54 protein-coding genes and 1 CRISPR repeat array (1 of these 55 running past the window's edge) are annotated in these 57,671 nt (G+C 52.3%); of the genes, 52 read left to right on the plus strand and 2 right to left on the minus strand.

Features of this window, described 5'->3' with window-relative positions; genetic code table 11:
* The 35 genes from BM181_RS00835 to BM181_RS15690 form a co-directional block, all read left to right on the plus strand.
* Positions 1 to 2,033 (plus strand): hypothetical protein (locus BM181_RS00835; RefSeq protein ID WP_218150070.1); only part of this gene is annotated, 2,033 nt, incomplete at its 5' end.
* Between the two features lie 92 nt (positions 2,034 to 2,125).
* Positions 2,126 to 2,458 carry an EscU/YscU/HrcU family type III secretion system export apparatus switch protein gene (locus BM181_RS00840; RefSeq protein ID WP_075441519.1) on the plus strand — a complete coding sequence of 111 codons (333 nt, stop codon included), beginning with the start codon at positions 2,126 to 2,128 and terminating at the stop codon, positions 2,456 to 2,458.
* Positions 2,459 to 2,484: 26 nt separating this feature from the next.
* Positions 2,485 to 2,847 (plus strand): YraN family protein, encoded by a 363-nt coding sequence (locus BM181_RS00845; protein WP_075441521.1) that lies wholly within the window; start codon positions 2,485 to 2,487, stop codon positions 2,845 to 2,847.
* 18 nt (positions 2,848 to 2,865) lie between these two features.
* Positions 2,866 to 4,398 (plus strand): YifB family Mg chelatase-like AAA ATPase, encoded by a 1,533-nt coding sequence (locus tag BM181_RS00850; RefSeq protein WP_075441523.1) that lies wholly within the window; start codon positions 2,866 to 2,868, stop codon positions 4,396 to 4,398.
* Between the two features lie 93 nt (positions 4,399 to 4,491).
* Positions 4,492 to 6,027, plus strand: coding sequence for an ATP-binding response regulator (locus BM181_RS00855; RefSeq protein WP_075441525.1), 1,536 nt, complete (start codon positions 4,492 to 4,494; stop codon positions 6,025 to 6,027).
* A gap of 31 nt (positions 6,028 to 6,058) precedes the next feature.
* Positions 6,059 to 8,500 (plus strand): replication restart helicase PriA, encoded by a 2,442-nt coding sequence (priA, locus tag BM181_RS00860; RefSeq protein WP_075441527.1) that lies wholly within the window; start codon positions 6,059 to 6,061, stop codon positions 8,498 to 8,500.
* A gap of 19 nt (positions 8,501 to 8,519) precedes the next feature.
* Entirely contained in the window at positions 8,520 to 9,212 is a 693-nt protein-coding gene (locus BM181_RS00865) for a DNA alkylation repair protein (protein WP_075441529.1), read from the plus strand.
* Between the two features lie 73 nt (positions 9,213 to 9,285).
* Positions 9,286 to 9,576, plus strand: a complete 291-nt coding sequence (gene gatC, locus BM181_RS00870; protein ID WP_033169589.1) for an Asp-tRNA(Asn)/Glu-tRNA(Gln) amidotransferase subunit GatC — start codon at positions 9,286 to 9,288, stop codon at positions 9,574 to 9,576.
* 17 nt (positions 9,577 to 9,593) lie between these two features.
* Positions 9,594 to 11,063, plus strand: coding sequence for an Asp-tRNA(Asn)/Glu-tRNA(Gln) amidotransferase subunit GatA (gene gatA, locus BM181_RS00875; protein WP_075441531.1), 1,470 nt, complete (start codon positions 9,594 to 9,596; stop codon positions 11,061 to 11,063).
* Positions 11,063 to 12,502, plus strand: a complete 1,440-nt coding sequence (gatB, locus tag BM181_RS00880) for an Asp-tRNA(Asn)/Glu-tRNA(Gln) amidotransferase subunit GatB (protein WP_075441533.1) — start codon at positions 11,063 to 11,065, stop codon at positions 12,500 to 12,502. Before gatA ends, gatB begins: the two co-directional genes overlap by 1 nt.
* 65 nt (positions 12,503 to 12,567) lie before the next feature.
* Complete coding sequence (locus BM181_RS00885) at positions 12,568 to 12,975, plus strand: PaaI family thioesterase (RefSeq protein WP_075441535.1); 408 nt, start codon at positions 12,568 to 12,570, stop codon at positions 12,973 to 12,975.
* Positions 12,976 to 12,992: 17 nt separating this feature from the next.
* Positions 12,993 to 13,652 carry an HAD family hydrolase gene (locus BM181_RS00890; RefSeq protein ID WP_075441537.1) on the plus strand — a complete coding sequence of 220 codons (660 nt, stop codon included), beginning with the start codon at positions 12,993 to 12,995 and terminating at the stop codon, positions 13,650 to 13,652.
* Between the two features lie 31 nt (positions 13,653 to 13,683).
* The gene (gene rlmD, locus BM181_RS00895; RefSeq protein ID WP_075441539.1) at positions 13,684 to 15,066 is read left to right on the plus strand and encodes a 23S rRNA (uracil(1939)-C(5))-methyltransferase RlmD; all 1,383 of its coding nucleotides are present in this window, start codon (positions 13,684 to 13,686) and stop codon (positions 15,064 to 15,066) included.
* 324 nt (positions 15,067 to 15,390) lie between these two features.
* Positions 15,391 to 15,750 carry a hypothetical protein gene (locus BM181_RS00900; protein ID WP_075441541.1) on the plus strand — a complete coding sequence of 120 codons (360 nt, stop codon included), beginning with the start codon at positions 15,391 to 15,393 and terminating at the stop codon, positions 15,748 to 15,750.
* Positions 15,751 to 15,962: 212 nt separating this feature from the next.
* Positions 15,963 to 19,538, plus strand: coding sequence for an autotransporter outer membrane beta-barrel domain-containing protein (locus BM181_RS00910; protein ID WP_177207136.1), 3,576 nt, complete (start codon positions 15,963 to 15,965; stop codon positions 19,536 to 19,538).
* 236 nt (positions 19,539 to 19,774) lie between these two features.
* A complete protein-coding gene (locus BM181_RS00915) occupies positions 19,775 to 20,152 on the plus strand; it encodes a helix-turn-helix transcriptional regulator (protein ID WP_075441547.1) in 378 nt (125 codons plus the stop codon).
* On the plus strand, positions 20,152 to 20,973 hold the full coding sequence (locus BM181_RS00920) for an ImmA/IrrE family metallo-endopeptidase (protein ID WP_075441549.1): 822 nt from the start codon (positions 20,152 to 20,154) through the stop codon (positions 20,971 to 20,973). Before BM181_RS00915 ends, BM181_RS00920 begins: the two co-directional genes overlap by 1 nt.
* A gap of 9 nt (positions 20,974 to 20,982) precedes the next feature.
* The gene (locus tag BM181_RS00925; RefSeq protein ID WP_075441551.1) at positions 20,983 to 21,792 is read left to right on the plus strand and encodes a hypothetical protein; all 810 of its coding nucleotides are present in this window, start codon (positions 20,983 to 20,985) and stop codon (positions 21,790 to 21,792) included.
* Positions 21,793 to 22,202: 410 nt separating this feature from the next.
* Positions 22,203 to 23,195, plus strand: a complete 993-nt coding sequence (cas1f, locus tag BM181_RS00930) for a type I-F CRISPR-associated endonuclease Cas1f (protein WP_256211227.1) — start codon at positions 22,203 to 22,205, stop codon at positions 23,193 to 23,195.
* On the plus strand, positions 23,167 to 26,427 hold the full coding sequence (gene cas3f / locus BM181_RS00935) for a type I-F CRISPR-associated helicase Cas3f (RefSeq protein ID WP_075441555.1): 3,261 nt from the start codon (positions 23,167 to 23,169) through the stop codon (positions 26,425 to 26,427). The genes cas1f and cas3f overlap by 29 nt, the downstream gene beginning before the upstream one ends.
* A 187-nt stretch (positions 26,428 to 26,614) precedes the next feature.
* Positions 26,615 to 27,772, plus strand: coding sequence for a type I-F CRISPR-associated protein Csy1 (locus BM181_RS00940; RefSeq protein ID WP_177207137.1), 1,158 nt, complete (start codon positions 26,615 to 26,617; stop codon positions 27,770 to 27,772).
* Positions 27,773 to 27,800: 28 nt separating this feature from the next.
* On the plus strand, positions 27,801 to 28,718 hold the full coding sequence (gene csy2, locus BM181_RS00945) for a type I-F CRISPR-associated protein Csy2 (RefSeq protein WP_075441559.1): 918 nt from the start codon (positions 27,801 to 27,803) through the stop codon (positions 28,716 to 28,718).
* A gap of 2 nt (positions 28,719 to 28,720) precedes the next feature.
* Positions 28,721 to 29,728: a type I-F CRISPR-associated protein Csy3 gene (gene csy3, locus BM181_RS00950; protein ID WP_075441561.1), complete on the plus strand. Its 1,008-nt coding sequence runs from the start codon at positions 28,721 to 28,723 to the stop codon at positions 29,726 to 29,728.
* Positions 29,729 to 29,733: 5 nt separating this feature from the next.
* On the plus strand, positions 29,734 to 30,312 hold the full coding sequence (cas6f, locus tag BM181_RS00955; RefSeq protein ID WP_075441563.1) for a type I-F CRISPR-associated endoribonuclease Cas6/Csy4: 579 nt from the start codon (positions 29,734 to 29,736) through the stop codon (positions 30,310 to 30,312).
* Positions 30,313 to 30,444: 132 nt separating this feature from the next.
* A CRISPR array of direct repeats spans positions 30,445 to 31,555; the repeat unit is 28 nt; unit sequence GTGTTCCGCCGTATAGGCGGCTTAGAAA.
* A 144-nt stretch (positions 31,556 to 31,699) separates the two neighbouring features.
* On the plus strand, positions 31,700 to 32,167 hold the full coding sequence (locus tag BM181_RS00960; protein WP_075441565.1) for a hypothetical protein: 468 nt from the start codon (positions 31,700 to 31,702) through the stop codon (positions 32,165 to 32,167).
* Entirely contained in the window at positions 32,160 to 32,372 is a 213-nt protein-coding gene (locus BM181_RS00965) for a DUF2905 domain-containing protein (RefSeq protein WP_075441567.1), read from the plus strand. The genes BM181_RS00960 and BM181_RS00965 overlap by 8 nt, the downstream gene beginning before the upstream one ends.
* Before the next feature lie 463 nt (positions 32,373 to 32,835).
* Complete coding sequence (locus BM181_RS00975; RefSeq protein ID WP_075441571.1) at positions 32,836 to 33,627, plus strand: electron transfer flavoprotein subunit beta/FixA family protein; 792 nt, start codon at positions 32,836 to 32,838, stop codon at positions 33,625 to 33,627.
* Between the two features lie 10 nt (positions 33,628 to 33,637).
* Positions 33,638 to 34,831 carry an electron transfer flavoprotein subunit alpha/FixB family protein gene (locus BM181_RS00980; protein WP_075441573.1) on the plus strand — a complete coding sequence of 398 codons (1,194 nt, stop codon included), beginning with the start codon at positions 33,638 to 33,640 and terminating at the stop codon, positions 34,829 to 34,831.
* Positions 34,828 to 36,231 (plus strand): FAD-binding oxidoreductase, encoded by a 1,404-nt coding sequence (locus tag BM181_RS00985; protein WP_074513446.1) that lies wholly within the window; start codon positions 34,828 to 34,830, stop codon positions 36,229 to 36,231. Before BM181_RS00980 ends, BM181_RS00985 begins: the two co-directional genes overlap by 4 nt.
* 90 nt (positions 36,232 to 36,321) lie before the next feature.
* Positions 36,322 to 36,714 (plus strand): tRNA (N6-threonylcarbamoyladenosine(37)-N6)-methyltransferase TrmO, encoded by a 393-nt coding sequence (gene tsaA / locus BM181_RS00990; RefSeq protein ID WP_075441575.1) that lies wholly within the window; start codon positions 36,322 to 36,324, stop codon positions 36,712 to 36,714.
* 128 nt (positions 36,715 to 36,842) lie between these two features.
* Positions 36,843 to 37,049, plus strand: coding sequence for a hypothetical protein (locus tag BM181_RS00995; protein ID WP_075441577.1), 207 nt, complete (start codon positions 36,843 to 36,845; stop codon positions 37,047 to 37,049).
* An 82-nt stretch (positions 37,050 to 37,131) separates the two neighbouring features.
* On the plus strand, positions 37,132 to 37,497 hold the full coding sequence (locus BM181_RS01000; RefSeq protein ID WP_075441647.1) for an arsenate reductase family protein: 366 nt from the start codon (positions 37,132 to 37,134) through the stop codon (positions 37,495 to 37,497).
* Between the two features lie 59 nt (positions 37,498 to 37,556).
* Complete coding sequence (locus tag BM181_RS01005; protein ID WP_075441649.1) at positions 37,557 to 37,958, plus strand: nucleoside 2-deoxyribosyltransferase; 402 nt, start codon at positions 37,557 to 37,559, stop codon at positions 37,956 to 37,958.
* Between the two features lie 35 nt (positions 37,959 to 37,993).
* Positions 37,994 to 38,476 (plus strand): macro domain-containing protein, encoded by a 483-nt coding sequence (locus BM181_RS01010; RefSeq protein ID WP_256211229.1) that lies wholly within the window; start codon positions 37,994 to 37,996, stop codon positions 38,474 to 38,476.
* Between the two features lie 59 nt (positions 38,477 to 38,535).
* Positions 38,536 to 38,610 (plus strand): DUF1848 family protein, encoded by a 75-nt coding sequence (locus BM181_RS15690; RefSeq protein WP_075441651.1) that lies wholly within the window; start codon positions 38,536 to 38,538, stop codon positions 38,608 to 38,610.
* Between the two features lie 157 nt (positions 38,611 to 38,767).
* On the opposite strand, the gene BM181_RS01020 is transcribed toward BM181_RS15690, so the two are convergent.
* Positions 38,768 to 39,010 (minus strand): hypothetical protein, encoded by a 243-nt coding sequence (locus tag BM181_RS01020; protein ID WP_033169553.1) that lies wholly within the window; start codon positions 39,008 to 39,010, stop codon positions 38,768 to 38,770.
* Positions 39,011 to 39,264: 254 nt separating this feature from the next.
* Between BM181_RS01020 and pdxS the strand changes: the two genes are divergently transcribed.
* The 7 genes from pdxS (at position 39,265) to amrA (ending at position 45,256) form a co-directional block, all read left to right on the plus strand.
* A complete protein-coding gene (pdxS, locus tag BM181_RS01025; RefSeq protein ID WP_075441579.1) occupies positions 39,265 to 40,158 on the plus strand; it encodes a pyridoxal 5'-phosphate synthase lyase subunit PdxS in 894 nt (297 codons plus the stop codon).
* 24 nt (positions 40,159 to 40,182) lie between these two features.
* On the plus strand, positions 40,183 to 40,773 hold the full coding sequence (pdxT, locus tag BM181_RS01030) for a pyridoxal 5'-phosphate synthase glutaminase subunit PdxT (protein ID WP_075441581.1): 591 nt from the start codon (positions 40,183 to 40,185) through the stop codon (positions 40,771 to 40,773).
* A 109-nt stretch (positions 40,774 to 40,882) separates the two neighbouring features.
* Complete coding sequence (gene crcB / locus BM181_RS01035) at positions 40,883 to 41,272, plus strand: fluoride efflux transporter CrcB (RefSeq protein ID WP_075441583.1); 390 nt, start codon at positions 40,883 to 40,885, stop codon at positions 41,270 to 41,272.
* Between the two features lie 139 nt (positions 41,273 to 41,411).
* Positions 41,412 to 41,768, plus strand: coding sequence for a hypothetical protein (locus BM181_RS01040; RefSeq protein ID WP_075441585.1), 357 nt, complete (start codon positions 41,412 to 41,414; stop codon positions 41,766 to 41,768).
* Between the two features lie 23 nt (positions 41,769 to 41,791).
* The gene (locus BM181_RS01045) at positions 41,792 to 42,985 is read left to right on the plus strand and encodes a DUF3322 and DUF2220 domain-containing protein (RefSeq protein ID WP_075441587.1); all 1,194 of its coding nucleotides are present in this window, start codon (positions 41,792 to 41,794) and stop codon (positions 42,983 to 42,985) included.
* A 30-nt stretch (positions 42,986 to 43,015) separates the two neighbouring features.
* Complete coding sequence (amrS, locus tag BM181_RS01050) at positions 43,016 to 43,852, plus strand: AmmeMemoRadiSam system radical SAM enzyme (protein WP_075441589.1); 837 nt, start codon at positions 43,016 to 43,018, stop codon at positions 43,850 to 43,852.
* Between the two features lie 18 nt (positions 43,853 to 43,870).
* The gene (gene amrA / locus BM181_RS01055; RefSeq protein WP_075441591.1) at positions 43,871 to 45,256 is read left to right on the plus strand and encodes an AmmeMemoRadiSam system protein A; all 1,386 of its coding nucleotides are present in this window, start codon (positions 43,871 to 43,873) and stop codon (positions 45,254 to 45,256) included.
* 84 nt (positions 45,257 to 45,340) lie between these two features.
* On the opposite strand, the gene BM181_RS01060 is transcribed toward amrA, so the two are convergent.
* Entirely contained in the window at positions 45,341 to 45,769 is a 429-nt protein-coding gene (locus BM181_RS01060; RefSeq protein WP_369407307.1) for an Hsp20/alpha crystallin family protein, read from the minus strand.
* A 229-nt stretch (positions 45,770 to 45,998) separates the two neighbouring features.
* Between BM181_RS01060 and BM181_RS01065 the strand changes: the two genes are divergently transcribed.
* The 10 genes from BM181_RS01065 to BM181_RS01110 form a co-directional block, all read left to right on the plus strand.
* Positions 45,999 to 46,379 carry a methylglyoxal synthase gene (locus tag BM181_RS01065; protein ID WP_075441595.1) on the plus strand — a complete coding sequence of 127 codons (381 nt, stop codon included), beginning with the start codon at positions 45,999 to 46,001 and terminating at the stop codon, positions 46,377 to 46,379.
* Positions 46,380 to 46,479: 100 nt separating this feature from the next.
* The gene (locus tag BM181_RS01070) at positions 46,480 to 47,211 is read left to right on the plus strand and encodes a DUF134 domain-containing protein (RefSeq protein ID WP_075441597.1); all 732 of its coding nucleotides are present in this window, start codon (positions 46,480 to 46,482) and stop codon (positions 47,209 to 47,211) included.
* A 49-nt stretch (positions 47,212 to 47,260) separates the two neighbouring features.
* On the plus strand, positions 47,261 to 48,097 hold the full coding sequence (locus tag BM181_RS01075; RefSeq protein WP_075441599.1) for an Mrp/NBP35 family ATP-binding protein: 837 nt from the start codon (positions 47,261 to 47,263) through the stop codon (positions 48,095 to 48,097).
* A 121-nt stretch (positions 48,098 to 48,218) separates the two neighbouring features.
* A complete protein-coding gene (locus BM181_RS01080) occupies positions 48,219 to 49,370 on the plus strand; it encodes an exonuclease SbcCD subunit D (protein WP_075441601.1) in 1,152 nt (383 codons plus the stop codon).
* Complete coding sequence (locus tag BM181_RS01085; RefSeq protein WP_075441603.1) at positions 49,367 to 52,555, plus strand: AAA family ATPase; 3,189 nt, start codon at positions 49,367 to 49,369, stop codon at positions 52,553 to 52,555. The genes BM181_RS01080 and BM181_RS01085 overlap by 4 nt, the downstream gene beginning before the upstream one ends.
* A gap of 81 nt (positions 52,556 to 52,636) precedes the next feature.
* Entirely contained in the window at positions 52,637 to 53,689 is a 1,053-nt protein-coding gene (locus tag BM181_RS01090; RefSeq protein ID WP_075441605.1) for an AbrB family transcriptional regulator, read from the plus strand.
* Positions 53,690 to 53,709: 20 nt separating this feature from the next.
* The gene (locus tag BM181_RS01095) at positions 53,710 to 55,749 is read left to right on the plus strand and encodes a BRCT domain-containing protein (protein ID WP_075441607.1); all 2,040 of its coding nucleotides are present in this window, start codon (positions 53,710 to 53,712) and stop codon (positions 55,747 to 55,749) included.
* Between the two features lie 80 nt (positions 55,750 to 55,829).
* Positions 55,830 to 56,060, plus strand: a complete 231-nt coding sequence (locus BM181_RS01100) for a hypothetical protein (protein ID WP_143092066.1) — start codon at positions 55,830 to 55,832, stop codon at positions 56,058 to 56,060.
* 150 nt (positions 56,061 to 56,210) lie between these two features.
* Positions 56,211 to 56,489 carry a hypothetical protein gene (locus tag BM181_RS01105; RefSeq protein ID WP_075441611.1) on the plus strand — a complete coding sequence of 93 codons (279 nt, stop codon included), beginning with the start codon at positions 56,211 to 56,213 and terminating at the stop codon, positions 56,487 to 56,489.
* Between the two features lie 285 nt (positions 56,490 to 56,774).
* A protein-coding gene (locus tag BM181_RS01110; RefSeq protein ID WP_075441613.1) for an autotransporter outer membrane beta-barrel domain-containing protein crosses the window boundary here: on the plus strand, positions 56,775 to 57,671 show its 5' end (the start). The gene runs 2,751 nt beyond the window's last position; the window shows 897 of its 3,648 coding nt (coding positions 1-897); the start codon lies at positions 56,775 to 56,777; its stop codon lies beyond the right edge, outside the window.

Consider the following 57,671-nt stretch of genomic DNA (forward strand, 5'->3'; position numbering starts at 1 on the left):
CCAATCAGCCGCAGGCGCAGAATGCACCGCAGGGAAGCGGGAATGCGGCCAGTGGCCAGCCAGCTGGTACAGCCGCACAGCAGGCAGGGCAGAACGGTCAGGCCCAGGCGGGGCAACCGCAAGTGCAAGGGAAGGCACAGCCAGGCCAGCCGTCGCAGGCAGGCTCGCAGGCAGCTAATCAGTCCAATCAGCCGCAGGCGCAGAATGCACCGCAGGGAAGCGGGAATGCGGCCAGTGGCCAGCCAGCTGGTACAGCCGCACAGCAGGCAGGGCAGAACGGTCAGGCCCAGGCGGGGCAACCGCAAGTGCAAGGGAAGGCACAGCCAGGCCAGCCGTCGCAGGCAGGCTCGCAGGCAGCTAATCAGTCCAATCAGCCGCAGGCGCAGAATGCACCGCAGGGAAGTGGGAATGCGGTCAGTGGCCAGCAGGCAGGCACAGCAGAACAGCAGGCAGGACAGAATGGCCAGGCTCAGGCGGGCCAGCCGCAAATGCAAGGGCAGTCGCAGACACAAGCAGGCCGGCAGTCGCAGGCAGCTAATCAGTCCAATCAGCCGCAGGCGCAGAATGCACCGCAGGGAAGCGGGAATGCGGTCAGTGGCCAGCAGGCAGGCACAGCAGAACAGCAGGCAGGACAGAATGGCCAGGCCCAGGCGGGCCAGCCGCAGATGCAAGGGCAGGCGCAGACACAAGCAGGCCAGCAATCGCAGGCAGCCAATCAGCCGCAGGCGCAGAATGCAGCACAGGAAAGCGGGAATGCGGCCAGTGGCCAGCCAGCCGGTACGGCAGCACAGCAGGCAGGACAGAATGGCCAGGCTCAGGCGGGCCAGCCGCAAATGCAAGGGCAGGCGCAGACACAAGCAGGCCGGCAGTCGCAGGCAGCCAATCAGCCGCAGGCGCAGAATGCACCGCAGGGAGGCGGGAGTGCGGCCAGTGGCCAGCCAGCCGGTACGGCAGCACAGCAGGCAGGGCAGAACGGCCAGGCCCAAGCGGGCCAGCCGCAGATGCAAGGGCAGGCGCAGACACAAGCAGGCCAGCAATCACAGGCAGCCAATCAGCCGCAGGCGCAGAATGCACCGCAGGGAAGCGGAAATGCGGCCAGTGGCCAGCAGGCAGGACAGAATGGCCAGGCTCAGGCGGGCCAGCCGCAAATGCAAGGCCAGCCGCAAATGCAAGGGCAGGCGCAGACACAAGCAGGTCAGCAATCGCAGGCAGCCAATCAGCCGCAGGGACAGCAGCCGGCAAGCCAGCCGCAGAGCCAGCAGGCGGCGATGCAGCTGGCAAAAGCACAGCTGATGAGCCAGACCATGGAAAACACGCAGCAGGCGATGAACACGATGAAAAGCCTGGCGCAGCTCTTGCTGAAGAATGCGGAGATGAGCCAGAAGGATCTGACTTTGCTGCAGAATTTTGTCAATGGACAAAGCAGTACCTTGAGCGATAAGGATGCCAAGCAGCTGCAGCAGCTGATCCGTCTCTGCCAGCAGAATGTGCCGGCAACGGTGCAGCAGGCGGCCGTGCAGCAGAACCTTCCGGATCTGCCGCGTCTGTGGGCCTTCATGCAGCTTTGTGATATGACCTTTGCCAAGCGCATGACCGCCCGCCAGCTCAAGCGGGCTGGCAAGGACGTGGCGCTCTTGGTGCTTTCCATGCGCAATGCGATGGGCGGCGATAATTCCTCGGTGCAGGGACAGCGGTCGCTGAACTTCATGCTGCCGATGTATATGGGCGAGGAGAGCACGTATCCTTCCTATATCCATGTCTACGATGAGAAGCAGCCGGACCCGGAGACTGGGGAGATGAAGAAGGAGACATGGCTGCGGCTTTGCGTGCTGACCGATAACATCGGGGCGGTAGAACTTACCTGCCGTGTCTTCAATGAGACGGAGCTTGATCTGCGCGTGTTCTTCTCGAATCCGGAGTCAGCGGCTGAGTTCCGTGAGCAGGCGAAGGCTTTGCGTGAGTCGCTCAAAGACTCGGCGCTCAAGCTCAATGATCTGAAAATCGGCGCCGCTGGTGAGCGACGCTTTATGTGAGTCCACATCGATAATAAATAATGTCCTTGACGAGTAAACAATAACAACTTATAATGTGACCGTAAAGAGGCATTCAGGCAGGTGATAGGGATATGAAACCAAGGCAGCAGTTACAGGAAGAGCCGGAGACCAACCCGGATGTGCCCCAGCAGGCGGTAGCGCTCAAATACGATATGGAAAGGGACAAGGCCCCGAAGGTTGTGGCGAAGGGCCGCGGCCATGTTGCCGAGAATATCCTTGCGGCGGCGCAGCAGAACAGCGTTCCTGTCTATCAGAACAAGACGCTGGTCAGCATGCTGATGGCGCTTGATATCGATCGGGAAATACCGCCGGAGCTATACCGGACGATTGCGGAGGTCATGGCCTATGTCTATCGCATCGACAAGAAGGCCAAGAAGGAGAAAGTGCCTGAAGTCCGTCTCTGATCGTGGAAGAGAAGAGGGTACGGCAGATGAACAACAAGGTTTTGGGCAGTCAAGGCGAGCAAGCAGCGGCCGATTATCTGACGCGGCAAGGCTACAGGATTTGTGCGCGCAATTTCCGTGTGCCTGCAGGCGAGATCGATATCGTGGCGGCGAAACAGGAGCTGGTGGTCTTCGTGGAAGTGAAGACGCGCCGGGGGCTGGGCTGTGGTACGCCGGCACAGGCGGTGACGTATCACAAACAACAGAAGATCATCCAGACGGCGCGCTGGTTTTTACGGCAGAGACACCTAGAGGACAGGTGTCTCTGCCGTTTTGATGTTGTGGAGGTATATGCCCGTCCGGTGGGCGGTTGGGAGATACGCCATATACCTGGGGCATTTGAGACTTGAGAGCGGGGAGGCTTTGATATGTTTGCACGGACGTATGGGGCGACGACCATGGGGGTGGACGGGCTCATCATCGATGTCGAGGTGGATTCGGCTGCGGGGCTGCCAGGCTTTGAGATCGTGGGCTTGCCCGATGCCGCAGTGAAGGAAGCGAAGGAGCGTGTGCGGACAGCCATCCGCAATTGCGGCATCCAGCTGCGGCAGGAAAAGGTGACAATCAATCTGGCACCTGCCGACATTCGCAAGGACAGTTCCGGCCTTGACCTGCCGATAGCGATGGGGCTGCTGGCCGCTTACGGCGTGATACCGGCTGACAGCCTGGCAAAGGCGCTGCTGGCCGCAGAATTATCCCTGGAGGGCGAGTGCCGCGGTGTCCGTGGGATCCTGCCCATGGCGATAACGGCACGGGACAAGGGGCTGACGGAATTGTTTGTGGCCCGGGAAAATGCCAATGAGGCGTTGCTGGTCGACGGCATCAAGGTCTATGCGCTCGACAATCTCTTGCAGCTGGTGCAGTTCCTGAATGGCGAGGAGCGTCTCGAGGCGGCGAAGCCGGATGCGGCAGCTGCGGCTCCGCCGGCCGAGGAGATGCTGGATGATTTTGCGGATGTGCAGGGGCAGTATCAGGCGAAGCGCGCCCTGGAGATTGCCGCGGCTGGCGGCCATAACGTTTTGATGGTTGGTGTGCCAGGCTCGGGCAAGACAATGCTGGCCCGGCGGGTCAGCACGATCCTGCCGCGCCTGTCGCGCGAGGAGGCACTGGAAGTCACGAAGATATACAGCATTGCCGGCCTGCTGCCGCACAACGGGGGCCTTATCACGAAGCGCCCGTACCGCAGCCCGCATCATACGACCTCGATGACGGCCATGATCGGTGGCGGCAGCATCCCGCGCCCTGGCGAGGTCACGCTGGCGCATCATGGTGTCCTGTTCCTCGATGAGCTGCCGGAGTTCAGCAAGAAAACTCTCGAAGTGCTGCGCGAGCCCGTAGAAGACAGACGGATCACCGTGTCACGCATACATGCGACGCTCACGTATCCCTCGAGCATCATGCTGGTGACAGCTATGAATCCATGCCCCTGCGGGTATCAAGGGGATAAGGACCACGACTGTACGTGCACGCCGGGCGAGATCAAGCGCTATACGCGGCGCATATCAGGGCCGCTGCTTGACCGCATCGATATCCATATCCGCGTGCCACGCGTGGAATACCGGGAGCTTTCGTCCAGCCATAAGGCGGAGCCGTCGGCGGTCATCCGGGCACGGGTAGAGGACGCAAGGGCTCGGCAGCATCGCCGGCTGCGCCGCTACGGCCTGTTCTGCAATGCCCAGATGACCCATGCCATCATCTGCAGGGAATGCCAGCTGACGGCAGAGGCGCAGCAGCTGCTGGAGCAGGCATTCCAGCAGTTGTTGCTGTCGGCGCGCTCCTATGACCGCATCATCAAGGTGGCGCGGACTATCGCGGATCTGGCAGGGGAAGAGACCATCGCGGCAGCGCAGATTGCGGAGGCCATCCAGCTGCGCAACGATATGGGCTTGAATCAGGAATGAGCGGCAGCACGGCGGATAAAATCTTTTATTTTTGCGGCCTATCGTGTATAATTTTTATAACAGAACATGAAGACACGAGGGGCGGTGATCGGCATGGAGATGAAAAAAAACGAAGCGCAGGATCTTATGGCAGACCTGCTCGAGAATATGGATACCATTGTCTATGTCTGCGATGTCGAGACGCAGGAGCTCTTGTATGCGAACAAGGCAGCGCGGGTGCATAGCAAACGCCATGGCGATTACGCTGGCCATACCTGTTATGATTACATGTTTGGGCACAGCGGTCTCTGCGCGGACTGCCAGCTGCGCAAGATGAAGCTGGGAACGCGGCAGGAGCTGATCCGTCATGACATGCGCGACGATACGTATCTGAACATCGAGAAGAAGGGCGTCGATTGGCACGGGCGCCTGGCCTGTGCCCATTTCCTAAGCGATGTCACCGATCGCAAGCGCAATGAGAAGATCCTGGCTGCTGAGCATGAGATGGCTGCCAAGGCGGCATTCATCTCGAATGTCAGCCATGAGATGCGGACGCCGCTCAATGGCATCCTGGGCTTCACCGAGCTGGCCATGCGCACCAACGGGCAGAAGCGCGAGGAGTATCTGGAGAAGATCCGCACGACGGGCAGATTCATGCTGTCGCTTATCAATGAGACGCTGGACCTTAGCAAGATCGCCAGCGGCAAGCTGGAGATGGAGCCGGAGAACATCAACATCGACAGCCTGCTCGACACGGTGGTCGTGGCCGCCCATGCCAATGCCGAGATCAAGCAGGTCAATTTCCGCATCAAGCTCGAGAATATGCGGTTCCAGGATGTCTATATCGATCAGCTCAAGCTGCAGAAAGTGCTGATGAATCTATTGTCCAATGCCATCAAGTACACGCCGGCAGGCGGTACGGTGACGCTCTCGATGGAGGGACCGCTCGATTTCGGCGATGGCTATAATTGTCATATCATCGTAGCTGATAACGGCATTGGTATGGATGCGAACTTCCTGCCGAAGCTTTTCCAGCCGTTTGCGCAGGAGCGCACCAAGCTGACCCGCACGCTGGAGGGGACGGGGCTGGGCATGGCCATCGTCAAGCAGCTCGTGGAGGTGCTCGGTGGCCGCATCGATGTGGAGAGTGAAAAGAGCAAAGGGACGCGGTTTGATTTGTGGCTCACGTTGCCACCGGGGCAGAAGCAGCTGCCGGTTTACGAAGAGCATACACAGAGTTATCCGCAGCTTGCAGGCAAGACGATCCTGCTCTGTGAGGATAATGAGATCAATCGGGAGCTCATGGAAAATCTCCTGCTGATGCAGAAGGCAAAGGTCATTGCAGTGGCCGATGGCCAGCAGGGCATCGAGGCCTTCGCCCAGTCGGCACTGGGCAGCATTGCTGCGGTGCTCATGGATATGCGCATGCCCATCATGGACGGCATCAAGGCGACGCGGGCCATCCGGGCGATGTCGCGCGCTGATGCCCAGCAGGTGCCAATCCTCGGGCTGTCAGGGGACGGCGAGATGGACGACCGGCAGCGGGCCAGGACAGCGGGCATGACGGACTATCTGCTCAAGCCTGTGGCTGTGCACGAGCTGTTTGGCCGCCTAAGTGAACTCATACAGGCAAGAGTGACGGGAAAATGAGAAAAGCAATAATAGTTGGATGGTGCAGTAGATGCTGACGGCAAGCGTATTTGTCAATATACCGGTAAAGAGCATAGCAAAAGCTTATACTTACAGCGTGCCAGCCGAGCTCTCCTTTCTGGAAGCCGGCTGGCGTGTTTTTGTGCCCTTTGGCGGGCGCAAGGTCGAGGGCTTTATCCTGGCGGTGGCGGATAAGGCAGAAGCTGAGCTGGAGGGACTGAAACTGAAGTCCATCGAGGCGGCCATCGATGAGGAGTGCTGGTTCACGCCGGCGATGATCAAGGCGGCCAAGTGGCTGGCGGATTTTTATCTCTGCTCGCTGGCGGAGATGATGCGGCTGTTCATGCCGGGCAAGAGCGGGCTAAAGATATCGGTACAGTATGAGGCGGTGGAAGAGGAAGGCGGCCATATCCTGCTGCAGATGCCGATGTACCGTGTGGTCTATCAGTATCTGGCAGACCAGGGGCCCCAGGGGAGGAATGCGATTGCCAGAGCCCTGCCGGAGGTCAAGGAGGAATTGCCGTCCATCCTGGAAAAGCTCGTACAGTATAAGGTTCTGCGCAAGGAGTATGCGGCCCAGAAGCGCGATAATGCCCGCTATGAGAAGCTCGTGGTGTTGACTTGTCAATTGACCGGTCAGATCCGGGAAGGATACAAGCGGAAAAAAGCCCAGCTCCATCTGCTGGAACTCTTGGCGGCCGCCCCTGAGCAGACGTTGGCGATGGCCGACCTCAAGGCGGCGAAGGTTTCTTCCGCGACAGTCAGGAATCTGGCAGAGGCTGGCCTTGCAGAGATCCGCCAGCGGCGCGTGCTGCGGGATAGCTATGGCGATGTGCAGGCCGACAGGCAGAGGGTCGAATTGACAGAGGAGCAGGCAGCAGCGGTGCGGGCTATGGAACCGGCGCTTTCTGCCCATGCGTATCAAGGCTTTCTGCTCAAGGGGGTCACGGGCAGCGGCAAGACACAGGTCTATATCGAGATGGCTGAGCGAGCGCGCAGGCTCGGACGGCAGGTCATCGTGCTGGTGCCAGAGATCGCTTTGACCGGTCAGGTCGTCACGGCGTTCAAGGCGTACTTCCCCGATGATATCGTCGTCATGCACAGCCGCCTGTCGCTGGCTGAGCGCAACGATGCCATCCTGCGCGTGCGCCGCGGCGGTGCGGGCATCATCATCGGTGCGCGTTCGGCGCTGTTCACGCCGGCGGAGGATGTCGGCCTTATCATCATGGATGAGGAGCAGGACATGTCCTACAAGCAGGACGAGTCGCCGCGCTATCATGCGCGCGTCGTGGCGGAAGAGCTCGCACATATCCATGGGGGCCTCCTGCTGCTCGGCAGTGCGACGCCGTCGCTGGAGTCGTATCACCGCGCAAGGCAGGGCGAGCTTACCTTGCTGACGCTGACCAAGCGCATCGGCAACCTGCCTTTGCCGCTGGTCAAATGCGTGGACATGCGGCAGGAGCTGCGGCTGGGCAACCGCCATATCATGTCGCGCCCCTTGCAGCAGCTCATTGAGCAGACCATAGCGAAAAGGCAGCAGCTCATCATCATGCTCAATCGCCGCGGCTTTTCGACCTTTGTCATGTGCCGCTCTTGCGGCGAGGTCATCAAATGCAAGCTTTGCGGCCTGCCACTCGTCTATCATCAGGGCGTGGGAGGCAGGCCGGGGCGGCTCGCCTGCCATCACTGTGATGTGACGGAGCCCATCCCCGATACCTGCCCCAAATGCGGCAGCCGTTATATCAAATACTTCGGCTCAGGGACGGAAAAGCTCGAGCAGGAGCTCCATCAGGTCGTGCCGTCGGCACGGGTCATCCGCATGGACCGCGATACGACCAATACGAAGTTTGCCCATCAGGAAATCCTGGCGAGATTCCGGCGGCAGGAGTACGACATCCTGCTCGGCACGCAGATGGTCGCCAAGGGGCACGATATCCCCAATGTCACGGCAGTCGGCATCATCAGCGCGGATTCGAGCCTCAATCTGCCGGACTTCCGGGCGGCCGAGCGTTGTTTCATGCTCATCACGCAGACCGCAGGCCGGGCCGGACGCCATACGGAACAGGGGCGCGTCATCATCCAGACGTACAATCCCGAGCACTATGCCGTGACCTGCGGCATAGTGCAGGATTACGAAGGCTTTTATGCGCAGGAGCTGAAGCTGCGGCAGCAGCTTTTCTATCCGCCGTACAGCCGGCTTGTCAAGCTCTTATACCAGAATGAGGATGAGCAGGCTGCCCGCAGCGGGGCAGCACAGCTGATCGCCGCTTTCCAGCAACAGTTCCGCGGCGACAAGCGCCAGCAGGCCATCGGCCCATCGCCTGCGGTGATTGCGCGGCTGCGCGGCATTTATCGCTTTGTGGTGCTCATAAAGACGGCTGACCTTCCGGCGGTGCAGGCCTTCCTGCGTGCGCAGGGCCTTCACCTGCGCACCGATGTCGCCATCGACATCGACCCGATAACTATGCTATGAGATAGCGGGGGATGATAAAGTGACAAGGACGAAGATACAGGAAAAACTCTTTGCGCTGCAGGATGAAGGGTATCAGGCCTTCAGTGCCAAGCTGATCCCAACGGTAGCGCCGGCAAAGATCATCGGTGTGCGGACTCCGGCGCTGCGCCAGCTGGCCAAGGAGATCATGGCGGCAGGGGAGGCCGCGGGGTTCCTGGAGGCTCTGCCCCATCTGTACCATGAGGAAAACCAACTGCATGCGTTCATCCTGTCAGCGGAAAAGGATTTTGACCGATGCCTGGCTTATGTGGATGCGTTCTTTCCCTATGTGGATAACTGGGCTACCTGCGACCAGATGTCGCCGAAAGTGTTTTCCAAGCACCGGCCTGAACTGCTGCTGCAGATAAAGCGGTGGCTGGCTGCGGAGGATACCTATGCGGTGCGCTTTGCCATCGGCATGCTGATGGCTCATTTCCTCGACGAGGATTTTGACCGGTCATATTTGGCGATGACGGCACAGATCCGCTCCGAGGAGTATTATGTCAACATGATGATTGCCTGGTACTTTGCCACAGCTCTGGCCAAGCAGTATGAGGAAGCACTGCCCGTCATCGAAAACAAGCAGCTCGCGCCCTGGACGCATAACAAGGCCATCCAAAAGGCCTGCGAAAGCCGACGGGTAAGTGCCGCACATAAAGAACATCTGCGGACGCTGAAAATCAAAACCTTTTAGCCGGTCTGTATTTGTGATATACTAGTAGGGTATTTTTTTATGCAAACAATTAACATCTATGGATGGTGAGAAAATGAAAGTTACTAAAGAAGACTTGCAGAACGTGGCCGTTCTTTCCCGCCTCGCGATTGCCGAGGAGCAGGAGGAGAAATATCTGGGCCAGCTCGATAAGATCCTGACGTATATGGATAATCTGTCGGCGCTTGACACGAAAGACGTCAAGCCGACTACTTATGCCCTGCCGATGCAGAACGTGTTCCGTGAGGACGTGGTAAAAGAGTCCCTTGACCGTGAGGCTGCTCTTGCCAACGCACCGCTCAAGGAAGACGGCTATTTCAAGGTACCGAAGGTACTCGAGGACTAAGCAGGGGAGGAACGAACGTGAGATTATATGAGAAACCGGCGCATGTCCTCCATGACATGCTCGTGAATAAAGAGATTACGGCAGTAGCGCTGACCGAAGATGTCCTGGCACGCATCGATGAAGTCGAGGGCGATGTCAAGGCATACCTCACCATCACGCGCGATGAGGCACTGGCACAGGCGAAGGCTGTCGACGAAAAGATTGCCAGCGGTGAGGAGATTTCCTTCCTCGAAGGTATTCCGGGCGCAATCAAGGACAACATCTGCACCAAGGGAATCAAGACGACGTGCGCATCGAAAATCCTGGAGAACTTCGTGCCGCCTTATGATGCTACGGCTATGACGAAAATCAAGGCGCAGAATCCGGTCATCCTCGGCAAACTCAACATGGATGAGTTCGCCATGGGCGGTTCGACGGAGAACTCCGCCTATCATCCGACCTGCAATCCGTGGAATACGGACTGCGTGCCGGGTGGTTCCTCGGGCGGCAGTGCGGCTTCGGTTGCCGCTGGTACGTCCATCTGGGCGCTGGGCTCCGATACGGGTGGGTCGATTCGCCAGCCGGCATCCTTCTGCGGTGTCGTCGGCATGAAACCGACCTATGGCCGCGTTTCCCGCTATGGCTTGGTGGCCTATGCTTCGTCGCTGGACCAGATTGGCCCGCTGACGCGCGATGTTACGGACTGCGCCAATATCCTCAACATCATCTGCGGTCATGACGAGATGGACTCCACGTCGAGTGAGGCAGAGGTTCCCGATTTTACCAAGGCCCTCGTGGAGGACGTCAAAGGCCTGAAAATCGGTCTGCCGAAAGAGTATTTTGTCGATGGCATGGATCCGGAAGTCGAAAAGACCGTCCGGGCCGCTATCGAGAAATACAAAGAGCTTGGCGCAGAAATCGTCGAGATTTCCCTGCCGCATACGAAATATGCCATTTCGGCCTACTATCTGATTGCACCGGCTGAGGCGGCTACGAATCTGCAGCGCTACGATGGTGTAAGCTATGGTGAGCGCGTCGAGAGCGATGATCTGGTCGGCATGATGACGAAGACCCGTACGGAAAAATTCGGCGAAGAAGTCAAGCGCCGTATCGTCATCGGCAACTACGCGCTGTCAGCTGGTTATTACGATGCCTACTACCTCAAGGCTATGAAGGTCCGCACGCTGGTACAGCAGGACTACAATGAGGCCTTCCAGAAAGTCGATGTCATCATGGCACCGACGGCACCGACGCCGGCCTTCAAGATTGGCGAGATGGTTTCGGATCCGCTGCAGATGTACCTGCAGGATGCCTGCACGGTTCCTTTGAACCTCGCTGGCCTGCCGGGCATGTCGATTCCGTGCGGTTACAGCAGCCAGGGGATGCCGATTGGTCTGCAGATCATCGGCAAGGCGCTCGATGAGGAAACCATCATCCGTGCTGCCTACACGTATGAGCAGAGCCAGAACTACCACAACGAGATGGCCAAGCTGGGAGGTAACAACTGATGAAATACGAAGCCGTAATCGGTCTTGAAATACATTGTGAACTGAAAACCAATACGAAAATCTTCTGTGGCTGTGCCACGACATTCGGTGCGGATCAGAATACGCATGTCTGCCCGGTCTGCCTTGGCATGCCAGGCGTACTGCCGACCATCAACAAGCGCGTCGTAGAATTCGGTATCAAGGCTGGTCTTGCTACGAACTGCGAAATCAACAAGTACAGCAAGTTTGACCGCAAGAACTACTACTATCCGGACCTGCCGAAAAACTGGCAGACGTCTCAGTACGACCTGCCGATCGCTGAGCATGGCTGGGTCGATATCGATGTCGAGGGCAAGAGGAAACGCATCCGCCTGACGCGTATTCACATGGAGGAGGATGCGGGCAAGCTCGTTCACTCGGGTACGACCATCAAGGATTCGTCCTCGTCAAACGTTGACTACAACCGTACCGGTGTGCCGCTTCTCGAGATTGTCTCCGAGCCGGATATGAGCTCGGCGGAAGAAGCGCGTGCCTATATGGAGAAAATCAAATCCATCATGGAGTACATTGATGTTTCCAACTGCCGCATGGAGGAGGGCAACCTGCGTGCTGACATCAACGTTTCCCTGCGTCCGGTCGGCTCCAAGGAGCTCGGCACCCGTACGGAGATGAAGAACATCAACTCCTTCAAGAACCTCGAAGATGCTATCAACTACGAGATTGAGCGTCAGGAAGAGGTCCTCGAGGATGGCGGCCATATCGTACAGGAAACCCGTACGTTTGACCCAGCTCGCGGCATCACGCTTTCCATGCGCAGCAAGGAAAATGCCCATGACTACCGCTACATGCCGGAGCCAGATTTGCCGCCAATCGTCACGAGCGAGGAAACCATCGAGAAATACCGCAGCGAACTGCCGGAGCTCCCGGATGCCCGCCGCGCCCGTCTCGAAAGCGAATACGGCCTGTCGGATTACGATGCCGGCATCATCACGAGCTCGCGCGCTATGGCTGAGTATTTCGATGCCGTCATCGCTGAGGGCGCTGACCCGAAACTGGCCGCCAACTGGATTATGGGCGACCTTTCCAAGGAACTCAACGCCGCTGGCATTGATATCAGCCAATCCCCGGTTGACGCGAAACGCCTGGGCGAAATGATTCAGCTGATCATGAAGGATACGATTTCCGGTAAGATTGCGAAGAAAGTCTTCAAGGAAATGTTGACGAATCCGGACAGTCCGGAAAAAATCGTCAAGGACAAGGGCCTCGTACAGATCACGGATACGAAGGCTATCGAAGGCATTGTCGATGAAGTCATCGCCAATAACCAGAAAGCCGTTGACGACTACAAGGGTGGCAACAAGAAAGCCATCGGCGCATTGGTCGGCCAGGTCATGAAGGCCTCGAAGGGCAAAGCCAACCCGCAGATGGTCAACAAGCTGCTGGCCGAGAAACTGAACTGACAGTAACGGAGAATAACAGCCTTCCCTGCGGGGAAGGCGTATTCTATTTTAGAAAGGAGAACACCATGCCAAGCACAAAAGAAAAAATGCCCGGAGAAACCTATTGCTTTGCCTGCGGCCCGGATAATCCCATCGGCTTGCATCTCGATTTCCATTTTACCGCGGAAAAATATGTGGCCGAAAAGACCCTGCCGCATGAATATCAGAGCTATGAAGGAGTCGTGCATGGCGGTATCGTCACGACGATGCTGGACGAAGCCATGGGCGGCTATCTCTATTCGGCCGGGGAAAAGGCGGTGACAGCGCGACTTGATGTGCGCTATCGCAAACCGACGCCGGTGGGAGAGCAACTCGTGATCACTGGCTGGGAAGAATCGCGCCGCGGCAGCTTTGTCAACATGAAGGCGACGATTGCCCTGGCTGATGGCACGGTTACGGCCGAAGGCACAGCCAAGATGGCATTGGTGGACTGAGAAAAAGAGGCGATACCATGAAGTATAAAGCAGCAATCTTTGATTTGGACGGCACGCTTATCGATTCGCTGGCAGATTTAGGCGACAGCGCTAATGAAATGCTGGCAAGCTACGGCTTTCCTACGCATACCATCGAGGAATACCGCTATTTTGTCGGCAATGGTTCGCGCAAGCTCATTGAGCGTTGCCTGCCGCAGGACAAGTCCAAGGATTCTTCCTTGGTCGATGAGGCACTGGCCCGTTATAAGGCCTGCTATGACAAGAATTTGACACACAAGACAAAATGCTATGCCGGCATCGAGGAAATGCTCCAGACGTTGCAGGAAAAAAACATTCCGCTGGGAATATGTACCAATAAGCACCAGTCGGCGGCGGACGAAGTCTGCCAAAAACTTTTGGCAAAGCATACCTTTGTGGAAATCATCGGCGATCGTCCGGGCCTGCCGCGCAAGCCGGACCCGCAAAAAGTGCTGGCAATTGCAGCCAAAATGGGCGTCAAGCCCGAAGAAGTCGCTTATTTCGGCGATACGAGCGTCGACATGGAAACCGCCCGCAACGCAGGCTTTTTGCCCGTCGGCGTAACCTGGGGGTTCCGTCCGCGGAAGGAACTCGTGGAAACCGGTGCCAAAGTGCTCTTGGATAAACCCATGGAGCTTTTTGAGCAACTGGAATTTTAAGCAAGATTGAAAGAAAGAGGAAAACATCGTAATGAGAAAACAAGTTCCCGTCGAAAAAGGAAAATCATACGAGATTGAAATCAAGACGCTCGGTACGAGCGGCGAAGGCGTAGGCCGCTATCAGGACTTCACGGTCTTTGTGCCTTACGCTTTGCCGGGGGAGAAAGTCCTAGCAGTCATTGCCGAAGTCAAAAAGACTTACGCCAAGGGCCAGGTGACGAAAATCCTCACGAAGAGCGCCGACCGCGTAGAACCCGTTTGCAGCATCTATGACAAATGCGGTGGCTGCCAGCTGCAGCACCTTGACTATATGGCCCAGCTCAAGGCCAAACGCCAGCAGGTCATCGACGCTGTCACGCGCATCGGCAAACAGCCGGATCTTTTCGTGGAGCAGACAATCGGCGCGGCAACGCCGTGGAACTACCGCAACAAGATGCAGTTCCCCATCGGCCGGGAGAAGGGCAAGACCATCATCGGCTGCTTCGCCCAGGGTAGCCACGAAATCATCGATACCACCGACTGCCATATCCAGAAGGAAGGCAATAATGATGTGGTCAATGCCGTGCGCGAAATCGTCACCAAGCTCAATATCCCCGTTTACAACGAGGACAAGCATACCGGCGTCCTGCGTCATGTGGTGGGCCGCGTGGGCAAGAACGGCGACATCATGGTGGTCATCGTGACGGCTACGAAGACCATGCCGCGAGAGAAAGAATTCGTCAAGATGCTGCGGGCGAAACTGCCGAAGGTCGTCAGCATCCATCAGAATATCCAGACCTATCACAACAACGTCATCATGGGACGCGATACGAAACTCCTCTGGGGCCGCCCGACCATCCAGGATAGCATCGGCCGCCTGAACTTCCATATCTCGCCGCGATCCTTCTTCCAGGTCAATACGGCCCAGGCAGAGGTGCTCTATAACAAGGCCCTGGAATTTGCCAATTTGACCGGTCAGGAAACGGTCATCGATGCTTACTGCGGCACGGGAACGATAACCCTGTTCCTTGCCCAGAAGGCCAGAAGCGTCATCGGTATCGAAATCGTGAAACCAGCTATCCACGATGCCCAGAAAAACGCGCGGGACAACAACGTGCGCAACGCTGAATTCATCGTTGGCGACGCGACCCAGGTCATGCCACGGCTCTATAAGCAGGGCGTAAGAGCCGATGTCGTAGTCGTCGACCCGCCGCGTGCCGGCTGCACGCCGACGGTACTGGCAACCTTTGCCAACATGAAACCAGACCGCATCGTCTATGTCTCCTGCAACCCTGCCAGCCTAGCCCGCGACATCGCCCTCCTGGACGAACTCGGCTACAAAGCCGAAAAAGTCCAGCCTGTGGATATGTTTCCGTGCACTTCGCACGTCGAAAGCGTCTGCCTGCTGACGCGGAAAGAGAAGATGGCGGAATAAACGATAGCGGAAAGCTGCTCAGCGGTATGGGCGTATAGCTGCGCCGCTGGTTCATTGCTGAAAAGCCTGTGTTCCTATCAGAAACGATAGGAACATAGGCTTTTTTTCTTGAGGAGAGTAACACTTTCTGAAGTACAGGGATATAAAGAACAGAAGCTTGAGATAGCAAGCTGCCGAACATGATTTTCAGTAATAAGTTTTTTCAATGTTGCATAGGCATATCGATATTGAAATAATATTTAAGAGTATGAATATTTATGCCGATAAAGTCATAAAAGAGAAGAAAATCAGTGAAAGTGTAGGGCGCAAGAGGAGGAAATCATTATGAAAAAACGTATCTTGGTTTTGGTAGCAGTTATGATGATGGCTCTGTCGGGGCTGTGCATGGCGCATATGACTGGCGGCAGCATCAATGGTCTGGTCAATACGGATGATGGACAGAAAGTTGCTATCTTTACCGCTGAAGGCTATTCGGTGGCAACGGTTTTGGAATACCCTGTCGACTATCCGCTGGAAGACCATGATGTCATCGAAGCGGTTAATGGATACCTGACGCAGACTGGCCGTTTGCGGATTAAAGATATGCATAATGGTTCCAGCCGGATTATCGTTCAGATTGAGGGCGTGAGACTGTCGGAGACAGAAGCTATGAGCTGGCTGGCACATGGTGGCAAATTCTATTAAGGGAATATGATTGTAAAACTTCTTCTGTGCAGTTGAACTGTCCATGGAAGAAGTTTTTTTATGGCAGGGATTATCCGTTATGCTAACGAATATATACGGCAAACAAATTTGTTTCGCGAAATTGTGGATACAGTGTAGAAGTATAGTGCTTATAGGGAAGGATGGACAGTATGGGACGGAAAAGGATTTTGTCAGGGAAAAGAGTTTCTGCTTTGACAGCAGCAATACTGTCGGGATTAGCTATGTCCATGACTTGTGAGGCGGGGACATCACCGTATCTGGCAACAGAGTATTCCTATTATCAGGATAAGCCTTTTGCCGAGATATATTTCTTGCGTCAGGGGCAGGGGCTAGGAGATAAGGAGCGATGGCTGGTAGATCCAGCATTGTACAATCTGTCGGCCCCCATTATACGAGGAACGGTAGACGGTATATCGTATTGGACCGGTATACTGGGGCCGCGGGATAAGAGTACCACTCCCTGGCAGATATTTATCACTACTTTTGGGCAGCAAAGTGCTGAGGGGATTACCTTTTCGTTGAATTCAGATGGCAAAAGAAATGCTTATGATAGTATCGTCAAGCAGGGATTTTTCCTTGCAGATAAAATACAGGAGGGCGATACGATCAAGTCATTGAGTTATGAGGCGGCAAAAGCAGATACACTGGCAAAAGGGATATACGCTTTGGGAAATGTCGTTATCGGCAAATACTTAGGTGCAGAGAGGTCAGGGGTCGTCGATGGCTGGTGGGTAGATGCAGATACCGTACTGACCAATAACGAGCAGGCCAATGATTTTGTGGGGACTATCCGCCACGAACTGGGACATGCGCTGGGAATTGTTTTTGTTGACCATGTGGAAAATGGTCGATATTATGTTAATCCCTATATAGAAGACAAACGCAGCTGGACGTTGCATCTGGTGGATCAAAACGGTAATCCGGCCAAGCCGGGAATGCCAATCGTGACATCGGCAGAGGCAACGGACCCCAGTAAGAGTTTGGTGGTTGATAAAGAGGTTACGCCTGATGGCAAAGGCTATTTATACTTTGTCGGCGAACATGTGACGGAGGTTCTGGATGGGGCGACATTTTTTGGACGCTCCGCTTTGCCGATAAATGGTTGGGAAGAACAGACCGAAAGGGGAAAATATAAATTTGAGGGCTCACATCTGCAAACGGCGGGCATGATGAGTCATCGCGATTACACGAATTATACTTCCTTTTTGGAGGTAGAACTGGCGGTCATGCAGGATTTGGGCTATGACTTTGACCGCAAAGCCTATTTTGGCCGGTCTATTTATGGCAATGGCGGTACGATCATAAATAACCAGGGCTTTTCCCAGCGCAATGCGGAGGGGACTGCTTATCTGAAAAATACCTACAGCGTGGTGCCTTTGGGAATTGGTTTGCATATCTATGGGGCGAATAACAAAGTAACGCAGAATGCTAATATCCTGACTGCTGGCACAGGAGCTGTGGGAGTCCGGGTGGATGGTACTGGCAATACGCTGATTGTGCCGCAGAAAACGGAAATTCATGCTGACGGGCGGTGTGGCAATGGCTTGATGGTGACTTATGGCAACGGCCATACCGTAGAGCAGGCTGGAACGGTGACTGCTGCAGGCGATGGCGGTACAGGCGTGCGCTTTGACTTTGGCTCCAGTTCCAATGGCGCCCGCGATGAGTACCGTGGTTCCTATATTCGTTATACGCGTCGTGTGAATCCGGATGGCAAAATAGGCAAGGCTGAAAATCTATCCTTAACGATCGATGATGCGGATACTTATAATACGAATAAAGACGAATTAAAAGGAGCTTTGATTGACAGCTACAACTTGTCTGGCAGGTTGGCAGGCAGTGAGAATGCCATCTACATTGGCAAGAATGCCTTTGTAAAGAATATCAACATCAATAATGGTGCCAGCATTCAAGGGAATATCACTTCCGACTGGAAGCAGTTTGGTGCGGAAGCCTGTGAGGGGATTTATAACGGTGTAAAGGGAAAAAAAGGGTCGGCAGCGGAGACCGATGCCTTGAAAATCCAGTATAAGGGGACTTACGATTACGATACATACATCCCTGACCTGGTGACCAATCTCAATTTCAATACGGATATGTACTATAACGGCAACATCATTGGTGAAGACAATATGAAGTTGAATGTCCAGTCGGGAACGCTTACCTACGAAGGAATTGCCAATGTGGCAAGTGTGCAGGTGGCAGCTGATGCAGCACTGCTTGGCGGTACATATACCGTAAATGATATGGTCAGCAAAATGAGTGGTGATTTTCCTGTAGATGATACCACAGGCTATCTTATCAGCGCGGGGACTATCGGAGCTTCGTCTGCGGATAAGAATATGACGATTAACGGCAATTTGGTATCTAATGGCAATCTGCAGGCCTATGGCGGCGGTAAAGGCGGCCAGATAAAGGTCACCGGTGATGCGCATATTGACGGGTCAACAGTGACGGCATATTCTATGCTGCCGGGAGAGAAAAAGACTGTCCTTACATCAGAGTCATCCATAAAGGGAAAAATCAAAAATGCCGATACGGCGATGCCGGTTTCAGGCATGCTCAATGCCCAGGGGAATATCCAAGGCAATACGATTGAAGCAGAAACGACAGCCGCCAACAATTTGGGGGCTACGGATGCAGCCGTAAACGATACTTACGATGCGGTGATAAATATGTATGACAGTATGGGAGCGGAAAAATCCCAGCAGGGGGAGCTGCGTAAATTATTCTCCATGGAACCGGAAACAGCAGCTCGTGCCTTGACGGATATATCTTCCCCGAATGCTGCCTATGGCATGGCCATGGCGCAGACCAACACAATGACCAGTCATATACTGTCTGCGCGGCTGGCAGAAGCCTATGCCAGGAAGAATGTTGATGTCAGTGTTCCTGCAGCTAAATTAGCTGATGAGGAGGAGAATGCGGTCAATGATGGTTTGCATATGCGGGCGGAAGTTGATTTGCCGGTGGAAAACAATATCTGGCTTAAAACTGCCAAGAACTGGGGCGAGTTAAAAGGTGGTGCCAATTATCATGGTACGACCTTTGCGCTGGGTTATGATAAGGCGGCAGGAAAGAACTGGCGGGTGGGCGGTTTTGTCAGCTATGGCAACAGTTCCTTTGCGGCTGGTTCAGCCAGCAGCAAGGTGCAGGATACGCGTTTAGGCGTATATGCCGGCTACAAGTACGGCCCGCATGAGAGCTATGTTTACTTGAATCACGGCTGGCTCAAAAATGACTTGAGCAGAGGGATAACAGGCATTGGCGTGGCTAAGGCTGATTACGACAGTCATATCTTGGAATTGGGTGGTGAATACAAGCACGACTTGCAGGCGGGCAAAGTGGCCACTTGGCATGTGAGCCCGTATGTCAATATGCAACTGTCGCATTTGTGGCAGGATGGTTATACGGAAAGTGGTGCAGGTGCATTAGGTCAAAGAGTCGATAGCGCAGGCAATACCTATTTTGCCACTGGGACGGGAATGGAGTTCAAACGCTATTTAAGCAAGGGCAGTTATGCAATGCGGCTGGGGCTCAAGCATGCTTTCAGTGGTGCTAATCCGCGGGTGACTTTTGGTCTTGCTGGTGGCGGTGCATCTGTTTTTGAAATGCGCGGTCAGCAGGATAAGACGCATATGGTGCTGTCACTGAGTGGCGAAAATGAATTTTCGCCAGGCTGGACGGTTTCCGGCGATGCAGTGCTGGAACGTGGCAGCCACGACCGTGATGCGATGTGTGCCGTGACACTGCGACGTATGTGGTGACTTTGTATCATCAGAATGCGCCGTCTGTGGGGCGGCGGAATGTATGCATCAGGAATCTTGGGAGCGGCATGATGAAAAGCTGAGGTCAAAAAGAGACTTACGTCTATTAAGATGGTGATTATAATAGTTACTTTTTAATACGTATATGCGTAAAAGTAGCTATTATATTGACTATTATAGTTCCCGGTTGTATAATATAGGAGAGAGTAATACGCATTAAAAGGGAGGTAAGATCAATGGTTGATATGAATACAACGATTGCAAATAATATACTCGTATTGCTAAAAAAACACAATAGAAAGCAGACCAATCTTGCGGATGCACTTAAAACAAATAAGCAGACAGTAAATAAGATGCTCAACGGAACACGTATGATTAACGCCGTTGAGCTAAAAGCTATTGCAGATTACCTCGGTGTGAGGATGGAGGAGCTAACCCAGATATCTAAAGCACATTCTGTAACTGATGTTGTTCATGCATTTATGGGGAAGGTTCAGTCTGAACAAGCGAAGCAGGCGCTGCAAATTGCTGATGATCTTTCAGATATGATTTTGTTTCACAAGAGAGTCCGCGAAAATGGCAATGCCATGCTGGTTGCTTGGGAGGATGATTGATGGGAAATGTTTTTGAGGAAAGCTTATTCAGCAAATGGCCAAAACGGTTCGAGAAAATAGATTTTCAGGCTAAATCTTTTACTGCAAATTATTGTGGAAGTTCTATTATTCGTGAGTCTATATTCGGAATAGTATCGAATTATGCACGAAAAAGGGAATTATCTTTAGAAATACTTAGGTATCCGTTTAAAGATGATGAACTTTGGGCTTTTACATTTGTAAAAAAAGGTACAGTATTTCTTTGCGTTAATTCTGGGCTTGCTATATGTAAACAGATTTTTGCAGTAGCTCATGAGTTATATCATATACACTGTTATGCAGAAGATATCGATCCTGATACGATTACATGTGGATCGTTATTAGATTCAAAAACTGTCGATGAGTTAGCGGTGTCAAAGGAAGACCTGGAAGCCAATGCATTTGCAGGGTTAATATTGATGCCGGATAGTATGTTGGATGAACAGCTTAAACTTTTTGGTATAGTAGGAGAGCGGATTTCTGTAGATGATGTCTTGACTTTGATGGATTTGTTTGCACTTCCATATAAAGCGGTTGTATTACGGCTGGCGGAGAATCATAATATCTCACCCGCAAAAACAAAGGAACTACTTATGGTGGATGCAGATTTTGTGTCTGAAAGGATAAAGCTTACCGGGAAGGCACTGGGATGGCAGCAGGCTAATAGCAATCTAGTATATTTGGGCAGTTTGCTTGATGATATGGAGCATAACAGTGAGAATGATTTGCTGACTGATAGCCGGGTGGAATCAGATAAACAGTACTTGGGGAGAATCAGAAAGGACTTTCGTAAGGAAAGTTAAGGTGAGCGCATGACAAAAGAGAAATATGCTCTTCTAGATACTGATTTCATTTCCAAGGCACATCTGATTCGTAAGGATGATCAGAATAAATTGATTGATCGGATAATGGAAATGCCTAGATATCAATTTTACTGCCATGAACAGATAAGGAAAGAACTGATTAAGCATAATGTTGGTAATTCTCCTGAGTGGTTAGAGACTAAGATTTCTGATGGCTCTGTTCATTGTATTTCCGATGAAGAAATCATAGCTGACCTGCATACCATTTATTCCGATTCTGCTGAGGCAGTATATGCAAATATGCTCAGAAATGGATGTGAAGCATATAAAAGTGGTCATTTTGAAGAGAATTTTATACGACTGCAAGCACTGGATTATCTGTCGATATCCAAAGAGTTGTTTCTTCAGGAACTAAAGGCGGATTGTGATGAAATTGGTGAAGGGAAGAATCTTGGAGAGCTTAAAAGCTATGTACTTCTTCAGGTATTGAGTACAAAATTGGGTGAGCAGGTCTATGTTTTTTGCTCCGATGATAAAAATGCCAGAAGTGGGATAGTTAGTCTTGGTAGCGCCAGATGCATTAGTGTACTAACAGCTTTTATGCGGCTATATAAAGAAGGCGTTCTCTTGAGAAAGGATGCGGAGCCTTATCTTCAGGCATATCTCAGTGAATGCAAGAAACATCATCAGACGACGTTCAGAGTTCATGATAAATCTAAGCAGATGCAAATGTGTAAGGTTCCATGTGAACAGGTAATCAGGGAAATGTATGCTGGTAAGTTGGAGTTGCTGCAGAACGGAAACTTGAGGTATAAATAGTAAATAACATAGATGAAATGATTAAAGGATCATGTGGAGAGCATGGTCCTTTTTGTATGCATAATAATCCGGAGAAAGGAGGGGAACAGACAGAAAGTCGTAGCTTACAGCTATGATGTGCAGTTGCGTTGCAGGGGATTTTTGGCATTCCGCTGTCTCTGGTTAGCTCAGGTTGGTAATAATTTTTTTACGGTGAGTTTTTTGTGGAAAAGAACGACATCTTAACGTATCACATCTGAAACGGGGAGAATATGGAATACAAGTATGGAACTCGGCAGTTTTGGTGTAGAAGGTATTGTAAAATAGATGTATAATGAATAGAAGAAATAATGTTAAGAAAAATGTAAATATGCTTCAACGATAATAGTATTCCTAAAATGCTTAGGAAGGATTACAATCAAGGGGGGGAAATGATGGAAGGTTTGACGCCTACAGAGCTAAAATCAATATTATTTTCGAAAAGAGCTAATGTTTTTTATTTGGAAAAGTGTCGTGTTATGCAGAAGGATGGGCGAGTACTGTATCTAAAAGAGGGGAAGAAAGCTAATCAATATTGGAACATTCCTATTGCAAATACGACGGTGATTCTTTTGGGGACGGGAACATCGATAACTCAGGCGGCAGTAAGAATGTTGTCCAGTGCAGGTGTTTTAGTTGGCTTCTGTGGTGGAGGAGCTACACCATTGTTGGCAGGAACGGAAATAGAATGGATGAGCCCTCAAAGCGAATACCGTCCGACACAATATGTGCAGGGGTGGTTATCGTTTTGGTTTGACGAGGATAAAAGATTGTTGGCAGCTAAAAATTTTCAAAATAAGCGTTGCGATTTTTTTGAACGTGTATGGACTAAGGATCGGGATTTGCATGATGAAGGTTTTTATGTTGATGATAGAGAGATAGAGGGGGCGTTGCAAAGTTTTCGACGGTCTATCGATGCGGTAGCAAATGTAAATGAATTGTTGTCTGCAGAGGCAAATTTCGCTAAGCAACTATATAAATATTCAGCCAAACATGCGGATTATGGTGATTTTACACGAGATGTAAATGGACTGGATACAGCTAATATTTTCCTGAACCACGGAAATTATTTGGCGTACGGTATGGCTGCATCAGCTTTATGGGTCTTGGGGATTCCACATGGTTTTGCGGTGATGCATGGTAAAACAAGGCGTGGTGCTTTGGTTTTTGATGTAGCTGATTTGATTAAGGATGCTATCATTCTGCCAGGGGCATTCATTTGTGCTCGAAACAATTTAGAAAATCAAGAGTTCCGTGACTATTGCTTACAAAAGTTTACAGAGCATAAGGTCTTGGAAGTCATGTATGATACGGTCAAACAACAAAGTCAGAAATGGCAGAAGGGAGACGGTCTGGATGATGGTTATATTTACCAGCCAGAGTGACAAGAAAGCACTGAAGACAACTCGTTGGATTTTGGATGCTTTTGCGAATCGCATCGGTAATGATACTTGGCAGACTGTTATTACCGAGGATGGCTTGCGGATGGTGCACAATCTTCTTAGACGGCATGCGACCAAGAGCTTGTCTGTATCCTGCCGCTGGATTCGGTCTCGTACTCGCAGTCAATTGTTATGGATTGTGGGAGATAGAACACGTTTTAATGAGGACGGGTATGTTCCTGTAAATAGCACGCAAAAAGATGTAATACACAATGCATGGGAAAATAATTGGCAGTACCTGCCGGAGATAAAAGCTTTGGCAGCGGTGGCGGCGTTGCTTCATGATTGGGGGAAGGCAAATGATGCTTTTCAGAAATTGTTGCAGGGGAAGAATGGGCAAGAGCTTTATCGTCATGAATGGTTGAGTTGTAAATTGTTAGAAGGGCTGGTATGTCTATCGGACAATCCGTTGGATGATACTTGGCTGCAACAGCTGCAAATGGGAACCTTCCCGGAGAGGAAATTGATAAACTGGATAAAGGAAAATGCAGGTAAGACGTTTACTGCTATGCCACCGATGGCTGCTTTACTCTGTTGGTTGATCCTCTCCCATCATCGATTACCGAAGCTGAATGATGAGGATAGCAAACGATATAAATGTACGGAGGTAGCAGCGATTTCTCAATTGTTGGTACAAATCAGTGCAGATTGGGGCTATATAAAAGGGGAAAAGGCAACTATAGAATTTTCCAAAGGCTTGGTTGTTTCAGCTTCATGGCAAAAAATGCTGAAAAAATGGTGTGGACGCCTGCTGGAACAAAAGGATATATTGCATGATCTATATACGAAAAATAATGTTCGTTCGTTGCTCGTATACGCAAGAGTAAGTCTGATGTTGGCAGATTATACTGTATCGGCTAAGAATAAGGATGATAGCTGGCAGGAGAAGAGCCTGCTTTATGCCAATACGCAAAAACAGCAGGTGAAGCAGTATTTGGCTGAACATTTGGTGCGTGTAGCAGAACAGGCAACGGCCATTGCCCAGCGGTTGCCGAAGCTTGCGGAGGGGATGAGTAGGGGGGGGGATATAGCCGAGCTGCGTAAAAAGAGCCCATCAGATTATGCTTGGCAGGACAAAGCTGTTGCCAAGATCCGTGACGTTCAGCAACAACAGGTTAAAGCTGGGCGGAACCAGGGAGGGTGGTTTATTATCAATATGGCAGGGACTGGCTGTGGTAAGACTTTTGCTAACGCTAAAATCATGCAGGCAGTTTCGCCGGATGGTAAATCCCTGCGTTATAGTTTGCTGCTAGGATTGCGTAGTCTGACGCTGCAGACAGGTCAGGAATATCGAGCGAGGATAGGTATGGATGCCGGTGATATGGCGGTTTTGGTCGGTGCAGCGGCAATAAAGGATTTATATACAGAATCAGGATCTTGGGAGGATAACAGTGATACATCGTGTATGAATGAGTTACTGCCGGGGGAGATATATGCAGATTTCCCTCAAGAAGATAAATTCTTGCAGGTGTTATTTGCATCATCTCGAGCAGCGGTAGGGAAAAATCGTGATTTGCTGTATGCTCCTGTTCTGGTAGCAACGATTGACCATTTGATGCCAGCCGTGGAAAGTGTGCGTGGCGGACGGCATATTTTGCCATTGCTCCGTATGATGTCAGCAGATATTGTCATTGATGAAATTGATGATTTTGCTGGAGCTGATTTGGTGGCTATTGCTCGATTGGTTCACACTGCAGGTTTACTGGGGAAAAATGTAATTCTATCGTCAGCGACCATACCGCCTGATTTGGCAGAAGGACTGTTTTCTGCCTATGCTGGCGGTAGAGCTGAATATACACGTTTTTTTGGCTGTCATAGTGAACTGAATTGTGTATGGGTGGATGAATTCCAGACTAAAATCCATAGTTTGGTTGATAGTGAACAGGATAAAATTTTGGTAGATTATCGGCAGTGGCATAAAGACTTTTCCTTGAAGCATAAGGCTAAGCTGGAGCTGCAGCCGGCGAAGCGGTATGGTTGGATTGTGGATTGTAAGCAACTTCAGGGGGTATCGGAAAGGGAGCAGCGCTTGTCAGGATACTTTCAAGCTATACAAGAAGCTATATTGCAGTTGCACGCGTGTTATGCAGTCAAAGATAAAAAGACGGGCAAAAAAATTTCTTTGGGTGTTGTTCGCTTGGCTCATATTACGCCTTGTGTTTTGGCGGCAAAGTATTTGTTGAAATCGGCGTGGCCAGACGATTGTGTGCCACGTATCATGGTGTATCATAGCCGGCAGACGGCGTTATTGCGTAGTATGCAGGAAAAATATCTTGATAAGGTTTTAAAACGCAAGAATCAGGATGTTCCGGAGGTTGATTTTGATGATGTTGTCTTGCGACGTCATATTGACGGGACAGATGCGCAGAATGTCATATTTATTTTGGTGTCAACACCTGTTGAAGAAGTAGGTCGAGACCATGATTTCGATTGGGCAGTTATTGAGCCGTCGTCTTATCGTTCAATCATTCAATTGGCTGGGCGTATCCGTCGCCATCGACATGCTATGGATAAGGGAACGGTGGGCAATATTGCCATTATGCAGTATAACATTGAAGCGTTGGCTGCAAAGAAGAAAATAGTATTTGCCATGCCTGGCTTTGAATGTAAGCAATATGTGCTTTCAAGCCATGATATGAATTGTTTGGTGGATATCCGGCAACTTGCTGATGGAATCAATGCTGCACCGAGAATAGTACGACCGGAGAATCTTCATCCCCATGATAAGTTGGTTCATCTGGAACATCAGGTTTTGACTGATTTTCGGGATTTGACTCTGCATGGCGCTGCCTATATCCATGGTTGGCAGGAAGAATCATGGTGGTTGACAGCTTTGCCGCAGCAATTCAATAAGTTCCGTGAAGGAAAGCAGGAGATTGAGCTCTGTTTGCAGGATAAAGTGGGAGATGGGCTGGCTTTTTATGAACAAAGCCAACAGACCAAGAAATGGGTAAAACGTGAAGATACTTATGGTATTGTACATGAACAAGTGGAGGAAGAAGGGCGTTTTTGGTTGGAACGAAATTATCAGCAAGCCATGGCAGGCTATCTAGCAGGCAAGGATAGGTGGGCGGCTAGCTTGCGCGTTGGAGTTTTGACAATTCCAGGGCGTGCAGATTGGCGATATGCGGATCAATATGGTATGTACAGATTAGGTGACGATATGTTAAGATAAAAACGTAGTTGCTATCCATCGGATAGATGGCTTAGAAATTTATATATTTAATTATCTTTTAGTCCGCCGTGTAGGCGGTGAAAGAGATAAAACCTTTATATATTTAATTATAAATTGACATTGGGCGATAATGTGGGTTATAATATCATTAACATAAGATATGGAATATTTCAGAAACGAGGTGAAGATGGTGAGTATTTTCTCAGATTATGTCCAGTCTGAAGCGGATAAGAAGAATAAATCTAAAAAAGAATGGCTGTTAGATATAGCTAAAAATGCTGACAAATGCTTATTTGCAACCCATATAGGAAGGTTTACGAATCCAGATGTGACAGTCAATTGGCAAGCAAATATAAACGACAGACCGGCAGAAGGTTATGTGTCAACGGCATCTGTATCTTGTAGCACGGATGTATTTGTGGCGGCCAATTACATGGCAACAGCCAGTTTGTTGCAACAAAAGTTGGAAGATGGCAAAAGCGTTTACGAACATCTGCTGTTGGATGATGATTATTTGGCGCAGGATATCACAGACACGGGAGCAGACTATGTGGTCGTTCGCAGTGCGTTGTTGGAGATAAGAACCCATGAAAAGCCGACAACTACCGATACACGGTTGAAGCAAGTATATTTTCCTGTGGGGGATGGGTATCATTTGCTGACGGTGTTGCCACCGTCCAGTTTGATGCAGGAAGTGCGATTGCGCATCCGGGCTATGGAGGATGATGCGAGACAGGCATGTGATAAAAAGTCAGAAAAATACGGCGATGTTCATGAACGTATATATAATCTTACGCAAATGAAGTTCGGAGGAACGAAGCCTCAAAATATCTCGTTCAATAATAATCGATTGGGGGGACGTTCGTATATGCTCCCCTCGTTGCCGCCTAATGTGAGGGAACAGACGATAGCATATCCTCGTAACGACTTTTTCCGTGACACGTTAAGACTGCGAGATTTCAGGTATTTATTCCTGCAATTGCATGGTTGTTATACGGATAATCGGAATAATCTTGCGATACGTCAAAAGATTCGTGGCGTAGAAAAGAAAATAATGGACAGGGCAATGCAAAGCGTATATGCATTACGGCAGAAGGAAGGTGGCTGGAGTGATTCACGCAGGCTTAGTAAGGCTCAGCGTATTTGGCTGGATGAAAAGTATAAAGCAGAGCGATATGAAGAGGATGGCTGGCAGCCTGATATTGTCAAAGATTTTTCAGCGTGGCTGATGCTGACCTATGAGTGGATTTTGAAGCGAGATAAGATTCTGTTGGGGGATGGAGAATTAAAGGCATTATCAAAAGAAATATGTGTGCTTATCAGAGAGGATTTGCAAAAACAGTAGAAAAATACATAGAAAGGGGGACGTGGGCGTGAAAACCTATTTTCTTGTGCCCAAATTGAGGATTCAAAATGCCAATGCGGCTAGCAGTCCATATACGGTGGGGGTTCCGGCTATGACGGCATGGTTGGGAATGATTCATGCCTTGCAAAGGCTGCTGCAGCGCCATGAACTATTGCAACAGATTCATCTGTCAAGAACGGCGGTTGTATGTCATAGCTGCGAATTGCAGGTCTTTAAGGAGGAAAACTATTATGGCGCGCTTATCGGTACCGCCAATCCACTCAAAAAAAGCAAAAAAACAGGGGCGTTTGAACGACCGCCGTTTGTAGAGGAAGCGCGTTGTCATTTGACGGTCAGCCTTTTGATGGAGGTTGAAGGATTGGATGGAAAAGATGTGGAGATTTTTGAGGAAAAAGCCAGACAGGAATTGCCCCGTTTGAAGGCTGCAAGCGGGGATATACTTGTGAAGCCAGAAGAGTGCGAGCGTTGGAAATTATACTATGCTGATGAATACGATGAAAACGATGAACGCAAGCTGTTGAGACAGCTTATGCCAGGTTATGCGATAGTAGAACGCGGTGATCTATTGAAGCATCGCGATGAGGTAGATGCCCTGGATAACCTGCTTGATGTGCTGAAAATTCGTTATCATGCGAATACTGATGAGCAGGGAAAAATAAGCTGGCAGAGAGAAAAAGTTGTCCCGGATGGCTGGCTGGTGCCAATTGCAGTTGGCTTTAGGGATTTGTCGGGGAAAATGACGATAGAGGGACAGCGCTCCTACGACTATGAGCATCATTTTGTTGAACCATTAGTAACGGTAGGTGAATTCGTTATGCCGTACAGGTGCAATACTTTGAACGACATCCTATGGGAATACCAATATGATGAACAAGCAGGTTCATATGTTTGTCAGAATAACTTTTTACATAAAGGGGAGGACTAAAAATGGCTAAGAAAGACGTTATTCCATCTGTATTATCGTTTGAGAAAAAGCTAGTGGTTTCTGACGGCTATATGTACGGAACAGTTTGGACAGAGGGGCATGATAGTGAAACGGAAAAATTGAGATTGGTGGAAAAGTCTGTGCGGGGAACGATATCCAACCGACTGGAAAAGGTTATTCAAAATGATCCTGCCAAGCTGAATGCAAAAGTGGAGAACGCAAATTTGCAACAGATTGATTCTTGCGCCTTGGGAATGGATAAAGATACATTGAAACTATCCTTTACAATCAAGGTATTAGGTGGATTAGAGAAGCCCTCTGCATGTAACAATGCAGATTTTGCCGTAAGCTATGCCGATGCGGTCAAGAATTATCTGCAGAATACTGGTTGCAAAGAGCTGGCGTATCGTTATGCATATAACATAGCTTGTGGCCGATTTTTATGGCGCAACCGTCTAGGTGCAGAGAAGATAGATGTTGTGGTTCGAACAGAAGAGTTGGTTCAGACTTTTGACGCTTACGGATTTTCATTGCGTGATTTTGAGGAAAATACGCAGCTTGAAGCATTGACTGCGAAGATTGCAGATGTTTTGTCGGGCAAGAGGGCGCATCTCTTTATTGAAGTTGATGCTTATGCCAGATTGGGAACAGGGCAGGAAGTCTATCCTAGTGAAGAATTGGTGTTCGACAAGGGAAATAGCCGGAAGAGTAAGATTTTGTATCAGGTAAATGGTGTAGCAGCGATGCATTCGCAGAAGTTAGGAAATGCCTTGAGGACTATTGATACTTGGTATCCTGATTTTGCTACGGAGGCAGGTGTAGGTCCCATTGCGATTGAACCTTATGGAGCTGTGACGAATTTGGGCAAGGCCTTTAGAAATCCGAAAGAGAAGGTGGATTTCTACACTTTATTTGATAAATTTGCTCTGGGTGAGAAGTTGAGCTGTGTGGAAGAAGAGCACTATGTGATGGCTGTATTGGTTCGTGGCGGTGTGTTCGGCAAGGGGTGAGTTTGATGAAGTATTATCAGGAACTTACTATACTACCGGATGGAGAAGTGTCCGAAAATCAGATATGGAGTAAAGTATATCATCAGTTACATATTGCATTAGCAGATCGGATGGATAATGGACTGAAAGGGCGAATAGGGGTTTCGTTTCCAGGGTATACAAATGAACGAAAAATAAAACTTGGCAATAAATTACGCATATTTGCCGAAGATGAGAATGAATTGGCCGAAATGGATGTAAAAAAATGGTTGCATCGTTATCAGGATTATGTTCATATAACACAAATCCGTTTGGTACCAGACAGGTTGAGAGGGTATGCAATATATCGTCGTTATCATCCAAAGGCTAACGCTTCGCAAAAGGCTAGGAGATATGCCAAAAGGCATGGGATAGATTATGATGAGGCGATAAAGCTTTTTCCAATAGAGATTCCCGATACTAATTTACCTTATATACAAATGAGCAGTGAAACTAATAGCCAGAAATATAAACTTTATGTGGAGAAGTTACCATATAATAGTGAAGTAGCTGAAGGCTTTGGGAGTTATGGGTTGGATAATAAGTCTACCGTACCAGATTTTTGACCCAAAATTTTTTGCAAGAGCTTACCCCCTTGATTTCAAGGGCAGAAAGTGCAATGGGATAAAAAAGGGGTATAATAGTAATTAGGGTAAGGTGCCCTTTATTTAAAAGGGGAGAGGGTGGTAATTGCTACAGTGTTCCGCCGTATAGGCGGCTTAGAAAACGAGCGAAAGGAAAACTCGTGAGGGGTTTTGCGTGTTCCGCCGTATAGGCGGCTTAGAAATGTTGTCCCCACCACAAGACCAATCACAAGACGTGTTCCGCCGTATAGGCGGCTTAGAAATTATGACATTATTGTCGATGGTATTACCAAGAGTGTTCCGCCGTATAGGCGGCTTAGAAAAACTGCCATAGCCACTTCATCATCAAATGCATGTGTTCCGCCGTATAGGCGGCTTAGAAAAACAAAAGAACCGCCCTGAATGATAGCTAAAAGTGTTCCGCCGTATAGGCGGCTTAGAAAGTATACGCGCGCGATATTGGCGTCACGGCGTGGTGTTCCGCCGTATAGGCGGCTTAGAAATCAAAGCTAGTTCCGTAAAAGATAGCAGGCACGTGTTCCGCCGTATAGGCGGCTTAGAAAACCTTTGTAATCATTCCAGCAACCGCACTGTAGTGTTCCGCCGTATAGGCGGCTTAGAAACCTAGAATGGAATCATCTCACTGTCAATCTCAGTGTTCCGCCGTATAGGCGGCTTAGAAATCTAAGTCGTACTGACCAGCGGTGCAAAAGAAGTGTTCCGCCGTATAGGCGGCTTAGAAATCGAGGGGAGCGTCCGAAGCGGCAAGACTGTGGGTGTTCCGCCGTATAGGCGGCTTAGAAATAAAAAATACGCTCTGGCTTACCTAAATTGCCGTGTTCCGCCGTATAGGCGGCTTAGAAACCCACCAGATAGCAGTTGCCCTTGCTGCCTGAGTGTTCCGCCGTATAGGCGGCTTAGAAAAGACTCGGAGAGCCCCGAAGAAACTTGGCCTGTGTGTTCCGCCGTATAGGCGGCTTAGAAATGTCGAAAAACTAGCTGATTTGCTAGGGTATGGTGTTCCGCCGTATAGGCGGCTTAGAAAGCCACTTGGCAAACTTGGCGCACTCGGACTAGGTGTTTCGCCGTATAGGCGGCTTAGAAAAGCGGAAACGTGACATGCGTGATCGCGAAGAAGTGTTCCGCCGTATAGGCGGCTTAGAAATTTAGTGTGGAAACCATAGTACCGCTTGCCGCGTGTTCCGCCGTATAGGCGGCTTAGTGCCATCTATAAATACATAGCTGGATGTGTTAATATTATATTAAGTGTTAGTTCGATTTTTTCGGTTTTTGAAACGTCAAACTGAAGTGTTACCTCTGGTGAAATTTGAACCATAGCGTTAGTTTTAGAAATTGATGGTGATGGCATATGTACGAATTGGATTGGCAACATTTTTCAGCTACGGATTTTGCTGATCTGCAGACGCGGCTGCGGGAGGCTTGGCAGGAGATTTTGCCGGGCGGGGAGTATTATGGGCAGATCCGCATCTGTGATGTTTGCTATGATATTCAGGCGGAATGGCTGGCTCGCGGCCAGGGGGAAGACATCTTTGTGACGATGAGCCCGTTTTTTCCGCATGATTTGGCATCTGCTGAGGAACCGTATCAGGAAATGGTCGAGGGGATGCCTTTTGATACGGCGGATGATGCAAGTATTGTCTATGCGAGAGAAGATTTCCTGGCGCTCAGCTATCTGCGTTTCTGTGACGATGCCACACAGAAAATCCAGCAGATGCTCCAAAAGGCTGTATTTGCCAAGGCCTTGGCACAGAATACGGATTTTTGGGAGCGGCATGATGAAAAGCTGCGGCAGAAAAGAGGTCGGTTGAATGAGTGATATCGGGAAGATGCTTATCGGCATGGGCATATTGCTGATCGTGGTCGGAGGGATCCTGCATTTTGGCGGTAAATTCCTGCCCCTGGGAAAGCTGCCTGGTGATATCAGCATCACGGGCGAACATGGTTCCTTCTATTTTCCAGTGGTGACCTGCATTATCATCAGCATTGTGCTGAGTGTGATAGCGAATTTGTTTCATCGATAAAAAAGAGATTTCGTTAGTGGGCTTGTAAAAGCTGCTAGCGAAATTTTTTTTATCGATGAAGTTGGAGAAGTAAGAGGGGGTGCAAGGGGGCTCGGTTTTGATTTGGATGCGTTGCTAGCATTAATCAATTGCAGGCTGGGGGATAATGGCTTGCCGGCAATAAAGCAGTTCGCAGAAATAAGCAAGGCAGAAGCGAGGGTATTGTTTGTAGTGTTGGGAACGATGTTAGAGTATGTTGGGTATAGGGAAGAAGCAAATCGGTATTATCATATGCTCGCTGCTGTGACATGCCCAATCTGTAAGCAGCGGTTTGTCCTGGCAGATCGCTGGGGGGGTTGACAGGTCTGTGCTCGGAAACAAGGATTTGGGGCGTGCAGGAAGATAAAATCAGGGGTAAATGCAGGAGAAATCAAGACAAATCGAGAATTAATCAGAAAGCATTCGCCGGAGGAGGGGGATTTTGATGAATATCTTGGTTTGTATCAAACAAGTTCCGGGGTCGAACAAGGTGGAGGTAGATCCGGTGACAGGCGTGTTGAAACGCAACAGTGCCGATGCCAAGCTGAATCCTTATGACCTGTATGCGCTGGAAACGGGGCTGCGGCTGCGAGAGCAGTATGGCGGCTCAGTCAGTGTACTCACCATGGGACCGCCGCAAGCGAAGGCGATACTCTACGAAGCCTTTGCGATGGGCGCTGACCGTGGCTGCCTTATCACAGACCGCAAGTTCGGCGGTGCAGATGTGCTGGCCACCAGCTATACCCTGTCCCAGGGCATCAAGCGGTTTGGCGATTTCGATCTGATTCTCTGCGGCTTGCAGACTACGGATGGAGATACTGCGCAGGTGGGCCCTGAGCTATCGGAGCAGCTGGACATCCCCTGTGTCTGCAATGTGCGGCAGATAAAGGAAGTCCAAGATAAAACTATCTGTGTGGAGATGGAAATGTCTGAGGATATGGAAGCCTTGCAGGTTGCTTTTCCCTGTCTGCTGACGGTACAAAAAGATATTTACGAGCCTCGCCTGCCTTCGTATAAAAAAGCAAAGGAAACCTGCGAGCGGACGATTGAGATGTATACGCTGACGGATATGGCGGATACGGATGAACACCACTATGGATTGGATGGCTCGCCGACACAAGTGCAGCGGATCTTCCCGCCTGAGGTGCATAAGGCACAGGAAATCTGGCAGGGAACCGGCCAGGAGCTGGCAGATCGCCTGCATCAGCTTTTGAAGCAGCAGAAGTTCATCGTCTAGGAGGCGCGCTATGGGAAAATTAGTCATCCATCCCGATAAGATCCAGGATATCAAGGCCTTAGTGGCTATCTGTCCCTTCGGTGCCATGCAGGAGCAAGGTGGCAGTGTGGAGATCACAGCTGCCTGCCGTTTGTGCAAGCTTTGTGTGAAAAAGGGCGGCGGTGCTGTTGAATTCGTGGAGGAAGAACAGCAGGCAAGCATCGATAAGAGCAAGTGGCAGGGCATCGCAGTGTATATCGATCATGTAGATGGTCGGGTGCATCCGGTGTCCTATGAGCTTTTGGGCAAGGCACGGGAGCTGGCCGATAAGATCCAGCAGGAAGTGCTGGCCTTGTTCATGGGGGAGAATATCGGTGCAGCGGCCGAGGAACTGCGCCATTATGGTGCGGACCGGATATTTGTCTGTGACAAGCCTGCTCTGGCGAAATTCAATATGGAACCCTATGCCAATGTTTTTGCGCAGTTCATACGGCAGGTGAAGCCTGCCGCTATCCTGGTCGGAGCGACACCGGTGGGACGGCAGCTGGCTCCGCGGGTGGCCGCACGCTTCCATACGGGACTGACTGCTGACTGCACCGTACTGGATATCCGCGAGAACACCGACCTGGTGCAGATCCGTCCAGCCTTTGGCGGCAATATCATGGCGGAGATCCTCACGCCCAACAACCGCCCGCAGATGGCTACTGTCCGCTACAAGATCATGGATGCGCCGCAGCGCAGTGAGGCGGCCCGCGGGCGCATCGAAACCTTGGCGGTGGACGATGCTGCGCTGGTATCCCGAATTGCCGTGCTGGGCATTACGAAAAAGCCCAAGGAAAAGAGCATCGAGCAGGCCGATGTGCTTGTGGTGGCAGGCCGTGGCATCAAAAAGAAAGAGGACTTGTCCTTGGTTTATGATCTGGCAGAGGCATTGGGGGGCGACTTTGCCTGCACGCGGCCGTTGATCGAGAATGGCTGGATGGACCCTCGGCGGCAGATTGGCCTGTCCGGGCGCACAGTGCGGCCGAAGCTCATCATCACCTGCGGGGTTTCTGGAGCAATCCAGTTTGTGGCGGGGATGGACCACGCCGAGGAGATCGTTGCCATCAATAGCGATCCCAAAGCGCCGATTTTCAGGGTGGCAAATTATGCAGTGGTGGGAGATCTATATGAGATCGTGCCACGGCTCATTGCCGATATCCAGCAGGGGAGGGAGCGCGCATGACGGAGTATAAACAGGTGACCGAAGAAGACCTGGCAGTGCTGGCTGGTTTTGTGGACCGGGAGCGGCTGCTCTTCGGGGACGAAATCAATGAGGAGTACAGCCATGATGAGCTGGCCAGCGAGCGTGTCTATCCCTCGCTGGTGGCACGGGTGACCTCGACGGAGGAAGTATCAAAGCTCATGGCCTATGCCAATGAACATCATATCGCGGTCACGCCGCGCGGAGCAGGTACGGGGCTCGTGGGAGCCGCTGTGGCGGTGGAACGTGGTCTCATGATTGACACCACCCTGATGAATCATGTGCTGGAGCTCGATGAGGAGAACCTGACCTTGACGGTGGAGCCGGGCATGCTGCTGATGGAACTGCGCAGTTACGTTGAGGAGCGGGGCTTCTACTATCCTCCTGATCCGGGAGAGAAATCTGCGACCATCGGTGGCAATATCAGCACCAATGCTGGCGGCATGACGGCGGTGAAGTACGGGGTGACCCGCGACTATGTGCGCGGTTTGGAGGTAGTGTTGGCCGATGGCACGGTTCTCCAGCTGGGGGGCAAGGTGGTGAAAAACAGTTCGGGCTACGATCTGAAGGACATGATCGTTGGCTCGGAGGGCACCTTGGCCTTCGTGACCAAGGCCATATTGAAGCTCCTGCCCTTGCCCAAAAAGAATGTGAGCCTGCTCGTGCCTTTCCCTACGCTGGAGCAGGCCATCGGCACGGTGCCATTGATCATCAAGTCCAAGGCGGTGCCTACTGCCATCGAATTCATGGAGCGGGAGGTGATCCTGGATGCGGAGGAATTCCTCGGGCGGAAATTCCCCGACAATCAGGCCGATGCCTACCTGCTGCTGAAATTCGATGGCAATACGATGGAGGAGATTGCTTCGTATTACGATGATACGGCGCAGATCTGCCTGGATCAGGGAGCCATCGACATCCTCATCGCCGATACAGAGGAACGCAGTGCGCCGGTCTGGAAAACGCGCGGTGCCTTCCTGGAAGCCATCAAGGCATCGACCAGCATGATGGATGAAGTGGATGTGGTAGTGCCCCGCAGCCGGGTCAACGACTTTGTGGAATTTGTCCATCAGCTGCGTCAAGACATCGGCATCCGCATCAAGTCCTTCGGCCATGCGGGAGATGGCAATCTTCATGTCTATATCCTGCGGGATGATCTGTCCGATGAAAAGTGGCGGGAGCTCATGCGGCTGGCGATGAAGCGCATGTATGCCAAGGCGCGGGAGCTGCAGGGACAGGTATCGGGAGAGCATGGCATCGGCCTGGTAAAGCGCCCCTATCTGAAGGAATCCCTGCCGGAAGCGAGCCTGGTGCTGATGCGGGGCATCAAGCAGGTCTTTGATCCGAATAATATTCTCAATCCACATAAGGTATGCCAGATGTGAGATATGGTATACTATATCTGTCGATGTTTTGTATGGTCTGGCTGCAGCGGGGGCTGCAGGCTGGAAACCGTGGAATTGGAGGTATTACGGATGAAAGAATTGATTTGCAAACCCATAGGCTATATACAGTCTCCTTATAAGACCCGCGAAACGACGCCGAAAAGCGGGGATGAGTACCCGGAGCAGGAAGCTGTGATGGAGATTTCCGAGGAATATGCAGCAGCCATGGCTGACATGGAGGCTGGGAAATCCTATGAGGTGCTGTTCTGGTTCGACAAGGTCAGCGATGTGAAGCTGACGGTTCCTTACCGGGGCGTCGGCCCGATGATGGGAATCTTCTCCACCCATGCGCCATATCGTCCAAATCCAATCGGGGCGTCGGTCGTGAAGGTGACGAAAATCGAAGGCAGCCGTGTATATTTCACAGGCGTGGATATGATGGATGGAACGCCGGTGCTGGATATAAAGCCTGCGGATAACTGAGGGAAGCGGGCGTGATATCAAAGGGGCATGGTGCAAAAAACTTAGGACATAAGCAGGATTTTTGGCTAGTCGTAGGGAAATCAGTAGCTAGGAAGAGTGTATATTTCTGTGAGGAGGAAACGCACATCATGAAAGATTTGCATCGAGCCGTAGATGCTATGCATCATCCCTATCAGTATTCAGATCTGGAGTTGGAGCGCGCCCTTGAAGCAATCCAGGAAAGTCCTCTGAAACAATTCTATAAGGAATATTACAAGAATCTCTACAAACGCATCCTGGAGTGCAAAAAGAAAAATCAGAGTGCAGTCGGAGAGCTGGGCTATTTTGGTGGCTGAAGAATGACAGAATAAAAGACAAGCGTGATTAGCAGTAAGGTAAGCGCGCTTGTCTTTTTTTGCAGATGAAAGGATGGATAGCATGAACAAAGTATATTGTTATAGCAGATGCTCGACCTGTCAGAAGGCATTGAAGTGGCTGGATGCGCATAGAGTGGCGTATGAGCTGGTGGATATCAAGGCGGATCATCCCTCGGAAGAAGACCTGCGCAGGTATCATGAGCAGAGCGGGCTGCCGCTGAAACGGTTCTTCAATACCAGCGGGCAGTTGTACCGCCAGCTGGAGTTGGCCAAGAAGCTGCCGGCGATGCCGGAGGCAGAGCAGTTCAAGCTGTTGGCCTCTGATGGCATGCTGGTAAAACGGCCGCTGGTCATAGCAGGGGCGAAGGTCCTCACGGGATTCAAGGAACCGGAGTGGGAAAGGGTATTCTTGAACGGCAGCCGATAACTGCTATAATGAAAGTAGTCAAAATTAGTCATCCGGTTAGCAGGAATTGAGGGTTGAAGATGAAGATATATTTTGCTGGTTCCATCCGCGGCGGCCGACAGGATGCGGAGCTTTACCGCAAGGTCATAGCCGTCCTGAAGGAAAACCATCAGGTGCTCACGGAGCATGTGGGGGACTTGAGCCTGTCCACGGTGGAAGATAAAGGCGATAAGGCCATCTATGAGCAGGATACGGCCTGGCTCAGGGAATGTGATGTGGTAGTGGCTGAATGCACGCAGGTATCGCTGGGGGTGGGCTATGAGCTGGCCTATGCGGAGGCTCATGACAAGGAGGTCCATATCTTCTATCGCCCGCAGGCGGCGCAGCTGTCGGCGATGTTGGCGGGAAATGAAAGGTTCCATATTCATCGTTATGCCGAGGAAGAAGAGCTGCTGGCGCAGATAAGAACCTTGTGGGGTTGAGAAAGCCGGAAGGGAAATGTGAGGAGGTAGGCGTTATGACAAGGATAAGGACAGAGCTGGGCGATATTACTGCCAAGCATTATGCCGAGGCGATCGTCAATGCTGCCAATGAAAGTCTGCTGGGCGGTGGTGGCGTCGATGGTGCGATACATAGGGCTGCAGGGCCGGAGCTCCTGGCTGAGTGCCGGACACTTCATGGCTGCAAGACCGGGCAGGCAAAAATCACGAAGGCCTACCAGCTCCCTTGCGATTATGTCATCCATACGGTCGGTCCCGTCTGGCATGGCGGCAGCCAAGGCGAGGAAAAGCTATTGGCGGATTGTTATCGCCACTCGTTGGCACTGGCCATGGAGCATGGTATCCATAGTGTGGCGTTTCCTTCGATATCCACGGGGGGGCTATTCGTATCCGGTCCAGCAGGCGGCCGCGATTGCCGTGCGGACCGTCCGGGAATTCGTGGCCGGACACCCGCAGGCCTTTGCGGAAATCCTCTGGGTACTGTTCGATGCGCGGACTAAATTGGTCTACGATGGGGAGATTTACTGATGGGCGGGCGAAGGATGATTGAGGGTGTGCGATGATTATAAGTGCCAGCCGCCGGACGGATATCCCCGCTTTTTATGGGGATTGGTTTTGCGGCCCATGCGGATAGTTCTTCTCTTTTTACCGGGAAGCTGCTGGGGGACGAGCGTATTACCGAGCATGGAAAGCAGACAGGGAATCTGCTGCAGGAATAGAAAACCTCCCAGGAAGATGATGCATGCAGCTTGTTGCTGGCATGATTGCTTCCTTGGGAGGTTTTCTATCTGTCAGAGATAGGCGTCGTATTTTCCTGCATTGAAGTCGCAGGCTTCGGTGATGAAGTTGCAGTCGACCAGCAGGCTTTCGATTTTTTCTCGATGCTGATTGGCCTTATGCAGTCTGGCCAGCTCCTTGATATCGTCGTCGGTGAAGCACCAGCCGATGTCCATGGAGAGGTCTTCCCCCTCTTCGACGGAGGCCAGGGCGGCTGACCAATCCTGGCGGATCTCTTCGTCACGTTCTTTTGTCATAAAATGTCCTCCTGTTCGCAATAGAAATGTATTTGGTTCTAGGATAGCAGGCAATTTTTAAAGACAGCTTATCAATATTTCAGAGAATCATTAGGGTTATATTTTTTGTCAGAGGCCAGTAAGGCCAGATTTCCAGTTGCTATGGGAATCTGGCCTTTTGTTATATTTTCATTCTGGTTATTTTTATATAGTCAGTTTAGCGCTATCCTAAGGGTGTTCCGTTCATTTCTGGATAATGCAAAGGAGACTTGGCTATGGCAGAGAAAACAGAAAGTATTGGCAATCGTTATGAACTCAATAAGAATTTGGCGCAGATGCTCAAGGGTGGCGTGATCATGGATGTGACGACGCCAGAGCAGGCAAAGATTGCGGAGGAGGCAGGTGCCTGCGCCGTTATGGCGCTGGAGCGTATTCCCGCCGATATCCGCGCGGCAGGCGGTGTGGCCCGCATGAGCGATCCGGCGATGATCCGTGGCATCCAGGAGGCCGTGAGTATCCCCGTCATGGCCAAGTGCCGCATTGGTCATATCGTCGAGGCGCAGCTGCTGCAGGCCATCGAAATCGACTATATCGATGAGAGTGAGGTCTTGTCCCCGGCAGACGATGTCTATCATATCGACAAGCGGAAGTTTGCCGTGCCCTTTGTCTGCGGTGCCCGTGACCTTGGCGAGGCCCTGCGCCGCATCAGCGAGGGCGCGGCAATGATCCGCACGAAGGGGGAGCCGGGGACCGGCGATGTGGTGCAGGCCGTGCACCACATGCGGAAAATCAATCAGCAAATGGCGGCCATCGCTTCCCTGCGGGAGGATGAACTTTTCGAGGCGGCTAAAAAGTATCAGGTTCCCTATGATCTGGTGGCTTACGTGCATGAACATAAAAAACTGCCGGTGGTCAATTTCGCTGCTGGCGGCGTGGCGACCCCAGCCGATGCAGCTTTGATGATGCAGCTGGGAGCCGAGGGCGTGTTTGTCGGCTCGGGCATCTTCAAGTCGGGGAATCCGGCCAAGCGGGCGGCAGCTATCGTGCAGGCAGTCACCAATTACGAGGATGCAGGGCTCATCGCAAGGCTTTCGGAAAATCTCGGCGAGGCTATGGTGGGCATCAATGCCGATGAGATTGAGCTGCTCATGGCAGAGCGTGGCAGATAAAGAGGTGAGAGGAGGTTGGACAAAATGACGATTGGCATTCTAGCCTTGCAGGGGGCCTTTGCTGAGCACGAGGCAATGCTGGAAGCACTGGCGGCAGATTACCGGGAAATCCGTCAGCGCAAGGATTTGACCGATGATCTCGCTGGCATAATCCTTCCAGGTGGCGAAAGTACCGTACAGAGCAAGCTCCTGCATGAATTGGGACTGTTTGAACCGTTGCGGCGGAAAATCCTCCAAGGGCTGCCCGTGCTGGCGACTTGTGCAGGACTTATCCTGCTGGCCCAGGAGGTCAGCAATGATGAGCCTTCGATGGCAACCCTTCCCGTACGGGTACGGCGCAATGCCTATGGCAGGCAGTTGGGCAGTTTTGCGAGGGCTGGTGATGTGGCCGATTTGCGGGGATTTCCGCTGCGGTTCATTCGCGCTCCCTATATCGAAGCATGTCTTGACAAGAAGGTGCAGGTGTTGAACGAGACGGAAGGACATATCACAGCGGTGCGGTATCACAATCAGCTGGCCATGGCTTTCCATCCGGAGCTGACCCGTGACCTGCGGATCCATTCCTTTTTCCTGGATATGGTGGCGAAACGCAAAGAGCTTGCGCTGGGCGCATAAAAGAAGCTGGCTGTTGGCCAGCTTTTTTTCGTGGAAACAGGCAAGAGATGATATAATTAGGGAAAGACGAAGTATCAGCGTATGAATAGAAAGCAGGATAGGAAAGACAATGGCGTATTTCTATGTGTTTATTGGCGGCGGACTGGGGGCCGTGTGCCGTTATGGCGTGACGACGACGGTGGGTATGCTGCTCGGGGGGATGTTTCCCTGGGGAACGCTTGTCGTCAATCTGGTGGGAAGTCTGCTGATGGGGTTGGTGATTGGGGCATTATTGCCACTGGCCAAGTCCTTGCAGCTGCTGCCCGAATCGCTGCGGTTGCTCTTGACCGTAGGGTTCCTGGGGGGCTTTACGACGTTTTCGTCCTTCAGCATGGAGACGCTGACGCTGCTGCGGGGTGATAGTTTTTTCCTGGCGGCGGTCAATGTGGTGGGCAGTATTGTGCTGGGATTGGCGGCAGCTTATATCGGCTATCAGCTGGCGATGGTATTTCAGCGCTGAGGGAGAATTTCTATGGATGTAATAGATTTTTCGGCGGCCCGCCAGCGGCGGCTGGCGGCGATGGCGCGGACCAAGGCCGGGCCTCAGGCGCGGTTTGCTGCCATGCAGGGAGGCGCTCAGTCAGGATGAGCTGACGGCTATGGGGCGAATTGTCCAGCAGCATGCCCTGCGGCTGGCCTATCGCATCGTGGCCGCAAGCCCTGTATGGGGGAAGCCCGAAGAAGCGGAGCCGTTGCGGGTTTGGACAGAGCTGGAGGCAGTGGTGCCGGTGCTAGCGGATCTGATCATGGCGGAAAGCTATATGCCAGCGACGGTACGCATGGCAGGCACGCGTCTGACCGCCAATGAGGTCGGCCTATGGGCTGCGCGCCGTATGGTGCTCGACTATCTGCTGATATTGACTGACGACAACAGCCGCCCTGACGATTGGCTCGATATCCGCGACAGGGAACCACTGCGCAATGTATTTGCGTATTTAGGCTATGCGATGGATTGACTTACAGGAGAGACGGTGAGGAAATGACGAAGGCATATGACGAGGAACTGCGCGCGAAACTATTGGGCAAGAACGGCCGGAAATTACCAGCCCTTTGGCTGACAGCGTTACGGGAGGAGCCATTTTCCTATTCCTACAAATTGACAGAGCCAGACGAGCTCGCAAGTAGTGTGGGGCAGCTCCACAAACGGGCGGAATGGGCAGCCTTTTGGAAGCAGTCAAAGGAGCCTTGGCGAGTCGAAACCGCCAATCGCAAGCCCAAAGGCTTGGGGATTCAGCATGATTATCCCGTACGGATTCATTTCGATTCGGCGGTGGATGTTCTTTGTTATTTAGGTGAGGCTAAGGATTTCAGGGTGTTTTGCCAGTGCGTGGAGAAAATCAAGGCCGATTATCCGGCGGTGTTGCCGGCCTGTGTCATGGTACGCGAGAAAATCTTGGCGGATGAGCATATGGCGGAAATGATTTACCGGATTGCCCAGTATTTTTCGGGCACGCCCAAGACAAATTGTTATTTGCGGGAACTGGATATCCCGTATGTCGATACGAAATTCATCGAGGATAATCAGAAACTTACGGCCGCTGTGTTTTTTGCGGTACGTCCGAATCTCACTGGCAAGACCTTCGACGATTTTTGCCAGGCGCTTTCCCTTACGAAATCTGCTCCCTCGCCAAATATCTATGTGCGGTCGTTAGATGCCCGCAAGACCTTTGCGGGGCTGCGGGAAATCGTGGTTACGGCACAGCAGCTGGCAAAGCTGGATTTGACTTTTGGCCGCGTGTTCATAACCGAAAACAAAATCAATGGCTATGTGTTTCCCGAGGTGGAGGATGGTTTGATTTTGTTTGGGGCAGGCAATGGCATTCTGAGCGATTTGCAGGAAATCTCTTGGCTGAAAAAGCAGTCCGCCTTATGGTATTGGGGTGATATGGACCGCAATGGTTTTGCGATCTTAGCGCGGGTGCGGCAGAAATATCCCCAGGTAAAATCTTTTTTGATGGCGAAGGATATCGCGGCAAGATATCGTCATTTTATGGTGGCAGATACGGGAAATGAATGGGCAATGCCGGATGCGTTGACCGGGGAGGAGCAGGCTTGCTGGCAGTATTTGACTTGTCAGCCAGCGGCAGCCAAGCGTTTAGAGCAGGAGAAGATTCCAGCGTTTGAAGTAAGGGCGGCCTTGGATCGTCTGTTGGGACAGAAAGGCGGCAAATAAGCGGAAGCGGTTAGACACGCAGCAGGGGGGATGGCGATGGTTCGGGTAGTATGCGATTTATGCCCGCGAGGCTGCCAGCTGGCCGAGGGACAGGTGGGCTGGTGCCGGGGGCGGATTTGCCGTGAGGGGAAAGTGGTAGCACAGAATTATGGCCGGCTGACCTCGGTGGCCTTAGACCCCATTGAGAAAAAGCCCTTGGCTCGTTTCCATCCCGGGAGCTATATCTTATCTGTCGGCAGCTTTGGCTGCAATCTGCGCTGTCCGTTCTGCCAGAATCACGGGATATCACAGGCGGGAGCAGAGTTTGCCACGCAGGATGTGATGCCAGCAGATCTCGTGGACTTGGCCAAGGAGCTGGCGGCCAGGCCCGCAGGCAATCTCGGCGTGGCGTTCACCTACAATGAGCCGCTTATAGGCTATGAATTCGTGCGTGATACGGCAAAGCTGCTGCATGAGGCGGGGCTCAAGGTGGTACTGGTGACCAACGGTATGATAAATGCAGGGCCCTTCCAGGCACTGCTGCCACTGGTGGATGCCTTCAATATCGACTTGAAGGGCTGGCGGCAGCAAGTCTATGATGTCTGCGGCGGCAGTCTGGCGGCGGTGAAGCAGAATATCGCGGCGGCAGCAGCCGTGACGCATGTGGAGGTGACGACATTGGTGGTGCCGGGGCTCAATGACAGTGCCACGGAAATGGCTGCGGAAGCAGAATGGCTGGCGTCGTTATCGGTGGACTTGCCGCTGCATGTGAGCCGGTATTTTCCGCGCTGGCAGTCGGAGGTGCCAGCGACACCAGTGGCTGTCGTCTACAAGCTGGCGGAGGTGGCGCGCAGCTCACTGCGCTATGTGTATACGGGGAATTGCTGATTGTGAGGGGGGATCACTATGGGGATAATGGCAGCGATGGCGGTGCCGCATCCGCCGCTTATCATTCCAGAGGTCGGACGCGGACAGGAACGGGGAATCGCCAAGACCGTGGAGGCATATGAAAAGGTGATGGCGCGGGCGGCTGCCCTGCAGCCTGATCTGGTGATTGTCGTAAGTCCGCATTCGGTCATGTATGCGGATTACTGCCATATATCGCCGGGCACTGGTGCGGCTGGCGATTTCGGCCGATTCGGAGCACCGGCGGTGAAGGTTTCGGCTGCCTACGATGCGGAGTTCGTTGCAGCGCTGAGCGAGGCGTGTGCGGCAGCGGATATTCCCGCCGGGACCTTGGGGGAGAAGAATCCGGCCCTTGACCATGGCACAATGATTCCGCTGTATTTCCTGCAGAAGCATTGGCAGCGATTCCAGGCAGTGCGCATTGGCATCGGCGGGGTGCCGGCGCGCGAGCACTATCGGCTCGGGCAACAGCTGGCGGCTGTGGCTGAGCGCTTGGGACGGCGGGCGGTCCTGGTGGCCAGCGGCGATTGGTCGCACAAGCTCAAGGCCGACGGTCCTTACGGTTTTGCTGCGGAGGGGCCGGTGCTGGATGAGAAGCTGGCCAAGGATCTCGGGGCGGCTGATTTCCTGTCGCTGCTGACGACGCCGGCCGAACTGGCGGAAAAGGCAGCCGAGTGTGGCCTGCGGGCGTTCTGGATCCTGGCTGGTGCTATGGACCGCCGCCAGGTGAAGGCGGAGCTGCTGTCCTATGAGGGACCGTTTGGCGTTGGTTATGGCGTGGCGTTCTTCTGGCCTGGCGGGGCAGATGCATCGCGTGCCATCGGCGAGCAATTGGTACGGCAGGAGCAGGCGGAGCTCGCACGCTGCCGTGCTCAGGAAGATGCCTGGGTGCGGCTGGCGCGGCACAGTCTGGAGACGTATGTGAAGACGAAGTCATATGCTTCGCTGCCAGAGGACTTGCCAGCAGAAATCCTGTCGGGGCATGCGGGAGCCTTCGTCTCTATCCATAAGGATGGAGCCTTGCGTGGGTGCATTGGCACCATCCTGCCGGTGCGGGCGAATCTGGCAGAGGAAATCCTCTATAATGCCGTTTCGGCTGGCACGCGCGATCCGCGTTTTGCGGCTGTCCAGCCAGCAGAACTTGATCAGCTTGTCTACAAGGTCGATGTCCTGACTGAGCCCGAGCCGATTGCATCAAGTGCAGAGCTCGATGTCAAACGGTATGGTGTCATCGTGCAGTGCGGCGAACGCCGTGGGTTGCTCTTGCCAGATCTGGATGGTGTTGACACGGTGGAGCAGCAGCTTGCTATTGCGCGCCGCAAGGGGAACATCGGTGAGGAGGAAGCGTGCCAGCTTTGGCGGTTTGAGGTCGTGCGCCATCATTGACATGTCAAAAGGGGCGCCAGATAGGAGAATCTATCTGGCGCCCCTTCGTTTGGGGAGCAGTTGACCGGTCAGATCGTGTCAACATTACTCAATGGTGCGGATGGGAATCTGTTTCGGCGTATCGATTGTCGCAGCTGACTTGGGCAGCGTGACGGTCAGGATGCCGTTCTGGAATTCAGCCGTGCACCGGCTCTCTTCGATGTTGTCGATGTAGAACGAGCGGCTCATGCTGCCACTGTACCGTTCCCGGCGAATGTAGTTGCCATGTTCGTCCTTTTCGTCGTGCGACTCCTCTTTCTTGGTAGAAATCGTGAGGTAGTTGTTCTGGTAGGTGAGATTTATATCATCTTTCGTCAGACCGGGGAGTTCAGCTTTGAGCTCATAACTCGTGCCATTGTCCTTCACATCGACTTTGAAGGAGCTGCCAGTGAAGCCTGCATCCTTGAACAAGGTGGAAAGCGGCTGGTTCATGAAGTCGAAGAGGCGATCGAAATCGTCATCTACCGTTGCCATCGTGTTTCTTCTGCCAAATGGAATTAACCCAAACATAAAATCGATCCCCTTTCATAAAGAAGTGTGAAATATCTTTTTCAATTCTTATTATAGTCTTAAAGGTCAAAAAGTCAATAGGTCAAAATACAGTTTTTCATAAACTTTTTGCCATCAAAAAAGGATATAGAAAGAACTTTACAGAATAAATAACAGAAATTGTTTTATCTATCTATTTGAGAGGAGTCTTGTTATGCAGACCATTGCGCTTATTGCACACGACAAAAAGAAAGATGAGATGCTTGATTTTGTGGGGCATCATAAGGATTTGCTGCAGCATTTCCATCTGATTGCTACGCGGACGACCGGTACGCTTATCAATGAGAACTATCAGCTCGATGTGGAGACGATGATGTCTGGCCCGCTGGGCGGCGATCAGCAGATTGGTGCGCGGGTGGCTACGGAGCAGGTTGACTATGTGATTTTTCTGCGCGATCCGTTGACGTCGCAGCCGCATGAGCCGGATATCAATGCGCTGCTCAGATTATGCGATGTTCACGATATCCCGCTGGCAACGAATCGCAAGAGTGCGCATATCCTGCTGCAGTACGCTGACAAGAAACTGCAAGGCTGAAAACCTTTCGTGGGGATGGACAGAAAAAGATAGTTATTGACATATGACAAAATAGAGTTATAATTTATTTAGTGACATATGTCAATAAAAGGAGGCCGTTATGGCGAGACCGGCAAAGAAGAAGAAGATTTGCTCATTGCCTGCGTATCAGGAGTTTGGTGCCGGAGAGGCCGCGAAGGATAAGCCGATAGTGTTTATGCCGGTGGAAGAATATGAGACGATACGTCTTATGGACTACCATGGCATGAACCAGCAGGAGTGTTCCGAGCAGATGGGGGTAGCCAGGACTACCGTTCAGGCGCTTTACACGGCGGCGCGTAAGCGCATTGCCTCCTGTCTGGTCGAAGGCCGGCCGCTCAAGATTACTGGCGGCGACTATGAGATCTGTCAAGAAGATGAGGATTGCTTGCGCAGTCGTCATTGTCCCTATAGAAAGAAAGGATGTATTAAGATGAAGATTGCAGTGACTTATGATAATGGCCAGATTTTCCAGCATTTTGGCAAGACGAGTGAGTTCAAGGTATATACGGTTGAGGACAACAAGGTAGTCAGCGCTGAAGTTATCGGTACGAATGGTCAGGGCCACGGTGCACTGGCTGGCATCCTGCAGCAGCAGGCTATCGATACGCTGATTTGCGGTGGCATCGGCGCTGGTGCGCAGAATGCACTGGCTGCTGCTGGTATTACCCTTTATGGCGGCTGCAATGGCTCGGCAGATGAGGCTGTGGAGGCACTGCTGGCAGGTTCGCTCGATTACAATCCGGCTGTTCATTGCAATCATCATGGTCATGGTGAGGCAGGCCATACCTGCGGTGACCATGGCTGCCATTAATTGCAGCAAATAATGTGTTTTATAAGGAGCAGTTTAGGAGGCTAATCGTATGGCAGAAGAATGCAATCATGATTGCAGTTCGTGTGGGACAACCTGCGGATCGGATACGCGTAAGAAAGATATGCATGAGGCTCCGCATGAGCTCAGTGAGATCCGTCACGTTATTGCAGTGGTAAGCGGCAAAGGCGGCGTTGGCAAATCCCTCGTCACGGGTCTGCTTTCGGAGGCTATGTCGCGCAAAGGCCGCCATGTCGGCATCATCGATGCGGATATCACAGGTCCTTCGATTCCGAAGATGTTTGGTGTCAGTGCTGAAATCTGTGGCAGTGAGGCTGGGGCTTATCCGGCGACGACGTCTGGCGGTATCGATATCGTCAGCATGAATCTGCTGCTTGAGAACGGCAGTGACCCGGTGGTTTGGCGCGGCCCGATTCTCAGCGGTGTCGTCAAGCAGTTCTGGCATGATTTCATCTGGAATGATATCGACTATATGTTCATCGATATGCCGCCGGGGACTGGCGATGTGCCGTTGACGGTCATGCAGTCGATCAAGCTGGATGGCATTGTCATCGTCACGAGCCCACAGGAGCTCGTCTCGATGATTGTCGAAAAGGCTGTCAAGATGGCATCGGCGATGAATGTGCCGATCCTGGGCCTCGTGGAGAATATGAGCTACTTCCAGTGCCCGGATTGTGGCAAGAAACATGAGATTTTCGGCAAGAGCCATCTGCAGGAGATTGCCGATCAGTATAAGCTCGAGATCCTGGGGCGCATCCCGATGGATCCGAGGCTTGCGGCTGAGTGCGATGCTGGCCAGGTGGAAACGCTGGAGAACATCTACTTACAGGATGCTGCCGAGAAGCTCTTGCAGCTGGAGAAGGATTGAGGCAGTTGCCTGACCGATAAAGATAAGCAGGAAAATCATCTGCGGGTGATTTTCCTGCTTTTGTTTTTTAGCCATGGTATACTGGTAGCAGAGAATTATCGTGGACGAAAAGAGGGAGATTATGCGTTTTTTTCATCTTTCCGATTTGCATATCGGTTTGAAACTGATGAATCATGATCTGGCAGAGGATCAGGAACATATCCTGCAGGAGATTGTCCGGCTGGCAGAGGAGCGGCAGCCGGATGCCATAGTGATTGCCGGGGATATCTATGACAAGGCGGTTCCCTCGGCTGAGGCAGTGGCGCGGTTTGACCGGTTTGTCACAGCGCTGGCACGGAGAGTGCCGCAGGCAGAGATCATGATGATTTCGGGCAACCATGATAGTGCAGAGCGTGTCAATGTATTCCGGCAGGTACTGGCCCGGCAGCACATCCATATGATCGGCCGTCCGCCTGCGCTGCCTGCCGAGACGATTGCCAAGGTCACTTTGACGGACGAGTATGGGCCGGTGAATTTTTATCTACTGCCCTTTGTGAAGCCGTCGATGGTCAAGCTGATTACGGGGACGGACAAGGATGGCAACAATTTCTCGTATGATGAGGCGGTGCATCGGCTGATCTTACGGGAGGAGCTGGCAGAGCAGGAACGCAATGTATTGGTCAGCCATCAGTTTTACTTGTCCACAGGGAAGGACGATACCATCGAACGGTCGGCATCGGAGCTGGTCACCGTCGGCAATATCGACTCGGTGCAGGGAGATATCCTGAACCGCTTTGATTATGCGGCGCTTGGTCATATCCATAAGGCACAGCGGTTGAATGGCAGGGATTGCTGCCGCTATTGCGGCACGCCGCTGGCTTGTTCGTTCAGTGAGGAGGGACAGCAGAAGGGCGTGATAGAGGTGGAGCTGGGGGCGAAGGGCGACGTGGCGACGACGGTCCTGCCCTTGAAGCCTTTGCGGCAGGTGCGTACCATCAAGGATACGCTGGCCAATGTGCTCGCACAGCCATCCGGGGATTATGTCAGCATCACGCTCACCGATGCGGATGATTACCTGGCGGGAGATACGCGGGACAGGCTTATGGCCTGTTTCCCGCACTTGCTGCATGTGGGACGTGAGAACAGGGAGCAGGCGGATTACCCACTGGAAAGGGAAATGGCAGTGCAGCTTTCGCCCTTCGATCTCTGCCGGGATTTCCTGCAGGATATGGATGCGGAGGAAGAGACGCTGTTGGCGTCGGTCATCAATGAGGTACAGGAGGCTGGAAAATGAAACCGATCCAATTGACGATACAGGCCTTCGGTTCCTATGGGGAACGGGCGGTCATTGATTTCACGAAACCGACCCAGAATCTTTTTTTGGTGACGGGGGATACCGGTGCGGGCAAGACGACGATCTTTGATGCAATCGTCTATGCGCTGTATGGCGATAAGAGCGAGAAGAATGACCGCAAGAATGCGGCCATTCCGAATCTGCAGAGCCAGTATGCGGCGCTGGATGTGACGCCATTTGTGGAGCTGGCCTTCAGCGAGACGGTGGGGGGACAGGAGCAGATCTATATCGTGCACCGTGTCCCGAATCATCGGCGCAAGACCAAGCGCGGTAATGCGGAGACCGGGGAGAAGGAGTCGGTGACGCTCACGCTGCCGGACCATACGGATTATCCGGGCAATAAGGATGCCATCAATGCCAAGCTCCGGGAACTTGTCGGCCTGACGAAGGAACAGTTCATGCAGGTCGGCATGATTGCGCAGGGGGATTTCATGCGCATCCTGCGCGCGCCGACGAGTGATAAACGGGAAATCTTCCGCCGCTTGTTCCATACGGAAATCTTCGAGGAGATTGTCAGCCGGTTGGGCGAGCGCAACAATCAGTATCGCGAAGCGCTGCAGAATATCCTGCAAGTCTGCAAGGCCAGGGCCGAGGACATCATCATTCCGGCAAACTTCGTTGAGCAGACGGGGATGGAGGAACTCCTGCGCAAGATACGCAAGGATAAGACGCCAAGCCTGGTCGATTTCGAGACACTGCAGACCTACCTGGCGGCAGCCTGCGATGTACTGGCGCATGAGGCAGAAAAGGCGTCGGCCGAGTCTGAGGCTGCGCAGCAGGCTTACGATGCGGGCAATGTCGAGCTGACAAAGGCCGAGGCCGTGAAGCGGGCCTTTGACCAGCTGGCGGAGGCCAGGGAAAGCTGGCAGGGCTATAAGCAGCAGGAGGCAGCCATGGCGGAGGCGGAGAGCTGTGCACGGAGAATCCGGGCGGCCTATGCCATCCAGAATGCGTACAAGGCTTGGGAAAGCCAGCAGAAGGTGGTAGCAGATACTGAAGATCTGCAGCAGCAGCAGCAAAAGGCTCTGCCGGAACTTCGCCAGCAGTCAGCTGCCGCGGCGACAGCTGTGACGGCGGCCAAGGCGGAGCAGGATAAGGCGGCTGAAGTCTTTGGCCAGGTGCAGGCTGAGGTCAAGGCGGCGCTGGATATCTTCGCTGAAGTGGCGGCGAAAAATGAGGAGCTGCAAAAGGCTGCCCAGGCTGCGCAGGTGGCAGAAGCTGCCGCGGAGCAGGCCCGGCAGAAGCTGGCTGCTTATCAGGAACAGGCCGGGGGCTGGCAGCAGCAGGTGAAGGCGCTGCCAGAGGCAAGAATAAAGCAGGGCCAGCTCGAGCAGCAAAAGCAGGCGTTCTTGCAATACGAGGCTGAGGTCAACGATGGCATCAATCTGGGCAAAAAGATGAAAAAGGCAGAGGAGACAGCAGAAGGCGCCAAGGTGCTGTTCCAGGAGGCCCAGCGGCTCTATCAGGAGAAGCAGGTGCGGTATGAGCGGGAACAGCAGGTATTCCTCAATGCGCAGGCGGGAATCCTCGCAGAATCCCTGGTCAGCGGCCAGCCATGCCCAGTCTGTGGCTCCCTCGAGCACCCGCATCCCCATGTACTGGCCGAGGCGGCGAAGCCCTTGGCACGGGAAGACTTGGAGCGGCTGGCCGCTGAGGTGGCGGAGCTTAACAATAAGCAGCAGAAAGCCGCTGCGGATTCCGGCGAGGCAAAAGTCAATTTTGACAAGTCAAAAGAGCAGTTTGACATGTCACTGGCGAAACTGCGCCAAAAGGTACCTGGCTGTGAGAGGGCAGCTACGCTGAACGAGATCTATCAGAAAGTCCGCCAGCAGCTGGCAGCCTGCGAGGAGGATATGCGCAAGCTGACCGGTCAGATCGGGACGCTGGAAGAAATCCAGCAGCAGCTTGACAAGTCAGCGGAAATGCTCAAGAAGCTGCAGGACGATAAAGATGCGTTGACGGAAAAGTGCCAGCAGGCCAGGAACCAGCAGGATACTGCTGCCAAGACACGGCAGCTGCTGCTCGGCAAGCTGTCCTTTGCGACACGGGAGGAGGCCGAAAGCACAAGAGCAAAGGCCAAGGACGGACTTACTAGGTGCGAAGAAGCCTATGGCCGCGCCGACCAGGTGGCCAAGGAACTACAGGCAAAGCTGGCTGAGGCACAGACCATCCTCAACCGCTGCCAGCAGGAACTGCCGGACAAGCAGCATAAGAGCCAGGAACTGCAGCTTGCTTATCAGCAGGCTTTGCAGGAAAAAGGCTTGAGCGAAGAGAACTGGCAGGCAGTTGCCGGCGCGTATGAGGAAAAACGCGCAGAGACGATGCAGCAGGAAGTCCAGGCCTGGCGTGATGCATATCATGCGGCAGCAGGCAGGCTGGAGGCTGCTGAGAAGGTCGTGGCAGGGCAGACGCTGCCCGATGTCGGAACGCTCCGGGAAAAGCGCGAGGCTGCGCGGGCCAGTCTGGCCCAGGCGGCGGAGCGGCTGGCACGCATCAATGGGCAGGCCGACTGCGACAAGCGGGCACTGGAGTATCTCAGGCAGCAGCTGGATTCGCGCGCGGCGCTGGGCAAGACGGCGCGCAGTGTCAGCAATCTGTATGAGAGGCTATCGGGCAAACGCAGCGGGGCTCGCATGGATATCGAGACGTATGTCCAGCGCTGCTATCTGCAACAGATCCTGAGTGCGGCCAATCGCCGGTTCCGTGCGATGTCGGGCAATCAGTTCGAGCTGCAGATGCTCGATGATGCAGAGGCGGCACGCGGGGGCAACCATGGCCTTGATCTGAAGGTGTTCCATACCGTCACAGGGAAGGATCGGGCGATCCAGACCTTGTCCGGTGGCGAGTCGTTCATGGCGGCGCTGTCGCTGGCGCTAGGGCTTTCGGATCAGATCCAGGCCAACCGGACGTCCATCCATCTTGATGTGCTGTTCATCGACGAGGGCTTTGGCTCGCTGGATGACAACGCCCGCAATGAGGCGGTGCGCGTCCTGCAGAAGATGGCCGGTGGCTCCAAGCTCGTCGGCATCATCTCGCATGTGACGGAACTCAAACAGGAAATCGACAATCAGCTCGTGGTGACGAAGGGCGACAAGGGCAGCCATGTCCAATGGCAGATCAGTTGATTCGCCTGGAAGCGCTGGCTTATCCTGTGGATTGCGATTATAATGTAGGTAGCAATGAAATGAAGAGAGGCTTGGCTCATTATGGCGTATATCCGTACGATAATCGCCGCTGTAATCGGCGGCGTGCTGTTTTCGCTTATCCATGCGCCGTTGCCATGGACGTTGGGGCCTATCGTCAGCGTGGCTTTGGTGGGATTGGTGCAGAAGCAGCCGATGGTCTGGAATCTGCAGGTGCGCAATGCTGCCCTTGTCCTGCTGGGCTATGCGATGGGGCGCCCCTTTACGCTGGCGACGCTGCAGGCAATCGCTGAGCAGCTGCCGCTGATGCTGCTGGCGACGCTGGTCACGGTCAGTGCCGGCGTATTCACGGGCTGGATCATGTATCGACAGACGAAGATAAACTTCACGAGCTGCCTGCTTGGCTGCGTGCCGGGTGGGCTGTCCCAGATGGTCGTATTGGCGGCTGAGATGAAGGATGTGGATCTGACGGCCGTGACCATCATGCAGACACTGCGCATGCTGGCGGTGGTATTCACGATCCCGTTCCTGACCATCCATATCCTGACGGACGGATCGGTGGGGGAAGGTGCCTGGGAGGCAGCGCTGCAGGCTGCTGATATGACGACAGCCTTGGTGTTTGCCTTGGTGGCCGTTGCGGGAGCTGTGGTGGGGACTAAACTCCACCTGCCTACGGCGGCGATGCTCGGGCCAATCCTGGTGACGGCTGGTTTTGCCATTGCGACGGGCCTGCCGGCTCCGGCGGTCCCCCAGCCGCTTCTTTATGCAGCCCAGCTCTGCGTCGGGGCATTCATCGGGATGAGCATTGAGCTGCAGCGCATCGTAAGCTATCAAGGCATGGGGCCGGTGCTTATCGGTGGCGTGCTGCTGGTCCTGCTGGTTTCGATGGGGATGGGAACAGCTGTGGCGGTGCTGACCGGGGAGTCGTTTGCTACTGCTTTTCTGAGCACGGCCCCGGGCGGCCTCACGGAGATGGGAATCACAGCCTTGACCGTTGGCGCCAATATCTCGACAATGACTGCGTATCAGCTTACGCGCTTGTTGTTCATCATGCTGGTATTCCCGTATATCGCCAAGGGGATTGTAGCAATTTATCAGAAAAAATATGTCAAGTGAAATAGGAGAGCAATAGTTATATGACACGTGAAGAGCACTTAGCGCAGATAAAGAAAGCCGATGCGGTGTATTATGGCGATTCGGGCGAGGTTATCCTGTCCGATGCAGAATACGATGCCCTGCGCCGCGATTATATCGAAAAGTATGGCAGCGAGGATCTCGACTATGTGCCCGGGGCTGACCTGGGGGAGGCGAAGTTCCAGCATCCGCATGAAGCGAAGTCGCTAGCGAAAATCGATGAGACGGAGACGGATAAACTGCTGGCGTATCTGGAAAAATTCCAGCCCGTCGCCGTCGAGCCAAAACTCGATGGCTGCAGCATTGTTGTCTATCCGCACAATGGCGAGCCGATGTACGTGACGCGCGGTGGTGGAGATGAGGGCGATATCCTCACGCGGTTCCCCAGCCATCCGCGGGATGTGGCGTATACCGCGGAATATCCTATCCGCGGCGAAGTCTATATGGATTTTGCGGCTTTTGAACAGATGAATGTTGAGCTTGAGGCGCAGCAGGAAAAGAAACGGGCGAATCCGCGCAACAGCGTGAATCCCATCCTCACGGGCGGTAAGCATCCGGAGTTCGTCAAATACCTGAGCTTCCAGGCGTATGATGTCATGGGCGTGGACTGGAGCGAGTCGGAAAAGATGGATTATATCCTGGTGCATACCCCTTTTGCGGTTTCGCCGATGCTGACTTTTGCGGAGAAGACACCCGCAGAGATTGCAGCAGCGATACCGGCCATCTATCAGGATTATGAGCAGAACCTTGGCTATCCGATTGACGGCTTGGTCATCAAATGTGACTGGTCCGATTCGCTGCAGAAGTTTGGGACGACGGACCATCATGACAACAATGCCATTGCCTGGAAACCGAGCCAGATCCCTGTCAGCAGTGTGGTGCGCGATGTGCATTGGCAGGTCGGCAAAACTGGTGCGCTGACGCCGGTGGCTGATATCGAGCCAGTGGATATCCTCGGAACGGTCGTGTCAAATGTCAACCTGCACAACATGAATGTCGTGAAACGGCTCGGCGGTGTGGCGATTGGCGATAAGGTTGGCGTCATCAAGGCCAAGCTTATCATCCCGCAGCTCGTCATTGTTTATGAGCATAATGGCGGGGTGGCAATCGAGGCCATCGATACTTGCCCATACTGCCATGCCCCGCTGGAACAGCGGGAGAATGCGGCTTCGGCCGATGAGGATGATACGAATCTCTTCTGCGTCAATCCGCACTGCCAGGAACGCATCGCACAACAGATCGGTTTTTTGGCTAAACGCAATGTGCTGGATATCAGTGATTTATCCGTTGACCGCGCAAGGGCTATCGTGCGTACTTTCCCCGCTAAGGCCGAGGCGGCTGGCCCGTATATGATTTTCACGCTGACGGCAGATGAGATTCGTGAAGCCATCATCACGCCATTTGCCGAATTGACATCGACGAAGCAGAAAATTGCAGCGGAAGCACAGAAGGGCCATGTGATTACGGCAGCCGATCTCAAGGATACACGTGATTTGAAGAGCCCGGACAAGTTGAAAGAGGCAATCGATGCAGCTTTGGCAGCAGTGGATATCCCGCGGTTTGTCAAGGCATTGCTGTTCGATGGGATTGGCGATAATGTCGGCAAGCTGCTGGCAGAAAGATACCAGACCGCAGCAGCCATCCTGGAAGCCGTGGAGCGCAAGGATGCGTTTCAGGAAATCGATGGCATCGGCCCGCGCACCGAAGAGATCCTGCAGAGCGATACCTTCCACGACCGCTTTGCCACATTGCTGCGCTATATAAAACCGCAGGACTATGTGGTGCAGGCTGTCGATACGGAGGCGCTGCCATATGCGGGCAAGGTCTTTGTGCTGACTGGCAAAGATCCTGACGGGCAGCCGCGCAGCTTCTACAAGGGGCTTATCGAGGCGGCGGGCGCGAAGATGGCAGCTGCCGTCAGCGGCAATACGGATTACCTGGTGATTGCCGACCCTGCCAGCACGTCGAGCAAAGCAGTCAAGGCAAGGAAGCTGGGGACCAAGCTGATCTCTTATCAGGAGGCTGCGGCGATGCTGCAGTGATTTTTCTGGGGGAGAAGGTTTTTCCTGGGGGACGACGAAATAGTATATACAGAGAAAAAATGACAATGGGGGGCATTTATATGACAGATGTGAAGCAACCGGTACGTGAAGCCTTGGAACAGCTCAAGGAACGGCAGTCGTTTGAGAGCAGTTATGCGGAAATCAATAAATTCCATATGATGATCAATACGTTTGCCAATCTGGCGCGGGCGTGTGATTTGATGGCCGAGGAAATCGCAGAGCAGACTGGCAGGAAAAGCGAGGAAGTTCTGGCGGAATACTATCAGCGGGTCGGCATACTCGACGATTGATGTACAGAATATAGTCTGGATGACAGTAGTTGTCCAGACTATATTTTTTTGCGATAATAATCAAAATAATCTATCTTTTCGAGGAGATTTATGCGATAATATAAGTAGGAATATGAATATCCGCCTATAGACAAGAGGAGGATGATTAACATGGATGTCAGCTTGGAAATCCGGACGGAATCTATTGCAGCGGCACCGCGTGTTAATATTGATGAGGCGAGGACAAGCCGCTATGGCCCACGGCGCACGCGCAAGGAAAAGGAACTGGGACAGGAAGGTACGACTGATAATAACGCCTATAAAGTAGAGATAACCAGGGGGTACCGTTCGCCGCTCAGCGAAGCGTTTTCACGGTTGTCGTCTGAGCAAATGGAAATCTTTCGTGCTGGTGTTGTACGCGGGAGCGAACGCATGCATAAGGGTGCCTGATACGAATGGATATTGTGGAAAGTATCCGTGCGGTGTCCACTGGCAGGGCCAAGGTGTATGAAAAATATCTTATAAGAGTGATCCCCGGTATACAATAAAATGTATGCCGGGGATTATTTTTATAGGAGTTCGATAAAGCAGGTAAATGCAGGATCTTTAACGAATAGTAAAGATAATTCCGAGTTAGCAAAGATGCCGACAGGAAGGGACTGATCCAAGGAGATGGAACAGCAGACGCGCAGGAATGATGTACCGTAAGGGTGAGGGGAGAGAAGGAGCGATACTATGAAAAGATCTCAGAAACTGGCAATTTTGGCAGCGCTGGTTATGGGCGTTAACTTTTACAGTCATGCGTCGGCATCGGATACGGACTATGTTTACTTCAATGGCCAAAAATTTATTGAGTTTGAATTCTTTAATGAGGGGGAATTTGGGTCACAGTATACTTTGTCGGAACTATTAAGAGAGGGGACAAAGTCTGCGACATCCTATTGGTCGGGGATACTTGCTCCGCGGTCAAAATTTTCTTCTCCCTGGCAGATTTTTGTTAAAACGCAGAAAAATTTTCAAAATGCCGGGGCGATAACCTACTCCTTAAAAGGGCAAAAAGTGATTACGGATAATTATCCGGCTTTGATGATGCAGAATGGGAAAAAACTGAATACCTATGATATGAAAAAATTAGCAGGAATAGTAATTCCAGATAGCCTTTCCGATGAAGCGCGATTCAAACTGATGGGAAACTACGTCGAAAAGAATGCGCCGGGGGGAGATGCCGGACTTTCACATGTTCTTATCGGGCAGCACTTTGGAGCAGAACGTACTGGAGCGAAGGCAGAGGATGGCTGGTGGGTGGATCCAGATACCATTTTGCCCACCAATGAGCAGGCAACGGATTTGGTGGCGACTTTCCGCCATGAACTGGGGCATGCGCTGGGCATTCTCATTGCAAGAAAAACTTGCGACTGGGATGGCAATGTAACAGAAAAGGATGTTCCGTATGGCAAAGGGAAAAGCGCGAAAGTTTTATATAAATTCGCAGATGATATTACCGACAAAAATAGCTGGTCTATGCATCTAGTGGATAAAAACGGCAACCATGCCAAGCCAGGCATGATGATTGTGACAACAGATGGGTTTAATATCATCAAAAAAAATAAGCCCGGAGCTGTACAAAAGGAT

Origin of the sequence: Pseudoselenomonas ruminantium (genome assembly GCF_900113715.1) — a bacterium.
GTDB classification, from domain to species: Bacteria; Bacillota; Negativicutes; order Selenomonadales; family Selenomonadaceae; genus Selenomonas_A; species Selenomonas_A caprae.

Coding starts and splice junctions, on each gene's coding strand:
- BM181_RS00940 (WP_177207137.1), top strand. CDS start 26,615: ATGGTGAGTATTTTCTCAGATTATGTCCAGTCTGAAGCGGATAAGAAG.
- BM181_RS00850 (WP_075441523.1), top strand. CDS start 2,866: ATGTTTGCACGGACGTATGGGGCGACGACCATGGGGGTGGACGGGCTC.
- BM181_RS01105 (WP_075441611.1), top strand. CDS start 56,211: ATGGATGTCAGCTTGGAAATCCGGACGGAATCTATTGCAGCGGCACCG.
- pdxS (WP_075441579.1), top strand. CDS start 39,265: ATGGCAGAGAAAACAGAAAGTATTGGCAATCGTTATGAACTCAATAAG.
- BM181_RS00995 (WP_075441577.1), top strand. CDS start 36,843: ATGAAAGATTTGCATCGAGCCGTAGATGCTATGCATCATCCCTATCAG.
- amrS (WP_075441589.1), top strand. CDS start 43,016: ATGGCGATGGTTCGGGTAGTATGCGATTTATGCCCGCGAGGCTGCCAG.
- tsaA (WP_075441575.1), top strand. CDS start 36,322: ATGAAAGAATTGATTTGCAAACCCATAGGCTATATACAGTCTCCTTAT.
- BM181_RS00885 (WP_075441535.1), top strand. CDS start 12,568: ATGCCAAGCACAAAAGAAAAAATGCCCGGAGAAACCTATTGCTTTGCC.
- crcB (WP_075441583.1), top strand. CDS start 40,883: ATGGCGTATTTCTATGTGTTTATTGGCGGCGGACTGGGGGCCGTGTGC.
- BM181_RS01045 (WP_075441587.1), top strand. CDS start 41,792: ATGACGAAGGCATATGACGAGGAACTGCGCGCGAAACTATTGGGCAAG.
- BM181_RS01060 (WP_369407307.1), bottom strand. CDS start 45,769: ATGGCAACGGTAGATGACGATTTCGATCGCCTCTTCGACTTCATGAAC.
- BM181_RS00890 (WP_075441537.1), top strand. CDS start 12,993: ATGAAGTATAAAGCAGCAATCTTTGATTTGGACGGCACGCTTATCGAT.
- BM181_RS01065 (WP_075441595.1), top strand. CDS start 45,999: ATGCAGACCATTGCGCTTATTGCACACGACAAAAAGAAAGATGAGATG.
- cas3f (WP_075441555.1), top strand. CDS start 23,167: ATGATGGTTATATTTACCAGCCAGAGTGACAAGAAAGCACTGAAGACA.
- BM181_RS00920 (WP_075441549.1), top strand. CDS start 20,152: ATGGGAAATGTTTTTGAGGAAAGCTTATTCAGCAAATGGCCAAAACGG.
- BM181_RS01005 (WP_075441649.1), top strand. CDS start 37,557: ATGAAGATATATTTTGCTGGTTCCATCCGCGGCGGCCGACAGGATGCG.
- cas6f (WP_075441563.1), top strand. CDS start 29,734: ATGAAGTATTATCAGGAACTTACTATACTACCGGATGGAGAAGTGTCC.
- pdxT (WP_075441581.1), top strand. CDS start 40,183: ATGACGATTGGCATTCTAGCCTTGCAGGGGGCCTTTGCTGAGCACGAG.
- BM181_RS01090 (WP_075441605.1), top strand. CDS start 52,637: ATGGCGTATATCCGTACGATAATCGCCGCTGTAATCGGCGGCGTGCTG.
- BM181_RS01095 (WP_075441607.1), top strand. CDS start 53,710: ATGACACGTGAAGAGCACTTAGCGCAGATAAAGAAAGCCGATGCGGTG.
- BM181_RS00845 (WP_075441521.1), top strand. CDS start 2,485: ATGAACAACAAGGTTTTGGGCAGTCAAGGCGAGCAAGCAGCGGCCGAT.
- BM181_RS00900 (WP_075441541.1), top strand. CDS start 15,391: ATGAAAAAACGTATCTTGGTTTTGGTAGCAGTTATGATGATGGCTCTG.
- gatC (WP_033169589.1), top strand. CDS start 9,286: ATGAAAGTTACTAAAGAAGACTTGCAGAACGTGGCCGTTCTTTCCCGC.
- amrA (WP_075441591.1), top strand. CDS start 43,871: ATGGGGATAATGGCAGCGATGGCGGTGCCGCATCCGCCGCTTATCATT.
- BM181_RS00985 (WP_074513446.1), top strand. CDS start 34,828: ATGACGGAGTATAAACAGGTGACCGAAGAAGACCTGGCAGTGCTGGCT.
- priA (WP_075441527.1), top strand. CDS start 6,059: ATGCTGACGGCAAGCGTATTTGTCAATATACCGGTAAAGAGCATAGCA.
- BM181_RS00980 (WP_075441573.1), top strand. CDS start 33,638: ATGGGAAAATTAGTCATCCATCCCGATAAGATCCAGGATATCAAGGCC.
- BM181_RS01000 (WP_075441647.1), top strand. CDS start 37,132: ATGAACAAAGTATATTGTTATAGCAGATGCTCGACCTGTCAGAAGGCA.
- BM181_RS01040 (WP_075441585.1), top strand. CDS start 41,412: ATGGGGCGAATTGTCCAGCAGCATGCCCTGCGGCTGGCCTATCGCATC.
- BM181_RS00975 (WP_075441571.1), top strand. CDS start 32,836: ATGAATATCTTGGTTTGTATCAAACAAGTTCCGGGGTCGAACAAGGTG.
- BM181_RS00965 (WP_075441567.1), top strand. CDS start 32,160: ATGAGTGATATCGGGAAGATGCTTATCGGCATGGGCATATTGCTGATC.
- BM181_RS00925 (WP_075441551.1), top strand. CDS start 20,983: ATGACAAAAGAGAAATATGCTCTTCTAGATACTGATTTCATTTCCAAG.
- cas1f (WP_256211227.1), top strand. CDS start 22,203: ATGATGGAAGGTTTGACGCCTACAGAGCTAAAATCAATATTATTTTCG.
- BM181_RS00840 (WP_075441519.1), top strand. CDS start 2,126: ATGAAACCAAGGCAGCAGTTACAGGAAGAGCCGGAGACCAACCCGGAT.
- rlmD (WP_075441539.1), top strand. CDS start 13,684: ATGAGAAAACAAGTTCCCGTCGAAAAAGGAAAATCATACGAGATTGAA.
- BM181_RS01070 (WP_075441597.1), top strand. CDS start 46,480: ATGGCGAGACCGGCAAAGAAGAAGAAGATTTGCTCATTGCCTGCGTAT.
- BM181_RS01010 (WP_256211229.1), top strand. CDS start 37,994: ATGACAAGGATAAGGACAGAGCTGGGCGATATTACTGCCAAGCATTAT.
- gatB (WP_075441533.1), top strand. CDS start 11,063: ATGAAATACGAAGCCGTAATCGGTCTTGAAATACATTGTGAACTGAAA.
- BM181_RS01080 (WP_075441601.1), top strand. CDS start 48,219: ATGCGTTTTTTTCATCTTTCCGATTTGCATATCGGTTTGAAACTGATG.
- BM181_RS01020 (WP_033169553.1), bottom strand. CDS start 39,010: ATGACAAAAGAACGTGACGAAGAGATCCGCCAGGATTGGTCAGCCGCC.
- BM181_RS00855 (WP_075441525.1), top strand. CDS start 4,492: ATGGAGATGAAAAAAAACGAAGCGCAGGATCTTATGGCAGACCTGCTC.
- csy3 (WP_075441561.1), top strand. CDS start 28,721: ATGGCTAAGAAAGACGTTATTCCATCTGTATTATCGTTTGAGAAAAAG.
- BM181_RS01100 (WP_143092066.1), top strand. CDS start 55,830: ATGACAGATGTGAAGCAACCGGTACGTGAAGCCTTGGAACAGCTCAAG.
- BM181_RS01075 (WP_075441599.1), top strand. CDS start 47,261: ATGGCAGAAGAATGCAATCATGATTGCAGTTCGTGTGGGACAACCTGC.
- BM181_RS00915 (WP_075441547.1), top strand. CDS start 19,775: ATGGTTGATATGAATACAACGATTGCAAATAATATACTCGTATTGCTA.
- BM181_RS00960 (WP_075441565.1), top strand. CDS start 31,700: ATGTACGAATTGGATTGGCAACATTTTTCAGCTACGGATTTTGCTGAT.
- BM181_RS01085 (WP_075441603.1), top strand. CDS start 49,367: ATGAAACCGATCCAATTGACGATACAGGCCTTCGGTTCCTATGGGGAA.